We start from the raw sequence: 57,048 nt of genomic DNA, 5'->3' as shown, positions 1-57,048 counted from the left end.
ACAAATCTGCGGACGACAAATCCAAGCAGAGTGCGACGCGTTATGGCTCCATTGCACCAGGGGTCAGCGTGCCGCTAACCGTCCGTGGCGGTCATCTTTATAGTCCGAGCTTCAATGGGGTCTATACTCCCCCTGCTGGCTACAGTAGCCGTGGCTACCCGATCCGCTACGCAGACGAAGTGGCCTCGTCTCAATCGGAGTGCGCTGCGCTCCGGCGCAATGCCCTAGCCAGTGGCAAGCGCTCCGCCTGGGACCGCTATCACGCGTGCTCCAAGGACTAGCGCCTTCCGGTCGAGCCCTCGCAAATGAGCGAAAAGGGTTAGCGGCCGTTCACTATTCAGGTCCAGTTCAGGTCCGCCGATCACGATTGCGGTAGCGCCGGATCTTGGACACGCCGCTCGGCGTCTCCACATAGTTAATGCTTTCCGAACGCCGGCTTTCCCCCGCACCCGTCGGCGCGGTCGAAGCGACGCCCCGGAGGCTCAGTTCCAGGAGACCTCTAATGACAAGATATCTCACAACGGCAGGGCCGCTTGCGGTGGCCTTTGCATTTTCGATCATGGCCGCGCTGCCCGCCGGCGCTGCCCCCTTCACCAAGGCGCCTCCCGCGGCGGCGCAGCAAGGCCTGATTGATCAGGTGGGCCGCACCGGTGGCGGTCCAGGCATGCGTGGTGGCGGCGGTGGTGGTCCGCGCATGCATGGCGGCGGTGGCGGCGGTCCGCGCTTTGGCGGGGGTCCTCGGCCGGGCGGTCCGCGCTTTGGCGGCGGTCCTCGCGGTCCGGGCAGGGGCCACTACCACGGTCCGAGGCCAGGTGGCGGTCACCATCACCATCGCGGCCCGCGTTTCCGTGGCTATCCGTACGTCTATGGGTTCGGCGCCTATCCCTACTACTATTACGACGATTACGGGTCGGACTATGCATCGTGCGAGCCGTTGCGGCGCCGTGCGGTGGCCACCCGCAGCCGTTATTGGTGGAACCGCTACTACGCGTGCATCGAAGATTAATCGCCTCGTTCGAGGATGCGGAGGGCCGGACACGATCCGGCCCTTTCGCATTACGGGTGAGACGAGCACGATCCGATGGCTGACACGAACGCTGCCGCTCTACCCGTCGAGATCAGGCGGTGGCAGGACGTTACCCCCACCCAGCAGATCGCGCGCGAGCTCGATCAGATTTTCTTTGAATCGAGCAATACGAAGACGTTCGCGAGCGACGAGGTGCGTGCTGCCTTCCGCGAGCGGTGGTTCGGGCGATACCTGAAGCAATATCCAGAATGGGCTTATGTGGCGCTATCGGCCGATGGCTCGGTTGCGGGCTACCTGGTTGCAGCGCTTGACGAGCCTAGCGTAATCGATGCGTTCACTGCAGCGACCGAAACGTATCCAGCGCATCTGCATATCAATCTGGCGCCAGCGTATCGCAGTCGCGGTATTGGCGCCTCATTGATCGAGGCGTTCGCGTCGGATGCGAAGCGGGCGGGCGCCAAGGGCGCGCACGTGGTCACATCGGCGGATGCACGCAACGTGCGCTTTTATGAGCGCGTCGGATTTGCGCCGCGCGCGCGGGCGCTCATCAATGGCAGCGAGCTGGTGTTTCTCGGGCGCGCGCTGTGAATTGCAAAAAAGCCCGCAACCTTTCGGCGCGGGCTTTTGCAGCTAGGAAAGTCCTGCGAGAGATCTATGAGACCGATGATTCACGCTTCGGACTGATAGGGTCCCAAGCGATCATGGTCTAGTCGTTGTCGCGATCGCAGGGGAAGCTGATGACGCCGACGTAAGGCGCCGTCACCTTGCAGGTCTTGCCGGTGCGCTTCAGTTTCACCGGACCGTCGCCGCTCTCGAGCTCGTTCATGAGACGTGCGAGAACGCGGCCCTTGCCGCCGCCTTGGGGCGCGTCGCTCGCATCATCGTCGTCGCTCGGGTCGGCCTTGGCGATTGCAGGCTTTTTCGCATCGACGTTCTTGTCAGTCGCCGCCGCCCGCTTCTGAGCGTCGTTGGCGTTAGCGGCATTGAGCGGAACAGGTGTCGTCACAGCGCCGGAAGCGGGCTTGGTCTCGGTGTCCGCCTTCGCCGTTTCTGACTTTGCCGCCGCGTCAGGCTTCTGCGGAGCGCTGGCCTCAGTGTTCGAAGCTGCGGCGCAAGTCTGCAGATCGGCGGGAGCGCGCTTCCACGTGTATGTCTCGCTCAACCACTTGGTGCCGGCGTAGCCTTTGACGCGCAGCTTGCCGTTATCGAGCGCAGTCAGTTCGACGTCGAACTTGCGGCCGCGGTCTGGATCATAGATCCAGCCGTTGTCCCACTTGTTCTTGCCGACAGGGGCGACGTTGCCGATGATCTGCTTGCCGCAGTCCTTGGCGTCGCCGGAGTCTTTCGTCCAGGCAACGCGACCGCAGAGCTTGCCTTCGCATTCGATGATTTCGACGGCGCCGCGGCCGGTGTGATCGATCCAAACACCGAGCGGCGAAGTGTCGGCATGCGCGCCGGCTGTCGAGAGCATCGCAAATGCGAAGCTGGCGCAGGGCATGGTGATACGAGAAAGGCGCATGGGTACCTCCGAAAACTGCTGGTGTTGACCTAGGCAAATGCAGGTCTGGGCGCAAGCGGCCGATCCGCCACGCAGATCAACGGTTTCGTGAGGTCAGCGCAGTTCCGTGTGGAACAGGGCACAGACGCAGCGCATTACCGCTTTTTCACGAAGAGGCTCGCACTGAGCATAGCTTTTGCGCCTGCAATTTCAGGCGCATGGAATTGAATGAAGCTCAAAGTGTCTGCTTTTTGGTGTGTCCACGAGTACACGCGCGTGGCGCCATCGAGCCACGTTTTGTCAGCGGGGCGTCCGACCGCCCGCGTCAATTCGCCGAGCAACAGTCCCGGTTGCGAATTGGGCACACGCAGAGCGCACGTCGTTCCGGTGGCGGCGGCGAATGCGGGGGCCTCGCGCTTCACGGCATCGTCGGCTTCGCCGCGCATTGCGGTGAGAATGAATTCGTCGCCGTGGTCGTGATAGCGCCAGCCGAGCAGCTTGTCGTAGCGCGTTTCAGGCACGTACGGCGCCAAGTCATCACCGAGCAACTGGTCGTACTCGCCAAAGCCGGCGGCGCGCTCGATGCCAGTGAGATCGGGAATGTGCTTGAGGCAGTAGAAATCGAATTGAGCGAAGATGCGCGCGGGGCCCTTCTGCTTCGGGATCGTCTGCGCCACAGCCAATGTCGTCAGCATGGCGGCGAGTGCCGCCAGCACCATACGTGGAATGCTGAAGCTCATGGAATTGCTCCAGCGCGGGGCTAATCAGCGCGAGGCGACAGGAGGAGGAATGGGCGGCCACGCCGAGATGTCTACGGACCAAGTGCCATCCGCAATCATCTTCGCCTGCTCTTCGCAGGACGGCGGCTGGCGGTTGACGCGCGTCCAAACTTCCGACGATCCGAGGATCGGGAGCAGCATGTAGCCGGTGACCTTCACCTTGCTTTGGCTCAGCACCTCGGCATAGCCGCTGAAGCTGGTGCCGAGATCGGGGACGTATACGTTGCCGTCAGCCCACGTTCCGTCCGGCTGCTTCTTGAAGCCGCTGACGACAACAAGGCCGCAGACGAAACGCGACTGAAGCTTAGCATCGGGATTGCGGAAGTCGCGCAGGGGCCCGCGATCGGGGCCGCGCGGCTTCTTGAGCCAGGCGACGCGGCCGCAACGGTTACGTCCGCATGCGCCGAACTGCATGATGACCTCGCCGTGCGAGTCCATCCAGTAACCGTCGAGGTTCTCGGCGCGCGATGCCGTCGATGTCAGGCCAAGGGCAGAAACAAAGCCGGCCAGGCAAAGTGCGACGACCCGCATGTCGATTGTCACTCCATCAAATCGATTCGGCGTAGAAAACGTTTTGCACCAACAACGGGCAAGCGACAATCTATCCCGAAAGTCTTGGCGTGAATGCGGCCGGGGCTGTGGCAGATCCGACTCCCTTTTCTCGGCCGAGACTATTCTTCGGGGGCCATTTCGCTTTGAAATTCAGGGGTGTGCCTTTCGTGCCCAGCGGCCCGGTGCCCTTGCGACTTATACCCGAGTTCGTCAGCGACGGTGCCGATGCCGACGAATGCGGCGTAGAGGCTGGCGGTGAGCACAACCAGCGAGAGCGCGGCCTGCCAGAAATAGGGCCGGGCGCGGAGGATGCCGGCGGTCGATCGCATCTCCTTGGTGATGATGTAGCCGCCCATGCTGCGGCGGAACCAGCCGGTGAGCTGTCCGTCCTGACCGAGGTGCTTGGGGACACGGCGCCAGCCCGCGAAGAGATCGCCGATGAAGCCAAGCATCGAGCGGAAATCGGCGGTCAGCAGGCCGGTCTTGTCCTGGTAGATGACGTCCTCGCCGGCAAAGAAGCCTGGGTTGGCGCGTCCGATGGCCTTGCCGGTGAGCTGAGCGGGGCGGCCGATGACGGGCGAGGCCGCTGGGTTGGTCATCAGAGTGGCGACGGTGGTGGCGGAAGGCGACGTCGAAGGATAGCGCAGCGGCAAGGTGATCAGGACGCCGAGCGCGAAGCCCGCCGGGATGAGCGGCCACACGCCGGTGAAGGCGGCGAGTACAGCAAGCACCGCGGGCAGCGCGAGGATGCCGAGCTCACGCGTGAACTGTCGCCAGAGCGCGGCCTTGTCGAGGTGGACGCGCTGAGCGGCGGCAACGAGATCGTAGTCCGGGAAGGGCTGTGCCTTCTGCCGCGCGATTTCGCCCAGGTGCGATATGCGCATGCCGGTGAGCGGGTGCGTTGAATTCAGCTCGATGAGACGTGCCCACGGATTGTGGGCGTCGAACAGCATGGCTTCCGATGCGCGTTCAGGGCTTTGCAGGTCGCTCTCGGCTTCGAGCCCGGAGTAGCGGGCGTTCTTCACGTCGATGACGCCGAGGTGACGCGTGCTCTGCAGCAGGCTCTGCGTTTCCTCGGTGTCTTCCACCTTGACGATGCCGTAGGCGATCTTGACCAGCGCGGAGGCGAGGTGACGCCCTTCGACATGCTCGGCGGAGAACGCATCAGCAAGATATTCGCGTGTGCGGCTGAGATAATAGAGGAGGTAGATGCCGATGTAGTACATGACGATGGCGGCGACGGCGACGAGCGCTTGGCCGCCTTTGTTCTTGCCGCTGCCGCCGCGGCTCGAGCGCATCGAGGCCGCGTAAACCTGATACAGAATCTGCACGAGCGTGCCCGCGGCGGTCATGACGATGAAGTCGCGGTTGACGATGTGGCCGAGCTCGTGGGCTACGACCGCGCGCTGCTCGTCCTCGTTCAAGAACTCGAAAATGCCGTCGGTGACGACGATGCGCGCGTTTGAGCGCAGCAGGCCGTACGTGAAGGCGGTCGGGTTGCGGTCGGGGATGAGGCCGATGCGCGGCGCGCTGAACTTATATTCGTTCGCCACAGCGTGAATGATCTGGTGCACGCCGGGATAGCGCGCTTTCACTTCCGCGTCGTCGAGGAAGGCCATCTTGTTGAACCAGCGCAGCGTCAGATCGCTGAGCCATGGGCTGACGAGCCAGATCACGCCGTTGATGAGAATGGTAAGGCCGATCGCGAAGCCGAGATCGACGTTCTCGGTGAAGACGAGCGCGGCGAGAATGACGCCGCAGACCATGCCGAAGATGAGACCGATCGTAACGAACGAAGCAAAGAACAGGCGAGCCATCTGCTTCCCTCAAAAAAGCGGCGAGGGGGATCCTCGCCGCTGCTGGAAATTGCGGCGGCTAAACTAGAAGTGTTCGGTGACGGCGCATAGCGGGGGACGGCCGCTTCAGGGAGCGAACGGCGGCGCGGGGCGGCAAGTCCATTGCGCCAAGATTTTGTCCTGAAGGGGTTTTCCACAGCGGATTACATGCTGCCCGCACGCTCGAAATAATTCGAATCCCAACTAGGCTGCGCTGGCCGTGCACGCCCTCAGAGCGCGCCGGCGAAACGCATGGAGGGTCATCATGGCTTTTGTCACTGGCGATGTCGTTCCTGTGTCGGGCGACGAGCTGCCGTTCAAGGTCGTGTTCAAGCAGGGCGAGACGATCCTGACCGAGTGGCTGGTCGAGTCGAAAGAAGATGGCGAGTTGCAGATCGTCGAAACCCTGAAGAGCCTCGTCGACGATGACGAGGAAGAGGAAGGCGACGACGATGACGACGAATGAGCCGGGCGCTGGCGGCAGGTTCGATGCCGTCCGGCATCCGGTTCGCTGGCGGCAACCAGGTTGCTGCCGCCAGCTGCCTGCCCCTGTGGATAACTTTGGCGCCGGCGATTTGTGGTTGCGCTGAGAACGTAACGAGAACATTATGGTTCTATGAGCTTCAAATTCCTGCATACGGCTGACTGGCAGCTGGGTAAGCGCTTCGGGTCCTTTCCGGACGAGGAAGCGGTAGTGCTGCGCAAGGAGCGCTTCGATGTGATCGGCCGGTTGGCTGATGCAGCGACGGCGGCTGGCTGTTCTGCGGTACTCGTGGCCGGCGATGTGTTCGACGCGGAGACGATCCCCGACATGCTGATCCGGCGGGTGCTGGAGCAGCTCAAGGCGCATCCGCAACTCAATTGGCACCTGCTGCCGGGGAACCATGACCCGGCGCGGGCGGGGGGGGTGTGGAGCGGAGTCGCGGCCGCTGGGGTGCCTCAGAACGTTCATTTGCATCTGGAAGCGAAGCCCGCCGAGCTTGCGCCGGGCGTCGTGCTGCTGCCGGCACCGCTGGCGTCGAAGCGGACAGAGATTGATCCGACGGCTTGGTGGGACGGGATCGCTGCGGGCGCGGTGCGCATCGGGTTGGCACACGGGTCGGTGCAGGGGTTCGGCAGCAACGGCGATGCGAATGTTCCCATTGATCCAGCGCGCGTGAAGTCGGCGCGGCTTGCCTACATGGCGTTGGGCGACTGGCACGGGACGATGCGGATTTCCGATCGCGTCTGGTATTCGGGCACGCCTGAACCGGATGGGTTCCGCGACAACGATCCGGGCAATGCACTCATCGTTCACGTCGACGGTGAAGCGCCGCCGGAGGTGACGCCGGTGCGGACTGCGCAGTTCACTTGGCTGCGGCGTTCGCAAAAGCTCGATGACGTCTCATCGCTGGCGCAGATCGATGCCGAGGTGTCGGCGCTGGGCAGGGCGGCCGCGCAATGCCTGATGACGCTCGAGCTCTCGGGTGCCGTGCCGATGGCGGAGCTGGCGCGGATTGACGGTAAGCTCGCGGAGTTGACGCCGCGCCTGTTTCATTTGTCCGCGGATATGAGCGGCGTGACGGCGTTCGCGGATGCTGCCGATCTCGCCGCGCTCGATTCCCCGGTGCTGGGTGAGATCGCACAGCGGCTCAAGGCATCGTCGGAGAACAGCGGTGCGGATGCAGCCGTGGCTGGGCGCGCATTGCGCAGGTTGTTTGCGTTGGCGCGACAGGCGGAAGCGGAGTCTCGGACATGAAAATCCGCGCCATTCGCCTGAAAGAGGTTGGCCGCTTCAGCACACCGGTTGCGCTCGAAGGCCTGACGGGCGGCCTCGATGTGCTTGCGGGCCCGAACGAGCTTGGCAAGTCCACGATCCTGCGCGCCGTGAACACCGCTCTGTTCCTGCCGCATACGTCGAAAAAGCAGGAGATCGAGGAGCTGCGTCCTTATTCGGGCGGTGCACCGTTGATCGAGCTCGATCTCGACGTGCAGGGACGTCCGTGGCGGCTGCGCAAGCAATACCTGACGACGCGGTCGGCCGAACTACACGATCTGTCGACCGGACAGGTTTCGCGCGGCGGGGATGCGGAGACGCTGCTTTGCAAGCTGCTTGGCGGCACGGGGCACTTCTCGTTGTTGTGTGTCACGCAGGGTGAAGCGCTCGCCAGCATGGCGCCGGTGAAGACGGGCGGGGCCACGTTCATGGCCGCGATCGAGAGCGAAGTGGAGAACGTCGCCGATGGCAGTGCGGCCCGGTTCGTCGCGGGGCGTGTGAAAGCCGAGCTTGCCGGCCTGGTAACGAGCCATAATCCGCCGCGTCCTGCGGGCGCGTTGAAGGCGGCGATCGACCGGCGCGATGATCTCGTGAAGCAGAGGGACGATGCCAGAGAACGCCTTAAGCGGGCGCTCGATCGTCTTGAGGCGCTGCAGGATGTGCGCGTGAGGCTTGCCGAAATTGGTGATGCCGAGGCTGCCCAGTTGCGTCAACGCGAGCGGGAGAATGCGCAGCGCACGTTCGAGGACGCGCAGAAGGCGCGCGAGAAGCTGAAGCTCGCGGAGGCTGCCGTCGAGGGTGGCCAGAAGCAGCTCGCAGCGGCCCAGGCGCTGCTGGAAGCGCTGGAGCGGCGCATCGATGCTCTGGCGCAGCGCGAGGCGGCGGCTGCGAAGACCGCGCCTCTGCTTGCCGCCTGCGAGGCGCGCGGCGTTGCAAGCGTTCAGAAAGCGAAGGATGCGCGGCAGAATCGCGACGCCCTAAAAGGGGTGCTTGCCGGGCTCGAACGTGACCGGCAGGCGCTGGCACGCAGAGATCGGCTGGCCGAGCTGTCGCTGCGTTTGGAGGCCGCGCGCGCTGCGGAAGCGGAGCGTATGCAGCTCGTCCAGGCTCTAAAGGGCAATGCCGCGGATGAGCGAACGATCGAAGCGGCGCGGCGCGAGGCTTCAAGCATCCTGAAGCTGGAAGCGCGCCTTTCTGCATCGGCGCCACGTGTGAGCCTCGCTTATGTTGATGGCGGTGCTGGAAGGGTGACGCTTGACGGGCGGGCGCTCGGTGATGGCGAAGTGCTGCAACCGACGCGTCCGATCAGGCTGGAGATTGCCGGCGTCGGCGTGCTGACGATCGAGCCGGGGCAGTCGGACGATGTGGCGCGCGATGAGGATGCGCTTGCAGCCCATCGCGCCCGTCGCGAAGAACTGCTGCTTGGTGTCGGGGCCCGCTCGCTGGAGGAAGCCGAGCGCTTGCTCGCAGAGCGGCGTGACGGCGAAGCGCGTCTGGCGGAGGTTTGCGAACGGCTGAAGATGGTCGCGCGCGAAGGCATCCAGAACCTTCAGCAGTCGCATGCGGAATTGGCGGCAACAGTTGCTGCATCGAATGTTGCCGGATCTACGGATGACATCGATGCACGCGCGAGCGAAACGCAGGGCGCCCTTGCCGAGGCGGAAGCGATGCTGGCCGAAGCGGAAGCCGCCGAGGGCCAGGCGCGCGAAGAGTGGTTGACGCTGCGTGCACAGGCCAACAACTACGCGGCGGATATCGCCAGCTTGAGCGAGGAACTGGGCGCGCCCGAGGCGCGCGCGGCGGCTCTGGCGGAGCGACGCGCGGCGCTGGGAGCTGCGCGCGAGACTTTGAACGTCGCTGTGCTGGAGGCTGCCGCGTGGCGTGATAAGTCGTCCGATGAGGCGCGCGTCAGTGCATTGCAGAAGGCGGCCGAGGCGGCGCGTATCGCCGATGAGAAAGCGCGTGCAGAAATCTCGGCGTTGCGCGAGGCCGAGAGCGGCCTGCTGGGAGGGCTGACCTCCGATCGGGCCGAAGACGTCGAAGCGCGCGTCGAGGAACTCGAAGCGCTGTGCGTGCAGGCGGAGGCGCGCTGCGCCGACCTTCAGCAGGAAGCTCAAGCTTTGCTGCTTTTGATGAAGGAGCTGGACGCAGCGGCGACGCGCACGCGTGATCGTTTCGCGCGGCCGGTGGTCGGCCGGCTGGCGCCGTATCTGCAACTCATGTGGCCCGAGGCGCATCTTGTGCTGGGTGAGGATCTGGCGCCACAGGCGCTCGAACGCCGCGGCGTGCGCGAAGAGTTCGCGCGGCTCAGTGGCGGGACACAGGAACAGCTGGGCTTGCTTGTTCGGCTGGCGTTCGCGCAGCTTCTCGCGGACACGGGCACACCTGCGCCGCTGATCATCGATGACGCGGTGGTGAATACGGACGATGATCGTCTCAAGAGGCTGTTCCAGGCGCTGCAGCTGGCGGCAAAAAGCCACCAAGTGCTGGTGCTGAGCTGCCGCGAGCGCGATTTCGACGAGCTAGGCGGGCGCCGTATCGCGCTCGCGCAGTGGAATGCCGAACGAGTGGCTGCCTGAGGTGGCCGAAGCGGTGCTGGGTGTGTGGGCACAAAGGAAAAGCCCCGGCGCGGATACCGCAGCCGGGGCCTATAATTTTCGTGTGCGCTCTAGGAGCGATGCCGAAGCGTCGCGCGGGCGACTAGCTGCTCAGGCCGGCGCTGGTGAGCGAAGAAGGAATTTCAGGCTTGGCGGCCTCGGCGGTGGGATCCTCCGAGCGGCGCGACTTGCCCTCGAAGAAGGCGCCCTGCTCGATGGCCAGCGCTTGATGGAAGATGTCGCCCTCGACGTGGCTGGACGACTGCAGCATGACGCGCTTGCCGCGCACCGAGCCCATGACGTGACCGCGGACCACGATTTCTTCGGCGACGATGCCGCCGGTGATGCGGGCCTTCTCGCCGATGACGACGTAGGTGCCTTGGATGTCGCCCTGGATTTCGCCGTCAATCTGCACTTCGCCCTTGGAGACGAGATTGCCGTTGATGGTCAGATCCGGGCCGATGACGGATGGCGCGTTGCGCTCATTCGTTCGGGCGAGACCGATGGGGCGCGCCCCGGATGCGGGTTGTGCGGCAGCGGGTGCGAAGTTGGGCGGCGTGACCTTTGGCGGCTCGGACTCGGATCTTTTGAAATTCGGCAACATAAGCGTGCACCTCTGCTCTGACGCAACGATCGGATACAGGTCTTGGAGTAGACGAGGACAGATTAGTAATCGGGGATCCGATGCGGCTATCGAGCCGAGAAATCCCCCCCATTCAGTCATCTAAGCACAGATCCCGCCTGGGGTCATCGACTGCTTCGCCGATGCAGGCACAAAATGTGTGCAACGTAACCAGGCGCGCGCTTAACGTTTCATCGCGCGGACGGCTTCGAGCACCGCTTCGGCATGTCCTTTGACCTTAACCTTCCTCCAGATGCGCGCGATCCTGCCAGCTTTATCTATCAGGAATGTGGCACGCTCGATTCCCATGTACTTGCGCCCGTACATCGACTTCTCCACCCACACCCCGTAGGCATCCGCGACACGATGACCGTCGTCCGACAACAGACGGACGGCCAACTCGTGCTTATCGCGAAACTTGCGATGGCTTGCGGAGCTGTCGGGAGAAACTCCCAGAAGGGTCGTCTTGGCGCGCTTGAAATCGTCGGCTAGGCAGGTGAAGTCCTTGGCCTCCGTGGTGCACCCCGCCGTGTCGTCCTTTGGGTAAAAGTAGATGACGACCCGATTTCCCTTCAGGCCCGAAAGCTCGACGGTCTTGCCATCGCTGTCGGGGAGCGCGAAGGCGGGGGCTGGGGAACCTTCTTCGATGGTCACCGAGATGCCTTTCTTTTGTCGCTTTTCCACGTGCACGTGGACCGGGTCACACGACAACAAATTCCACTGTGCCTGAGGCTTAGCGGCGCAGCGAAAGCCGCGCAAGGGACTGGCGTGTGCAGAATTGAGGGGCGCGCGCGCCCCATATTTAGTGCGTCAGAGGGGGCGCGCCGGGTGGTTGCGCGGACATCCCATTTCTTGTTGTTTGCACTCGGGATGTGGAGCATCCTGACACTGTCTAGGGGCCGGACTTGCAGACGACCGGAAGACCAAAAACACAGACCGGCCGCACAGCGCCGCGAGCACCGGAACCGCCGGCCTCGAACCTGAAGCGCTCCGTGACGACGGCTGCCGTCGCTTGCGATCATGTGCTGCACGGCGTCGGCCGATCGGTATTCATTCTTGCGCCGTTTCTCATGCTGGCGCTGCTCGTGGCCGGCCTTGGCTACGTGCGGTTGCGTCATGGCCCAATGTCGCTCGAATTTCTGGTCGAGCCGATTGAGAGGGGCATCAACGCTGAACTCGGCGGCAATACCGTGCGCATCGACGATGCCGTCGTATCGCTGTCGGAAACCGGCGGGCTGGAATTCCGTCTCAGCAATGTGCGTGTGCACGAGGTCGACGGCGACGTCGTTGCGTCAGCGCCGTTTGCAGCAGTCGAGATTTCGACGCCAGCGCTGTGGTCGATGCGCGTAGTCCCGGCGCGCATTGAGCTGATCGAGCCGCGGCTATTTCTTTTCTATTCGGAGAAGGGGGGGCTGGCGCTGAGCTTTTCAAAGCCGGTGCCGAGCGATGCGACCGGCGTTGAACGCGAGCCTTCAAATGGTCCGCTAGCACCGGCGCCAGTGCCAGTGACGCGTTCGGCGTCATCTGCTCCGGCCGCCGAGGCGATGGGACCGCTGAAGCGCATCGATCTTGCCCGTGTGCTGACGGATATGTCCTCACGCGCGCGACAGCGTCTCGATGCCACTTCATACTTGCGCGAGTTCGGACTGCGCAACGCGACGCTGATGCTCGACTATGCCGGGCGCAATACAGAATGGCGCGTGCCGTCGCTGAACATCGAGTTGATGCATGGGCGCACGAGGAGCGTCATCACCGGACGGGCCATGGTCATGGCCGCAGGTGGCAAACCGTGGGAATTGAAGTTCGAGACCGATGAATCAGAGCGGAGCCGTACGCTCAATCTCAAGACATCGGTGAATGGCCTGGTGCCGCGCAGTATCGCGGGCACCGTGCCGGAACTCAGTCTGCTGCAGGCGCTGGATCTGCCCGTCGATGGCGAGGCCACCCTTGAATTGACGAGTGACGGAGACGTTCGTTCGGCGGCGCTGGCATTGTCGCTTGGCCACGGAAGCATAAAGTTGCCGGCGTTGCCCGAAGCGCCGCTGGAAGTCGATGGGGGAGCGATCAGACTCGGCTACGACGGAGTGGCCGAGAAGGTCATGCTTTCACCGTCCACGCTGAGCTGGCGCGGAAGCCGCGTGACGATTTCCGGTGTTGCTCAAGCTGACGACCCTAACGCTGAGCATCCATCGTGGAAGTATCAACTTCGCGCGCAGGACGGCTCGTTTGCAGCAGAGGAATTCAAGGTTGCGCCTGTCGCGCTAGAGGAATGGCGCGCGAGCGGCAAAATCGAGCCGCACAGGGGCGCGGTGGAGCTCGACGAATTCGTGCTGCGTGCGGGCGGCGCGGTGATCAGCATGTCGGGCAGCCTGGTTGCAGGTGCGGAACCGGCCAGCACGCGGCTTGAAGGCACGATCGGGCCGATGGCTCTCAACACGCTGAAGGCGCTTTGGCCGAAGGCGGTCGCGCCGGGTGCACGCGAGTGGATCGGTGAGCGGGTGGATCGTGCGTCCGTTCAGGGCGCCAAGTTCCGCTTCGTCAGCGGTGCGCAAATGGCAACGGAGCCGGGCGTCGGCACGCAAGAGCATCAGTTGTCGTTTCTGATGGATGTCGCCGATGTCGAGCTGCGCGTTATCGACGAATTGCCGCCTGTCGTTTCAAGCCGCGTGACGGCGCGGATCGAGAACGATTCGCTGGAGGTGACGATACCGGAGGCCGGAATGGTGCTGGCACCGGACCGGCAGCTGCCGCTTTCGGACGGCCGCTTCACCGCTGTCGATATCATGAGTGAAGTGCCGACGGGTGAAGTGGTCTTTGCCTCCCAAACGAACGTCGGAAACGTGCTCGACCTCATCGCTCATTCGCGTCCGGCCTTCCTGGAAGAGACCGGGCTGCCGCGCGATGGCATCGACGGCAAGGTCGAAGCGCAATTCAAGATCAACCTGCCGCTGCTGGCGGACCTGCCAGACGGTTCGGTGAAGATCGACGGCAAGGGTCGTCTGTTCGACGGCCGCGTGAAGAAGATCGCCGACAGCTATCAGGTGCAAAGCGCGAGCATTGATTTCGATATCAGCGAGAAGGCTGCCGGTGCGAACGGGCAGATGCTGATCAACGGTGTGCTGGCGAAGCTGGGATGGCAGCGCATCTTCGACGCGCCTGCCGATAAACAGCCACCGCTGCGCCTGAGCGCGACTCTCGACAACACGGATCGCAATCAGCTCGGCCTCGACATCAACAGCATCGTGCAGGGCGTGGTGCCGATCGAGGTGACGATAGGCCATGACGCCAGCGGCGAGCAGCTCATTCAGTTGCACGGCGACCTGACCAGCGCTGATCTCCTGCTGGAGGGTGTTGCGTGGCGCAAGCCGCCCGGGCGTCCGGCGAACTTGCAATGCGATATCGTGCGCGGAAAGACGCACAAGACCGAGCTGCAGAACTTCAAAGTGGCGGGCGACGATATCGCTATCGAGGGCTGGCTGGCGATCGGTGCGGACAACCGGCTGCGCGAGTTTCACTTCCCGGACTTCTCGCTCAACGTCGTAACGCGCATGGAAGTCGAGGGTACGCTCAACTCGAACGACATCTGGAAGGTGAAGGTACGCGGCCCGACGTTCGACGGGCGCAACTTCTTCAAGTCGCTTTTCTCGCTGGGGCAGCTCACTGAAAATGCTCCAAAGCCCAAAGAGCCGCGCGAGGGAATGGACGTCGACGCAGAGATCGGCACCGTGATCGGACATCACGAGGTGTCGCTGCGCAACGTGAAGGTGAAGCTGTCGAAGCGGGGCGAAAAACTGGTGGCGCTCGATGCGCGCTCCACGCTCGATGGCGGGCAGCCGCTTGCGGTGGTGATGCGTCAGGATCCCGGGCAGCCGCGGAAGCTGTATGCGGATTCCACCGACGCCGGTCAGGCGCTCAAACTGATAGACTTCTATCCAAACATCCAAGGCGGCCGCGTGCGCCTCGAAGTCAATATGGAAGGCAAGGGCGCGGCGGAGAAGACCGGCATTCTCTGGGTTGAGCAATTCCGTATTCTCGGCGACCCTGTTGTGTCGGAGGTGTTTTCAGGTGCGGACGAGGGCCGGCCGGCGATTGACGGAGGATCGGGCCGGCGCGCGAAGCGCGTGACGCGTGAAGTGTTCGATTTCACGCTGATGAAGGTGCCGTTCTCGGTCGGCTACGGTCAGTTCGTGATGAGCGACTCACAACTGCGCGGACCGATGCTCGGCGCGTCGATCCGCGGCAAAGTCGATTACAAAATGCGCCAAGTGAATTTGGGCGGTACGTATGTTCCGCTGCAAGGCTTGAACAGCGCGCTGTGTGAAATCCCGCTGTTCGGGCAGATCATCACAGGGCCGAAGTGCGAAGGTATTTCCGGGATGACGTTTGCCATCCAAGGCTCGATGGATCGGCCGGAGGTCATCGTCAACCCGCTGTCGATGCTGGCGCCGGGAATTTTCCGCGACATCTTCCAGATGACGCCGTTCGATCCGAAAGTGCAGCGCCGCGACGATGCTCTCGGCGACACGACGACATCAGGCGTGCGCGCGTCGTCGACCATCGGCAAGCCGGGCGATGAGGGACAGACTGCGGCGCCCGGAACGGTTATCGGCAACGAGACGATCGATGGTTGGTCGTCGCAGACCGTGTCCCCGCCGACGAAGAAACGCTGAGCGCAGGGCGCTCAGACCGGCTTCAGCAGCACGTGCTTCTTTTTGCCGAGCGAGAGCTTGATGGCGCCGTCGGCGGTTGCGTCGTCGAGGCTCAGGTGCGCCTTCTCGTCGGAGACAGGCTGATCGTTGACCTTGAGGCCGCCGCCCTGAATCTGCCGGCGCGCTTCGCCGTTCGATTTGACGAGACCTGCCTGCACGAACGCGGACAGGACGCCCAGACCGGCGGCAAATTCGCCCTTGCTGATCTCGACTGTGGGCAGGCCTTCAGCGGTGGTGCCTTGCTCGAACGTTTTGCGCGCGGTGTCTGCAGCGGCTTCGGCCTTGTCGCGGCCATGCATCAGGGCCGTCGCCTCGGTGGCGAGAGTCTTCTTCGCCTCGTTGATCTCTGCACCCTGAAGCGCCGCCAGTTTAGCGATCTCGCTCATCGGAAGGGTGGTGAAGAGCTTCAGGAAGCGCTCGACGTCGGCGTCCTCGGTGTTGCGCCAGAACTGCCAATAGTCATAGGCCGAGAGCTGGGCCTCGTTGAGCCAGACGGCGCCGGCGGCAGTCTTGCCCATCTTTGTGCCGGACGAGGTGGTGAGCAGCGGACACGTGAGCGCATAGAGCTGATGCGTGCCCATGCGGCGGCCGAGGTCGATGCCGTTGACGATGTTGCCCCACTGATCGGAGCCGCCCATTTGCAGGTTGCAGCCGTAGCGGCGGGCTAGCTCGACGTAGTCGTAGGACTGCAAGATCATGTAGTTGAACTCGATGAAGGACAGCTCCTGCTCGCGGTCGAGTCGGAGCTTCACCGAGTCCATCGTCAACATGCGGTTGATCGAGAAGTGACGGCCGACGTCGCGCAGCATCTCGATGTAGTTGAGACGCGTCAGCCATTCGGCGTTGTCGACCATCGCGGCATCGGTCTTGCCGTCGCCGAAGCGGAGAAACTTGGCGAACGTGGTCTTGATCTGCTCTTTGTTGGCGTCGATCTGGTCGTAGGTCAGCAGTTTGCGCGTCTCATCGCGGCCAGAGGGGTCGCCGACGCGCGTGGTTCCACCGCCCATCAGTGCAATAGGCTTGTTGCCGGTCTCCTGCAGCCAGTGCAGCATCATGATAGAGAGTAGATGGCCGACGTGGAGCGAAGGTGCGGTGCAGTCATATCCGACGTAGGCGATAATCTCGCGCTTGGCGGCCAGATCATCGAGGGCGCTGAGGTCCGAGCACTGGTGAATGTAGCCGCGCTCGGTAAGAATCTTCAGAAAGTCGGATTTTAGATCGGTCATCGCTTCGCTATCACAGTCTGCCGGCTTCTCTGCGGCGGCGGGGCGGAACATGCACGGGAAGAGGCAGATGAGCAAGGTGCGGCGCGCAGTAGGGCTGATGAGCGGCACATCGATGGACGGCATCGATGTGGCGCTGCTGGATACCGACGGGGATCGTGCGCTGGGGCATGGGCCGTCGGCGAGCTATCCTTACCCGGCAGAGGCAAAGGTGAAGCTCAGGGCAGCGCTGATCGAGGCCAGAGGCATCGTGGCGCGGGATGCGCGGCCGGGATGCCTGGCGGCGCTCGAGCGCGAGCTGACTGAGCTCAATGCCGAGGCGGTCGAGCGGTTTCTCCGGACAAACGGCATTGAAAAGACGCAAGTCGATCTGATCGGCTATCACGGCCAGACGGTGCTGCACGACGCGCCGCGCAAGCTGACGGTGCAGCTGGGCGATGGACAGATGCTGGCACAACGTATGGGCATCGATGTCGTCTACGACTTGCGCGCGGCCGACGTGGCAGCGGGCGGGCAGGGCGCACCGTTGGTGCCGGTCTATCACCGCGCGTTAGCGGCGGCTTTGCCAGAGCTACCCGTTGCATTCGTGAATGTCGGTGGGGTGGCCAACGTCACTTGGGTCGGACGCGGCGGCCGCATGCTGGCGTTCGACACCGGGCCGGGCAACGCTCTGATCGATGATTGGGTGCTGGCGGGCACGGGCAAGCCGCACGACGCGGGCGGGGCGCTGGCGGCAAGGGGAAAGCCCGATGAGGACGCGCTGCAGGAGCTGCTGACCAACGGCTACTTCGGGAAGCCGCCGCCGAAGTCGCTCGATCGCAACGACTTCTCGTCGGCGCCGGTCGCGGGGTTGTCGCTGGAAGATGGTGCGGCGACGCTGACGGCGTTTACGGCTGCGACCATCGGCAAGGCGCGCGAGCACATGCCGGAAGAGCCGCGGCTGTGGATCGTGTGCGGGGGCGGGCGCAAGAACAAGACTTTGATGGGCATGATTGCCGCCAATGTGCCCAATGCCGTGGTTCCGGCGGAGGCGCTCGGTTTCAATGGCGATTTCATCGAGGCCGAGGCGTGGGCGTATCTCGCGGTGCGGGCGGCCGAGAAGCTGCCGATCACGTTCCCGGAGACGACAGGCGTTATCGAGCCGATGAGCGGCGGCGTCGTCTGCGCTGCGCGGTAGTGCTTCTTGTTTTTTGGGTGACACAAGCTGAGAGAAGCTTGTTGTGTGGCGGATGTCGCGCGATTTGAAATCCGGCGCTCGCGCCGGGCGCCCTTGGCGCCTTGCCGCCTCGCGGCCAAGATGGGCGCAGGGGGCGCCTCCCTACATCAGTCATCCTCGGGCTTGTCCCGAGGACCCAGCTGTCCGCTTGCTCGGTGGAGGTTACGGGGCTGTGGATCCTCGGCATGGAGCCGAGGATGACAGTTGTGGCGGCTAGCGCAATAGATCGCTCAGAGTAGCGGCGACGCCCTGCGTGATGTGTGCCAGCTTGCCGTAGTCGACCTTGTCGGGCGTGTCGGCGGGCGTGTGATACTCGGGATAGCGGAACAGCGCGGTATCGGTGATCATGATCGCGGGATAGCCGAGCATGTAGAATGCCCAGTGGTCGGACCAGCCGATGCCGTCGACGAAATCGGGGGCGGTGCCGCCGATGGTCGGGATTCTTGTGTGGTCGCGGAAGCTGGCGACGAAATCGTGCAGGAACGAGCGCCCGCCGGGTAGTGCGACAAGAGCGATAAAGTTGGCAACGTCCGGGAAGACGAGATCGAACGGGGATGGATACTTCTGCGTTCCCGGCTGGTCGGAAAAAGCGCCGATGGTTTCGAGTGAGACCATGCCGATCAGTTTCTCGCCGTTGTCCTTCAACTGCTTGGCGAAGCGATAGCTGCCCATGTCGGGCGTGCGGTCGTAGGGCGGCTCTTCGTTGACGAAGAGCACGAGCCGCAGGCGCTTATCCTTGAGCGGCATGTCCTTCAGCAGGCGCGCAAGCTCGATGACGGCAGCGGAACCGCTACCGTTGTCGTTGGCGCCGGGGGCGTTGCCGTATGAATCATAGTGCGCGCCGACGACGAGGCTCGGCGTTGCTGCGCCGGCATCCGGGGGCGCGATCTCCACGGAGATGTTGCGCACGCTCTTGCCGTTGACGTCATAGGCCTGCGACACCGGCTCGTAGCCGAGCGCCTTCAGCTCGGCCTCGATGTAGGCGGCCGATTTCTCGAGCGCGTCGTAGTGGACGATGTTGTGCGGTTCGCTGGCGATCGCGGTGACGTGGCGGCGCAAACGCTGCGCCAGGTGGTGCTCCTCATCGGTGAGCGGTGGGGGAGGGCTGGTAAAGCTCTCACCCGGCAGGCTCAGCGAATACCAATAGGCTACCGCAAGCGCGGCGATGGCGCTCAGCAGCAGTCCTGCGCCCCAGAGCGCGATCAGCTTCAGCACGGGGCTGAACCTTTAGTCAGCGTCGCCCTCACTGTCGTCATCGCCGCCTCCGGTCGTCTCTTCCTGACGCTCGAGCTCACGCTGGCGCTGGCGCTCGCGCTCTTTCTCGCGCTCGCGCTCTTTCTCCTGGGCGCGGTCGATCTCGGCCTGCTCCATGCGCGCATCGACGTAGGTGCCGACGGCCTCCTTCAGCTCATCGAGCTTGTCCTGGAAGAAGTGGTTGGCGCCGGGGACGACCTGATGGGTGATCTTGATGCCGCGCTGGGTCTTCAGGCGCTGGGAGAGATCGCCGACCGAGTTGGAGGGTACGACGCGGTCCTTGTCGCCGTTGATCATCAGGCCGGAGGCCGGGCAGGGGGCAAGGAACGAGAAGTCATAAAGATTTGAGGGCGGGGCGACGCAGATGAAGCCTTCCACCTCGGGACGGCGCATCAGCAGCTGCATGGCGATCCAGGTGCCGAACGAGACGCCGGCGATCCAGCAGCTCTTGGCGTCAGGCTTGACGATCTGCAGCCAGTCGAGGGCCGAGGCCGCATCGGAGAGCTCTCCCGGGCCGCCGTCCCACACGCCCTGGCTGCGGCCGACGCCGCGGAAGTTGAAGCGCAGGACCGAAAAACCCCGTTCAACGAAGGTGTGATAAAGCGTGTAGACGACCTGATTGTTCATCGTCCCGCCGAACTGAGGGTGCGGGTGCAGGATCAGGGCGATCGGGCTGTCTCCGGCCGGCTCGTGATGGTAGCGGGCTTCAAGACGGCCGGCAGGCCCATTGATGATCAGCTCGGGCATCGAAATTCCAACTGTTGAGGGGCTGCGGTTCGGGCGCCAACGCGGTGCGAGGCAGAACCCTTAGACAGGCCGAAGAATTGGGCGTAGCCAATCCTTGACTTGTGGGCTCGGAATTTTCATATTCCTACAGTCTTTAGAACTGTTCGAAAAAGCGGGCGCTGATGTCTGTCAGTCTCGCTTTCCGGTGGAGGCGCTTCTTAGCACACGGCCCGGTGCCGATTGCAAGAGAAAGCGCTTGGTTAATGCCAGCGTCTTTGAAGGTGCTGGGGTCGTGGAGGAAGTGGCGTGGAGTTGAATACCAAAGCCCGTTACGCGGTGATGGCGATGGCCGATCTCGCCAAGTACGGCGAATCCGCTGTGCCGCTGTCCGCGATTGCCGAGCGGCAGGGACTTTCGCTCGCCTACCTTGAACAGATATTCCTGCGCTTGCGCCGCGCCGGTCTCGTTGACAGCGCGCGCGGTCGCTCCGGGGGCTACTCGCTGGCGCGTCCCGCAGCCGATATTCACATCGACGAGATCATGAAGGCGATGGAGGAGGAGACGCGGCTGACGCGCTGCCTCGACGCCGACAATGGTTGTCTCGGGGACCGGCGTTGTCTGACGCACGGCCTTTGGCATGCGCTGGGCAACCATATCGCCAGCTTTCTCGCCAATGTCTCTCTGCAGGACGTGATCGAGGGTTTCCCGGTTGTGCCCAAGCCGGTCGAGACGCCGCAGGTGGAGGCGCAACCGCATCGTCAGCCGGAGTTTGCAGCTCGATGACGGACGGGACGCGCACCTATCTCGACAACAACGCATCGGCACCGCTGCGCGATAGCGCGCGTGCGGCGATGGTTGCCGCGATGGACGTGACGGGCAATCCCTCGTCAGTGCACGCGGAAGGGCGCCGAGCGCGCGCGATCGTCGAGACGGCGCGCGAGCATGTGGCCGAACTTGTCGGCGCCAGGCCGAGCGAGATCGTTTTCACCAGCGGGGCAACGGAAGCCAACAATGCCGTGATGGATGCGGGTTGGAAGGCGATCTGCGTTTCCGCGATCGAGCACGATTCCGTCCTAGCACCGGCACGTGCGTGCGGCGCCAAGGTGATTGCGCTGCCGGCGAGCCAGGATGGTGTCGTCGATCTGGGCTCAGTGCAGGAAGCGCTGTCGCATGCGGCGCAGGGCGGTGCGCGCGCGCTGCTGAGCGTGATGATGGCGAACAACGAAACGGGCGTCATTCAGCCGGTCGCGGAAGCTGCCGACCTGGCGCGGTCACTCGGTGTCGCGCTGCACGTCGATGCCGTGCAGGGCGTTGGGCGTCTGCCGGTGGACTTTGCGTCGCTGGGCGCCGACACGCTCACGATCTCGGCGCACAAGCTCGGCGGTCCGCGCGGTGTGGGCGCGCTCGTCATTCGGGATGGCGTGAACCTGCCGGCGCTCGTCAAAGGCGGCGGGCAGGAGCGCCGCCGGCGCGGTGGCACCGAGAACGTCGTTGGGATCGCGGGGTTTGGCGCGGCGGCCGCCGAGGTTGCGCGCGATGTCGAGGCGATGAAGCGCGCCAGCGCTCTGCGCGATCAGCTCGAAGCCAGCGTTATGTCGCTGACACCGGATGCTGTGATCATCGGGCGGAATGCAGCGCGCATCGGCAATACGTCTTGCATCGCTGTGCCGGGCAAGCAGGCCGAGACGCTGGTGATCCGCATGGACATGGAAGGTGTTGCGATCAGTGCCGGTGCGGCGTGCACGTCAGGCAAGGTCGGCGCTAACACCGTGATCACTGCAATGGGATTGCCAGATAGCGTCGCCCGTTCGGCGGTGCGCGTCAGTCTCGGCGCAGAGACGAGCGAAACAGATATCGCCGCCTTCTTGGCGGCTTGGCAAAAGGTTGCAGGCGGCGCGGCGCTCGCGGCGTGAGGCTTGAACAGTTTGAGACGTTGAAAGGGTAGTTATGGCAGCGGTTCAAGAGACGGTCGAACAAGTCCGCAAGATCGACGTCGATCAGTACAAGTACGGCTTCGAGACGAAGATCGACACGGTCAAGGCCCCGAAGGGTCTTTCCGAGGACATCGTCCGCTTCATATCCGAGAAGAAGGGCGAGCCGCAGTGGATGTTGGATTGGCGGCTCGAAGCCTATCGGCGCTGGGTCAACATGATCGAGCCGACGTGGGCCAATGTGACGTACCCGAAGATCGACTTCCAGGATCTCTATTACTACTCCGCTCCCAAGTCGACGGAAGGGCCCAAGGATCTTTCGGAGGTCGATCCGGAGCTGCTTGCCACGTACGAGAAGCTCGGCATTCCGCTCAGGGAGCAGGAGCTGCTGGCGGGCGTCAAGGAATCGCGCGTGGCGGTCGATGCGGTGTTCGATTCCGTTTCGGTCGTGACGACCTTCAAGGACGAGCTGAGGAAGGCCGGCGTGATCTTCTGCTCGATGTCCGAGGCGGTGCGCGAGCATCCCGAGCTGATCAAGAAGTACCTCGGCTCGGTCGTGCCGCAGGGTGACAACTACTATGCAGCGCTGAACGCGGCGGTGTTTTCGGATGGCTCGTTCGTCTACGTGCCGGAAGGCGTGCGTTGCCCGATGGAGCTGTCGACCTATTTCCGCATCAATGAGAAGCAGACCGGCCAGTTCGAGCGCACGCTCATCATTGCCGACAAGGGCGCTTACGTTTCGTACCTCGAAGGCTGCACGGCGCCGATGCGCGACGAGCATCAGCTGCATGCGGCCGTGGTGGAGCTGATCGCGCTCGACGATGCCGAGATCAAGTACTCGACGGTGCAGAACTGGTATCCGGGCGACAAGGATGGCAAGGGCGGCATCTATAACTTCGTGACGAAGCGCGGTGATTGCCGCGGCCACAACTCGAAGATCTCGTGGACGCAGGTGGAAACGGGTTCTGCCATCACGTGGAAGTATCCGAGCTGCATCCTGCGGGGCGACAACTCGCGCGGGGAGTTCTACTCGATCGCAGTGTCGAATGGCTGGCAGCAGGTCGACAGCGGCACGAAGATGATCCACCTCGGCAAGAACTCGTCGAGCCGTATCATCTCGAAGGGCATTGCGGCCGGGCATTCGCAGAATACCTATCGCGGGCTCGTCTCGGCGCATCGCAAGGCGACGGGCGCGCGCAACTTCACCAACTGCGACTCGCTGCTGATCGGCGACAAGTGCGGTGCGCATACGGTTCCCTACATCGAGGCGAAGAACAACTCGGCGCATTTCGAGCACGAGGCGACGACGTCGAAGATTTCCGACGACACGCTGTTCTACTGCCGCCAGCGCGGGCTTTCGGAAGAGGAAGCGGTGGCGCTGGTGGTGAACGGCTTCGTTCGCGACGTGCTGCAGCAGTTGCCGATGGAGTTCATGGCCGAGACGCAGAAGCTGATCGGCATCTCGCTGGAAGGTTCGGTCGGTTAGACCCGAAGTTCGAATAGAGCAATCCCCGGATTTCAGATCCGGGATGACAGATTGAGAACGACACGCCGAGTTCGGCGCTCGGTGAATGAGGAAGTAGGACGATGCTTGAGATCAAAGACCTGCACGTGAAGCTCGCCGACGAGGATCGTGAGATCCTGAAGGGGCTGACGCTCTCCATTCCGAAAGGCGAAGTGCACGCGATCATGGGCCCGAACGGATCGGGCAAGTCGACCCTGGCTTATGTGCTCGCGGGGCGCGACGGCTACGAAGTGACTTCGGGCGACATTCTGTGGAACGGCGAGAGCATCCTCGAGATGGAGCCGGAAGAGCGCGCGGCGAAGGGCGTGTTTTTGGCATTCCAGTATCCGATGGAAATCCCCGGCGTCGCCGGCTTGACGTTCCTGCGGACGGCGGTCAACGCGGTGCGCAAGGCGCGCGGCGAACCCGAGATGTCGACGCCGGAGTTTCTGAAGTATGTGAAGGAAAAGGCTGCGCGGCTGAAGATCGACATGGACATGCTGAAGCGTCCGGTAAACGTCGGCTTCTCGGGCGGCGAGAAAAAGCGCGCGGAAATCCTGCAGATGGAAGCGCTGGAGCCGACGCTGTGTGTGCTCGATGAAACGGATTCGGGTCTCGACATCGATGCGCTGCGCGTCGTTTCGGACGGCGTCAATGCGATGCGATCGCCTGATCGCGCGATGCTGGTCATCACCCACTATCAGCGGCTGCTGGATCACATCGTTCCCGACCGCGTGCACGTGATGGTCGACGGTAAGATCCGCAAGTCGGGGGATGCCTCTCTGGCCAAGGAGCTGGAGAAGTCGGGCTACGCCGAATATCAGGCAAAGGCGGCTTAGATGAACGTAGCCGTATTGAAGACCAAAGCAGAGCAAGCACTGTCGGAGGCGTTCTCGGCAGCCGCTGCCGAGCTGCCTGGATCGGCTGACATCCGTAAGCTGCGGCTGGATGCCATCGGGCGCTTCGGGGCGCTCGGGCTGCCGCATCGCCGCGTCGAGGCTTGGAAGTACACCGATCTGCGCAATGTGCTGAAGGAAGTGCTGCCGGCGCCGAAGAAGGCAGCGACGCTGACGCCAGCGGATGTGGATGCAGCGCTTGGGCCGCTCGCAGCAGTCGAGGCGCACCGCGTGGTGTTCGTCGATGGCCGGTATGCGCCGGACCTGTCCGACCTGGTGGCCGATGGCGAGGTAAGCGTAGCTTCGCTGGCGACGCTGCTCGACAGCGACACGAGCGCTACCGAGTTGCTCGACGCGAGTGGCCGCGACGATGATGCGGTGATCGCGCTGAATACGGCCTATGCGGCGGACGGCGCCGTCGTTGATATCACGCCGTTGGCTTCGCTGGAGAAGCCGGTGCTGCTCGTGTTCGTGCGGGCGTCTGCGGACCCGGTGTTCGTGGCGGTGCGTAACGTCGTGCGAGTTGGCGAAGGTGCGGTGGCGAGCGTCATCGAGGCGCACGCGACGCTGCCCAAGGCTGCGCAGGATTTCCAGATCAACACTGCAACCAAGGTTGTGGTGGGCAAAGGAGCCCGGCTGGAGCACGTGAAGTGCACGATCGAAACCGGCGGTGGTGTGCATCTCGCCAACTGGCTTACAGAGCTGGGGCCGGACGCGGAATACAACGGCTTCCATTTCACGGCGGGAACGGGTGTCGCCCGCAATCAAGTGGGTGTGACGTTCGCCGGCGACGGCGCCAAGATCGATCTGTCTGGTGCTTTCCTGGCACGAGAGGGTGAGCACATCGATACGACGCTGATCGTCGATCATGCGGTGCCTCAGTGCATCAGCCGCGAGCTGTTCAAGGGAGTTCTCGAAGATCACGCGCGCGGCGTGTTCCAAGGCAAGGTGATCGTACGGCCGGACGCGCAGAAGACGGACGGCAAGCAGATGGCGCAGGTGCTGATGCTGTCGCCGGATTGCGAGTTCGACTCCAAGCCCGAGCTTGAGATCTATGCCGACGATGTCGTGTGCGGGCATGGTTCGACGAGCGCCGACCTCGACGAGGACCTGATCTTCTATTGCCGCTCGCGCGGCATTCCGGAGGCGGAAGCGCGCGCCCTGATGATCGAATCGTTTATTGGCGAGGCGATCGAAAAGGTCGGACACGAAGGGCTGCGTGAAGCTCTGGAAGCGTTGGCCCGCCGCTGGCTGCGCAAGGCCGAACACAAGGAGCGCGCGGCATGACATCGGAAGCTCGCGAAATGGAAAAGCAGGTTGGCGCTTTAAAGGTTGCGGCGGCTGAGGGTGGAGATCGCCCTTATGACGTCGCGAGCATCCGCGCCGACTTTCCGATCCTGTTTCGCGAGATTCACGGCAAGCCGCTCGTTTATCTCGACAACGCGGCCTCGGCACAGAAGCCGCGGCCGGTGATCGATGCGATGGATCACGCGATGCGGTTCGAATACGCGAACGTGCATCGCGGGCTGCATTATCTGTCTAACACGGCGACGCAGCACTTCGAGGATGCGCGCGAGATCGTGCGGCGGTTCCTCAATGCGGGGAGCGTCGATGAGATCATTTTCACGAAGAACGCGACGGAGGCGATCAACCTCGTTGCGTCGTCGATGGGTGCCAACATCGGCGAGGGCGACGAGATCGTCCTGTCGATCATGGAGCATCATTCCAACATCGTGCCCTGGCACTTCCTGCGCGAGCGCAATGGTGCGGTGCTGAAGTGGGCGCCAATTGCCGACAACGGCGAGCTCATTCTCGATGAGTTCGAACGCCTGCTTACGCCGCGCACCAAGCTCGTTGCCGTCACGCATATGTCGAACGTGACGGGCACGCTGGTGCCAGTGCGCGAGATCATCCGGATGGCACACGCGCGCGGCATTCCCGTGCTGATCGATGGCAGCCAGGCAGCGGTGCATCTGGCGGTGGACGTGCGCGATCTCGATGCCGATTTCTACGTTTTCACCGGACACAAGACGTACGGGCCGAGCGGGATCGGGGTGCTTTACGCGAAGGCTGCGCTGCTCGATAGCATGCGGCCTTACCAGGGCGGCGGCGGCATGATCGAGCACGTCGCGGTCGATCGGATCACGTATGGCACGGCGCCGCACAAGTTCGAAGCAGGTACGCCGCCGATCGTCGAGGCTATCGGGCTCGGTGCGGGGCTCAACTACATGATGCAGGTCGGCCGGGACAAGATTGCCCGACACGAGGGCGAGTTGCGGACCTATGCGCATGCGCAGCTGGCAGAGCTGCCATGGCTGAAGACCTATGGTCATGCGCCGGGCAAGGGGGGCATCGTTTCGTTCACAATGGACGGTTTGCACCCGCACGACATTGCGACCATCATCGACCGCTCAGGCGTTGCCGTGCGCGCGGGACACCACTGCGCGCAGCCGCTGATGGAGCGGCTAGGCGTGAACGCGGTCTGCAGGGCCTCGTTCGCGATGTACAACACGAAGGAAGAAGTAGACGCGCTCGTCGATGCGCTTAAACGCGCGCACGAGCTGTTTGCGTAGGGATATCGCCATGGATGGCAAACCGATCGAGAGCGAAGCCGCTCCTGCTACCAGCTACGATAAGCCTGGGGCGACACAGGCGCGTGAAGCAGAGGTTGGTGCTGCGCCCGCCGCTTCGCTGCCGACGCCAGATGCAGAGGATCCGTTGCTGCGCGATATCGTGGCGGCGTTGAAGACCGTCTACGATCCAGAGATTCCGGCAGACATCTACGAGCTGGGACTGATCTATTCCGTGGACGTCGACGATGAACGGAACGTCGCCATTGCGATGACGCTGACGGCTCCGGGCTGCCCCGTCGCCGGCGAGATGCCGAAGTGGGTGGAAAACGCCGTAAACGCCGTTCCGGGTATCAAGGGCACGACGGTGACCATGACGTTCGATCCGCCGTGGGACATGAGCCGCATGTCCGACGAGGCGCGGCTCGCCCTCAACATGTTCTAATTCAACAACACAGCGGGTTTTGCAAACGCCCAACGCTGACTATATCTTGAACTGACGCAAATCAGGATCAACCGAAATGCCCACGCTGCGCATGATGCCGAAAGTGATGACGATGACGCCGGCTGCCGTCCGCCGCATCAGCGCGCTGATGGCCGGCAATCCCAACGCGCTCGGTCTCAAGATCGGCGTGAAGAAGGGCGGCTGCGCGGGCATGGAATACACGATGACCGTCGCCGAGGAAAAAGGCGCGCACGACGAGGTGGTGGAGCAGGACGGCGCGGTGCTGCTGATCGAGCCTTCGGCCATCATCTATCTGCTCGGCACCGAGATGGACTACAAGACCGACAAGCTGGCCAGCCAGTTCGTGTTCAACAATCCCAACCAGCGCTCAGCGTGCGGGTGCGGTGAGAGCGTCAATCTCGTGCCTGCCGGCGAGGGAGCCGGCACCTCGGCCGAATGACCGGCCGCGTCTGCTATGGGCGCGAGTGACGGCTTCATTGAGCTTCTGAGAGAATTGCTCGCGGATATCGGGCCGCTTGGCGTGCGGCGCATGTTCAGCGGCGCAGGGCTGTTCGCCGACGGGCTGATGTTCGGCATCGTCATCGACGACGTTCTGTATCTCAAAGCCGACGATACGACGCGAGGTGACTTCGAAGCCGAAGGGCTCGCGCCGTTTTCGTATCAACGCAATGGCCGGGCGGTTGATCTGTCGTATTGGAGAAGTCCCGAGCGTCTGCTCGATGACGCAGACGAGATGCGTTGCTGGGCGCAGCGGGCACTGGGCGTTGCAAAAAAGAAGGCGGCGGCGAAGACACCGCGCACTGAGAAGAGACCGGGCCGCACGGCGAAGAGACAAGCTAGCGCTGCTGAGACGCCGGGCCGCAAGGACAAGAAGGGGAGAAACAGATCATGACCGCGCCATCGACCGATCCCGCCTGGGTGCGCGATGTCCTGACGTTCTGGTTCGACGAGCTTGGGCGTAAATCGTGGTTTGCGAAGGACGATGCTATCGACGAGGCGATCAAGACGCGGTTTGCGCCGCTGATCGATGAGATCAATGTGCGTCCGGTCGAGGAGGTGGGCGTGGACGTACGCATCTTCCCCCTTGAGCACCGCGTGTTTCTATATTTGCCGTTCGAGCACAGCGAGGCGCTGCCCGATCAGCTGCGGTCGGTGGAGCTCATCAGCACGGTCGAGGATGAGGAGTTCACGCGCCACGCGGAAGCGCATCGCGATGTGATTGCCCGCTTCGGCCGTTTCCCGCATCGCAATGCGATCCTGGGACGCTCGTCCACGCCGGAAGAGATCGCGTTCCTGGAGCAGCCGGGCAGCTCGTTCTGATCTTTGTCAGTTTTGTTCGTCATGCTGCCGTCAGCCGCGATATGCGAGAAAGTACGGGCGGGACAGCTGGAGGATCAAATGATCAGGAATTCGCAAAATGCGTGGGGCTGGCCTGCCATCACCATGCATTGGGTCGTCGCGGCATTGATTTTGGCGACGTTCGGACTCGGCCTTTGGATGGGAGAGGTGCCCGCGCGCGCTGACCGTCCATTCTATTACGCAATTCACGCGTCGCTCGGTATTACACTGCTCGTCATTCTGGTGGTGCGCATCGCCTGGGCGCTGCTCAATTCCACGCCTGCTGCGCCGCACGGTACACCGCCGTGGCAACAGTCGGCTGCGCGGCTCGCGCATCTGGGGCTCTATGCCCTCACGCTGGCGGCCGTGCTGTTTGGATGGGCGTTGGCTGGTGTCCAGGAAACGCCGATCGTGCCCATGGCATTCGGTGTGCTGCCGATGCCTTCTCCGCTGCCGTTGACGCACGCTGCGGAGGACTTCCTGGAGGAAGCTCACGAGCTTGCCGCTTACGCGTTGATCGCGCTCGCGGGTGTGCACATGCTTGCCGCACTGTGGCACCACTACGTGATGCGTGACGACACGTTACGGCGCATGGTTGGCTCGGGTGACCGTTCTAATCGAACGCCGTCGGCGGTAGCCTGAACTGGCAAGCGGCGGCGCAAACGAAAAGCGGATGCGATTATCAATCGCATCCGCTTTTGTTTTTGCCTGAAGTGTTTCGAGCGGGCGCCTATTCGCTGGCGACCTTCGCCGGGCGCTTCACCGGGTTGCGCAGAAACGCCGGAACGTTGCCGGCGAAGCCTGACGAAGAGCCCGCACGTGCTGGCGCCGCTTCCGGCTGACGCGTGCGTTCTTGACGTGTGTGCTCTGGCCGCTGACGCTGTTGCTGAGCGCGGGGCTCCGCTGCCGGTGCGCTGCGCTGGGTGTTGGCCGGTGCTTCGGCCGCTGCATGACGGGGTTCGCCATGGCGGGGCTCGGCACGACGTTGGGGACGGGGTTGGGCTTCGCGACGCGGTGCGCGCGGAGCCTCCGATCCCTCACGCTGGGCAGCGCGCTGCTCGGGCTGGCGCTCGTTGTGCTCGCCCTGCTCACTCTTCGGGCGGCCACCGCGGCGACGGTCACCCTGGCGCGATTTTCCTTCACCGCGAGAGCCTTCGCCGCGAGACTGGCCTGAAGCTTCTTGGCGTTCGCCACGACCATTGCCGGCGCGTCCGCCACGACCGCCGCGACCGCGACGCTTCTTCTTGCCGGATTCGGCGTAGTCCTGCTCAGACGGGCCTTCTCCGATCCAGACTATCGGCTCACCGAGCATCTTCTCGATGTCTTTGAGGTTCTTCAGGTCATCGATGGTGACGAGCGACGTGGAGTGGCCTTCCTTGCCGGCGCGGCCGGTGCGGCCGATGCGGTGCACGTAGTCGTCCGACTGCCACGGTAGGTCGAAGTTGAAGACGTGACTGACGTCGGGGATGTCGAGACCGCGGGCCGCAACGTCGCTGGCGGCCAGCAGCTTGAGCTCGCCGGAGCGGAACTTGTCGAGCGTCTCCATGCGGCTCTTCTGGTCCATGTCGCCATGCAATGCGCCGGCAGAGAAGCCATGCTTCATCAGCGACTTGTTGAGAATGGCGACGTCGACCTTGCGATTGCAGAAGATGATCGCGTTTCGAACGTTGGTCTCGCGGATCAGCTCGCGCAGTGTTTCGCGCTTGGCCCAGTCCTCAGCGTCGGGGCAGTAGATGAAGCGCTGGGTAATGGTCTTGGCGGTCGTCGCCGGCGGGGCGACCTCGACGCGCTCTGGATTGGTGAGGAACTGGCTGACGAGGCGGGTGATTTCCGGCGGCATCGTCGCCGAGAAGAACAGCGTCTGGCGGCGGGGCGGCAGAAGCTTGCAGATCTTCTCAATGTCGGGGATGAAGCCCATGTCGAGCATGCGGTCGGCTTCGTCGATCACGAGGATCTCGACACCCATCAGCATGACGCGGCCGCGCTGGAAATGGTCGAGCAGTCGTCCGGGCGTTGCGATCAGGACGTCGACACCGCGGTCGAGCTTTTTGACCTGATCGTCCATCGAGACACCGCCGATCAGCAGTGCCAGTGAGAGCTTGTTGTTGATGCCGTATTTTTCGAAGCTCTGGGCGACCTGGGCGGCGAGTTCACGTGTGGGAGCCAGGATGAGAGAGCGGGGCATTCGGGCTCTGGCGCGGCCCGTTTCGAGGCGGGTGATCATCGGCAGAACGAACGAGGCCGTCTTGCCGGTGCCTGTTTGGGCGATGCCGAGTACGTCCTGGCCGGTCACAGCGATTGGTATAGCAGCCGCCTGGATCGGTGTGGGCGCCGTGTAGCCGGCAGCAGCAATGGCCGCCTGCACCTTGGAGCTTAGCCCAAGCTCCGCGAAGGTCTTATTTTCCAAAAGTAAACGTCTCCGTCTGCGTTCATGCGAGCCCGCGCCAACGCCATCGAAGGCGGCAGCGGGTATGACGGAGCGCAGGGGTGATTGGGTGCCTAAAGGGGCTAAGCGAAATGCGTGAACGGCTCGGAAAGGATCTAAATAAATAGCGTCCCCTGCGCTCGAGCCGTTCGTGTGCTGACACATGTTCTGCAAAAATGCAAGAAAAACCGCGAGATGTGGCGTCGAGCCGCGGTTTTTCCTCAGGTAAATACTACCAGTAGTTACTCCTGATCATCGACCAGCCAGCGTCCGAACAATCCGCCAATGACGCCGCCGAGGATGGGTGCAACCCAGAAAAGCCAGAGCTGGGCCATGGGCTCGCCCATTGCGATGAGAGCGGTGGCAAGGCTGCGCGCGGGGTTCACAGACGTGTTGTCGATCGGGATCGACATGATGTGGATGGCGCCGAGCGTGAAGCCGATGGCGATGGCGGCATAGCCGGCCGGAGCGCGCTTCGACGTTGCGCCCATGATCACGAGGACGAACAGGCCCGTGAGCACAACTTCGACCACGAACGCCGATAGCATCGAGTAGCCCGCGTCGCCGCCGTACATGTTGGAGGCGAAGTTGCCGACCTCGAAGCCGCCGACCTTACCGGAGGCGATCACGAAAAGAACAACGGTGGCGGCGATGGCTCCGAGACACTGGGCAATAATGTAGCCAGGCGCGTCACTCGCCTTGAAGCGCCCGCCCGCCACGAGGCCCAATGTCACCGCGGGATTGAAGTGGCCGCCGGAGATGTAGCCAACGGCAAAGATCATCGCCATGACGGCAAAGCCGACCGATACGCCAACGCCGACAATGCCTGCGATCGGGAACGAGAAAAGCGCTGCCGCGACAATCGATGTCACGAGCATGTAAGTCCCAATGAATTCGGCGGCTAGAGCCTTGATCCGCATGCGATCCCCCTGAATGTTGGCGTCTTCTACTGGCGAGGAAGTGTCCGCAGGGGCAGGACGGGTGTCGTAAACATCGGTTTACTTATGGGGCGATCTCGGCTCCAGTCGCCGAAAAGCCCGATATTCGACGTGCCGCCGTAACCCTGCTGCAACGTCGCCCGAGCAATCAACTTGCAATGGCTGGGCGATTCATCGATTGCCAGCATAAGTTGGACGGATTCGGCGCCGCGGAAAACTCAAGACCTGGAAGCGCACGCATGACTGCTCATGGAGCGACGGCAAGTGTTTCAGCGCGTAGGCTTGACGGCGAACCCGATTATGCACGGTCGAGCCGGCAATCGAGTGAAGAGATCAAAGCGCTGAAGGCGCGCGACAATGTCACCAACTGGTGGCACTTGGCGCGTATCTACCTAGTGATCGCCGCGTCAGTTGCGGGCGCAGTGTGGGTGATCGAATCTGCTCGCGCGGGAGACATCTCGTGGTGGTGGACGGTTCCCTCCACGATAGCGGCGATCTTTGCCATCGGCGCCTCTCAGCACCAGTTCGGCGGGGCGATCCACGAAGGCACCCACTATGTGCTGTTCGCTAATCGCAAGCTGAACGAGCTCGCTTCCGATTGGCTTGGCGCGTTCCCGATCTTCACGACCACCTATCACTACCGGCTGCACCATCTGGCGCATCACCAGTTCGTCAACGATCCGCTGCGCGATCCAGACATCAGCCAGCTGCACGACAGCGATCACTGGCTGGACTTCCCGATCACCCATGTCGAGATGCTGTGGTCGCTGTTGAAGCAGCTGTGGCTGCCGAACCTGTTCCGCTACACGATCGTCAGGGCGAAGTATTCATCGCTCGGTGGCGGATCGAGCAACCCCTATGCGGATCCCGATCGTCCCGGTTCGGTGCGCCCGCTGCGCGCCGGCATCCTGTTCGCTGTCGGTGCGCCGCTGGTGGTCGTGCCGCTGAGCGTGATGGGGTATTCGCTCGCGGTGGCGATCATTCTGCCGCTGATGTGGGCCGTGGTGGTCGGCATCCTTTGGATGCTGCCGGACGATGCCTATCCGCGCACGCGTCTCGCTCCGGTCATTCCCCTGCGCATGATCGGCATTCATCGCGTGACTTATCTGGCGCTGCTGTACGGCGCGCTGTCGGCCGTGCAGCTTGCCGGGTGGGGCGATGCGTGGATGTACTTCGGGCTGCTGTGGGTGCTGGCGCTGTTCACGACATTCCCATTGTTCATGATCCTGCGGCAGTGGGTGCAGCACGGCAATGCCGACCGCGGGCGATACACGAACACGCGTGTGTTTCTCGTTGGCCCGATGATGCGCTATGCGGTGTTCCCGTTCGGCATGGACTATCACCTGCCGCACCACATCATGGCGTCGGTGCCGCACTACAAGCTGAAACGCCTGCACGAGTTGCTGCTAGAGGAACCCGAATACCGCGCCAAGGGCGTGATCGTCGAAGGGTATTTCGGCGACGCAGAGAACGCGCTGGGCCATCCGACGGCGATGGGCGTGCTGGGCGAAAAGTACGCGCCCAAGACAGAGGAAGCGGTCTACGTCGACAACGCGGCGATCGAATACGCCGACATCGCCGATGCTGCCGGTATTGCGCGCGAGGTTGAGGCGTCGCTGCGCAAGAACTGATGGCGCGGGCGGCGAGGCAATCGGGGGGCGGCCGCGGTGAAGATACTCATTACGGCCGACATCCATTACACGCTCAAACAATATGACTGGCTGATGCGGATCGGGCCCGGCTTCGATCTCGTCATCCTTGCCGGCGACCTGCTCGATGCATTCTCAACCGTCGATCCGCGCGTGCAGATCGCGGTGGTCGAGAAGTATCTCACCCGGCTGGCGGCGAAGACGCGGCTGATCGTCTGTTCGGGCAACCACGATCTCGATGCGCGCGATGAGCATGGGGAACGCATCGCGCAATGGATCGCCAAGGGAGTGCGTGCCAGCGGCATTCCGGCCGATGGCGACGCGGTGGCGGTCGATGGGATTTTATTCAGCATCTGCCCGTGGTGGGACGGGCCTTTGACGAAGGAGCGTATCGGGGCCCAGCTCGCGCGCGATGCGAATGCGCAGAAGAAACGCTGGATCTGGGTCTATCACGCGCCGCCGATCGGCTCACGCATCAGTCATGAGATGCGCGAGTTCGGCGACGCGGAACTGGCGCGTTGGATCGATGAATACCAACCTGATCTCGTGTTCTGCGGGCACGTGCACAATGCCCCGTTTCGTGCGGATGGCTCGTGGATCGACACGCGCGGGGGCACATTCGTTTTCAACGCGGGGCGGCAGATCGGCGAAGTGCCGACGCACATCATGCTGGATGTCGAGGAAAGCTCGGCGCTGTGGTTCTCGCTGATGGGACCTCAGACGGCGGCGCTCGATAAGCCGCTGACGTTTCCCGTGCCCAATCTCACCGAGGAGCCCGCGTGGCTTAAAGCATGAGACCGATGATTCAGGCTTCGGGCGGATTGGGTCCGAAGCGATCATGGTCTAGGGCAATGGACCAGGTTGGCGGTCAGAGCCAAGCGTAACCTCGCGGTGCGGGTGTTCGCAAAGCTTGCAGAGCACTTCGTGGACCATACCGAGGTGGCTGTCGTGGTCGGCGAACTGGGTTTTGAGGTCGGCGAGATAGCCTGAAAGCAAATGCACGCGCAGGGCCAGTGTGCGGCAGACGTGGAACATCAAATCGGGGTTGGAGCGCAGGAACGCCGCGCCGTCTGTCACGACATAGAAACGGCAGTCCTGTTTTGCGATCGCTGTCGTTGCGTGCGGGGCGCCGAGCAGAAGCGCCATCTCGCCAAACACCGCACCCGGCTCGTCGATGGTTGCGGCCTCGGCGTCGTCGCGCAGCACGGTCACCGAGCCTTCAATCAGAATATGCAGCGGGCCGCCAGGCGTGCCGGCAGCGACGATCGTCGATCCGGCAGGAATGGTTTGGGCAGAGAGATCCGCGCAAGCTTGGGCGAGGTCGGCTGGAAAATTCGTCATCGTGCGATCACCTCAGATGGACGCGCAGCAAGCTTAGCACCGGCACAGATTGAGTTCGTCTGACATCTGCGTCGCGTGTGCGCGTTGCATGCGGTGGTGGGCAGGCGAGCCCGCTGCAGGATGGTGCAACAGGTGCCCAAAAGCAAAGAGGCCGCGGACAATGCCCGCGGCCTCTTCATGCACTCTTGGGGAGTCGGATTACCAGAAGGCGAAGCCCGGACCGCCGAAGGGACCGCGCTTTCTGCGGCGACGGTCGTAGCCGTAGCCAGGGTCATTATTGTAGCCCCAGCCACCCCAGTAATCGTCGTAGTACTCCTGCTTGGGCTTGGGACGCAGGATGATGCCGCCCTGCGGCTCGCCGCTGAGAAGCACGATGAAGTCGGTGTGCTTGCCCGTCTCCTTGTGTGCGGCTTCATCGGAGATGATCAGCGATGAACCGGGGAGCACGAGTTCGGCGATGCGCTCTCTGGTCTCCTGCGGGATCTCGATGCGGTCGAGAGCTGCCGTTGCTCCGACGACGTCGGTGGGGATTTCAGGCGCGGCCTGATTACGGCGAAGCTGGTTCATGCCGCTGCTCTTCTCGGGCTCGCCCGGCTGGCGGCCAGCGATCGAGACGACGTTCCACAGCATCTCACGCCCGCCCGGCTTGTAGTCGAGAGCGGTGTACGTGTAGGTGCCGATCGGCTCGTCAGGGTCGCGGATGAAGACGTCGCCTTCGTAGATCTGATCGAAGGCTTGGCGGATGTAGAGCTTGCCGGTCTTGCGGCTGATGAAGACCGAGACCGGTGACAGCTTGCGCTCGGCATCGCGCGCGGCTTCGGCGGCGGCGTTTTTCTCGTCTTCGGCAAACTTGGCGGCGTCCGCGGCTTGCTGAGCAGCTTCGAGCGCGGGCTTGGTATCGGCCTGCATCTTCTCGAGTTTGGCCTTGGTGTCGGCGACTTTCGCCTCTGCCTTAGCCTTTTGAGCCTGCGCGCGCTGAATGGCCTTGTCCGACTTGGCTCGCGACAGTGTGCGTTCTGCGTCTTCGAGCCACCCGGTGGCGCGCTTGAAGGCGTTTTCCGCGTTTTTCAGGTCGCGCGCCGCCTTGGCACTTTCGCGTTGCTTCTGTTTGGCGAGAGCCTTTGCAGCGTCGGCCTTCTTGCCCAGTTCCTGCGCTTCCGCGTTCTTTTCGTTGTAGGCCGCCTGCAATGCCGTGGCGCGGGCCTGGAGGTAGGGCGGATCGTTGGGACCACCGTCATAGCGGGTGTCTTTGCCGTCGGCGGCAGGCTGTGGAATGGTGATCGCGGCCGGGGTCAGCACGGCGACGTTGGTGCCGAAGGGCTTGGGCTTGAACAGGTTCGGGTGTGAAATCGGCACCGGCACCATGTTGTTGCGTGAGACGACGACGCGCATGCCAAGCTTGGTCATGTCGAAAAGCTGGTTGGCGAAGTCGTGGCGCAAACGAACGCAGCCATGCGAGGCGGGATAGCCCGGCAGTGCACCGGCGTGCAGAGCGATGCCCGTCCATGTGATGCGCTGCATGAAGGGCATCGCCGCATCGTCATAGCGGTTCGAATAGTGCTCGCGGTTCTTCTGCAGGATGGCGTAGATGCCAGGCGGGGTGTCGTTGGGCGTGGCGCCGCTCGAGATCGGGCCATGCATGATGGCGCCGTCCTTGTCGTAGATCGTGACGCGCTGGTCGCCGAGCGAGACAACCGCGAGCATGGGTTGCCCTGGCTGGCGTCTGGTCGTTTCCTGGCGGGTGTCATCCTGGTCGTCTGCGCGATTGCTGCGCGCCGAAGCTGGTCCGGCGACGCCGGCAATGGCAATCGCGACGGCTGCGAGCGAAATAAGTGAGCGACGGCGGGACAACGCCGGAAGGAGTGTCATATCGATAACCCTTAGGAAGGCCTAACCACTGATCTAACTGGAGAAATCCTAAACTCCGATTAGCGCAGATGGATCCATTGGCCGGGCGATGCGGTTTGGCGGCCTGGGCTCGCGCGGCTGCCTATACAATTTACATCTATGTACGAGCGGTTCAATTCACCAGCCGCCCCAGTGGTATCTGTCGATGCGGCTTTTTGCGGGTGGGTATGGGGCGATTTCGTGGGATTGGCCGTTCGCGCGGCTAGTGGTTGTCGTCGGCGCTGTGTTTTCGGTGTTCCTGCAAGGTGCGCGCGCGGATGGCAGGCGTTATGTGAAGACGCCGACCGGTATCTGATGGTGCTGCGTCAGGGTCGACGATGGGACTCGCTAGTCTCGAACGATGACGAGGATGGAGTGGGGGCGCCGCAATGGCGCCAATCCGTTCCGACTGAGGGGAGTGCCAGCGCATGACGGCGTCCGAGCAGGTTGGCGGCCCGCAGCCGCTGCGGGTTGGCACTCTCGCCTTCGACGAGCTGGATCAGCTGGACCTTACTGGACCGTTCGAGGTGCTATCCCGCTTGCCGGGTGCGACGTGCCGCATTTATGCGAAGTCGGCTGGTCCCGTCCGCGACGTGAAAGCGCTGACGATCGTTGCCGACGCGGCTCTTTCCGAGGCGCCGCAACTCGACGTGCTGCACATTCCTGGCGGCTTCGGCCAGGAAGCGCTGATGGATGACGCCGAGGTGCTCGATTGGGTTGCGCGGCAAGCGGCGGGCGCGCGCTATGTGCTTTCGGTCTGTACCGGGGCGTTGATCTGCGGCGCGGCTGGGCTGCTGCAGGGCAAACGCGCGACGACGCATTGGGCCGCGCACCATCTATTGCCGCTGTTTGGCGCTACTGCGATCCCGGCACGTGTGGTGGTCGATGGGGCGCTCGTGAGCACCGCGGGCGTGACGGCCGGCATAGACGGCGCGCTGCAACTGGCCGCTCTGGCGTGCGGAGAGGACAGCGCCAAGGGCATTCAGCTCTCCATGCAATATGCGCCCGATCCGCCGTTCGACAGCGGAACGCCGGAGAGCGCGCCGCCGCACATCGTCGAGGAAGCACGGGCGGGATTTCGTGGGATCACCGAGCGGCGCGAGGTCACAGCGCGCAGGATCGCGCAGCAGCTGGGAATTTCGCGCTGACGCGTCGTCTCATAACGCAAACCGGGGACGAGCGCGATCGCCCATCCCCGGTCAAGCAATGTAGGGTCGCGCTTGAGTGACTACTTCAGCGGCACCGGCTCATCGCGCGAGCCGAACTTGTAGTTGACGCCGACTTTAACAGTGTCGGCATCAAGTTCCGTCCAGTTATTGAAAGTGTAGCCGTCGGCGTCTCGGGTCTGATCTCCTCCTTCGGTATCGACATCGAAGTGGAGATATTCCGCCTTGACACTCCAGCCGCCGCCGAGAGCATGTTCGATGCCACCGCCGTAGGCCCAGCCTGAGTAGGCGCCCGTTCCGTGGGTTGTGAAGCCCGGGGTGGTCGTTGTCTGCGTGGCATCAGTGTCCCACCACACCCAGCCGCCCTTGCCATAAATTAGGGTATTATCGAAGGCCACGCCGAGGCGGCCACCCAGGACGGCATAGAAGCCGCCGTCGACCTCCAGCGTCTGGTATTTAGTGGGATTGGAACTGTCGGTGCGGCGCGAGCCCGTGAGGTCGAGATAGCCGATTTCAGCCTCCGGACCAAGAACGATGCCACTATGCTGGAAGTTGAAGCCGATGGTACCGCCGCCGAACGCGCCATCCAGATCGAAATTGAAGGGTCCGACGTACTTGTTGATGCAGGCGGTGTCGCCAGGTACGCACCAATCCTTGATGTCGTCCGTAGTGCTGGCGTCGCCCCACGCATAGCCACCGTGAGCGCCAACGTAGAGGCCGCTCCAGTTGTAATTGTCGCCAGCATTCGCACCGGCAACAAAGCAAGCGGCAAATCCTGCCGCCAACGCAAGACGCAAACGCATAACGCGACCCCACTAAAACGCTACATACAAACCAATAGCTGTAGGTTTTAACGGCAGGCGAGCATGGCGCAACGGTTGAGTGTGCGCTGGAGTACACTCGCGCGCTAGGTGTGCTTACTGGGGCACACGCAGGGCGTGCGGGGCTTTTTGCGTATCCGCCACAGGTAGCAAGCGTAGGCTTTTGAAAAGCCTCAAATATCGAGGTCGTGGGCGAAGGCGGCGCGGTCCTGGATGAAGCGGAAGCGGGCTTCGGGCTTGGATCCCATCAGCGCATTGACGGCCTCGCCGATCATCGAGCGGTCACCGTCGCCGATCTCGACCTTGAGCAGTGTGCGCTTGGCCGGGTCCATGGTCGTCTCTTTGAGCTGCGCAGCATTCATCTCGCCGAGGCCTTTGAATCGGGAGACCTCGACTTTCGCGTTCGGCTTGAATTCCTTGGCGAGCAACTCCGCGCGGTGCTTTTCGTCGCGCGCGTAGACGGACTTGGCGCCGTGGGTCAGCTTGTAGAGCGGCGGCACGGCCAGGAAGAGATGGCCGTTTTCGATCAGCTCCGGCATCTCCTGATAGAAGAACGTGATGAGCAGGGAAGCGATGTGTGCGCCGTCAACATCGGCGTCGGTCATGACGATGACGCGCTCGTAGCGCAGGTCGTCGTCCTTGTATTTGGCGCCAGTGCCGACACCGAGGGCGAGGATCAAGTCGGCGAGAAGCTGGTTTTGCGACAGTTTCGCCGATGAGGCGTTGGCAACGTTGAGGATTTTGCCGCGTAGGGGAAGAATTGCCTGCGTCTCGCGCTGGCGCGCACTCTTAGCCGAGCCGCCGGCCGAGTCACCCTCGACGATGAAGATTTCTGTGCCGGAGGCCGATTGAATGGAGCAGTCGGCGAGCTTGCCCGGAAGGCGCAGCTTGCGCGTGGCCGACTGACGGCCGACCTCCTTCTCGCGCCTGCGCTTCAAGCGCTCTTCAGCCTGATCGATGGACCATTCGAGCAGGCGCGTCGCCTGCTGCGGGCTTTCGGTCAGCCAATGATCGAAGGCGTCCTTCACCGTCGATTCGACGATACGCGTTGCTTCCTGCGTGGCCAGCTTGTCTTTGGTCTGGCCCTGGAACTCGGGCTCGCGGATGAAGACCGACAGCATCGACGCGGCGGTGCCCATCACGTCGTCGGCGGTGATCTGTGCTGCCTTGCGGTTGCCGACGCGCTCGCCGAATTCGCGCAGCCCCTTCGATAGCGCCGAGCGCAGGCCGTTCTCGTGCGTGCCGCCTTCGCCGGTGGGGATGGTATTGCAGTATGAGCGCGAGAAGCCGTCGGCGTCGGCAACCCAGGCGACGGCCCATTCGACGGAGCCGTGCTTACCTTCGCGTTCGACGTTGCCAGCGAAGAGGTCCTTGGTAACGAGCGTCTGTCCGGCAATTTCGGATGCGAGATAATCCTTGAGACCGCCGGGGAAATGGAACTCCGCCTCAGGGGGCGTTTCGTCGTTGATGAGCGAGGGATCGCACTTCCAGCGGATCTTCACGCCGCCGAACAGGTATGCCTTCGAGCGCGCCATCTTGAACAGGCGTGCCGGTCTGAAGTGCGCGCCCTTGCCGAAGATCTTGTCGTCCGGGTGGAAGCGCACCTTGGTGCCGCGACGGTTCATGACCGGGCCGAGCTTCTCGAGCTTTCCTTGCGGAGCGCCGCGCGAGAAGGTCATGCGATAGAGCTGCTGACTGCGTGCGACCTCGACCTCGCAAACGTCCGACAGCGCGTTGACGACGGATACGCCGACGCCGTGCAGACCGCCCGAGGTGTTGTACGCCTTGCCGTCGAATTTGCCGCCCGCGTGCAGCGTGCACATGATGACTTCGAGCGCGCTCTTGTTCTTGAATTTGGGATGCGGATCGACGGGCATTCCGCGGCCATTGTCGGTGACGGAGACGAAGCCCTCGGCGTCCAGCTCAACGTCGATCCAGGTGGCGTGGCCGGCCACGGCCTCGTCCATCGAGTTATCGATGACTTCGGCGAAGAGGTGATGCAGCGCTTTCTCGTCGGTGCCGCCGATGTACATGCCTGGGCGGCGCCGGACAGGCTCGAGGCCTTCGAGGACCTCGATGTCTGCGGCGGTGTAGGCCTCGGAGGCATCAGTCGTGCGGCGGGCGCGAGCCGTCTTGTCAGTCATGAAGCTATCGATCGTTGCGAAGAGGTCGCGGACGACTCCGGCCATGCGTCTATCCCGTCGATCGAACGTGCCGCGAGCACGGAACGCGGGGACTGGGGCCGAGAGCGGCGAATCCCTGGTTGGTCGTGGTGGAGACCTCGCACGGCGCGGCCGGGCTTGGCAAGCCTGCGCCTCAGCGCGTGGTATTCCGGTCACGCGGGGCAGTCGGTAACCGGAAATTGGCCATTGGATGACCGGGTATTGTCCGGCCTCGACAATTTTTACGAGCAGACGAAAGCAATTTTAGGGGTTCTTGGGTGATCGTTGCTCAGCGCGTTCGGCGTTTCAGCCTGCCGAATTCAGGTGGGGCAAACATAAATTGAGGAGCATGGGATAATGGCGACGGGTGACTGCTCGACCGAGGATACGACACGGGAAGCTTCTGCCGTATTTGGTTCGGCAAAGGCGCTGCAGGGAGCGGTCGACGAACTGCTGACCTCTGGCTTCACGCGTGATGATCTGAGCGTGCTGGCGAGCGAAGAGGCCATCGCGGCGAAGTTCGGTGGCAAAATTCCCGACGCCAAAGAGCTTGCCGACAGTCCCGATACGCCGCGGGCAACATTCGTTTCCAGCGATGCGCGCGCGGAAGGTCTGGCGGCGCTTGCGGGCATTCCCGTCTACATCGGCGGCGCTGGCGCTGCGGCTCTGGCAGCCCTTGGTGGAGCTGCTGTCGTGGCAACTGCCGGTGCGGCGCTTGCCGGCGGCTGCGCTGTCGGTGCGCTCGGGCTTTATGCGGCGCGCCGCATGGAGAAGCGCCATGCCGACCAGATCGACAAGCATCTGAAGCACGGCGGCCTGGTGCTGTGGGTGCGCACGGATGACAAGGAGCGCGAGGTCAAGGCACTGGAGATTCTGCGCGGCAAGGGCGCGGACGATCTGCGTATGCATATGGTGACGCTGGCGTCGGGCGTTGATGCCGTGCCGTTCCACGATGCGCAGCCCGATCCGTTCCTCGGGAAAGACTAAGCGCTCCATTCTTGCGAACGATACGCGTGCGGCTCCGGTGGTGGCAGAACCTCCCCGGGGCCGTACCTTTTTCCTGGTTCGTTCGAAGTCGCTTGTGCTGGCGTGCGCGCCTATATAGTTGGCCGTGAACTCGTGCCGTTCGGCACGGGGGCGCGACGTGGCTGCAAACGTGTCATTAGCCCATGGATTCGAAGCGAGCGCCCGAGCCGGAACCCGGCCCGGGCAAGACGCAATATGTCTGGTGGCGCGATGCGCGCTTTCTGATGCTGGTGCCGGGCCTCGTGTGGGCCGGTAACGCGATCGTTGCGCGCGCGGTCGTCAGTAGCGTGCCGCCGATCGGTCTTGCGTTCTGGCGCTGGGCGCTTGCCGCACTCGTGGTGGCGCCGTTTGCGATGCCGCACGTGCGGCAAGACATGCGCACCATGCTGCGCCATTGGCCAATGATGGTGCTGCTGGCGGCGCTGGGCATCTCGTTCTTCAATTCAGCATTGTACGTCGCCGCGCATACAACGACGGCGCTCAACATCGTGATGCTGCAGGTGTCGGCCCCAGTGCTGGTGGTGCTGGCGAGCTATCTGGTTTTTCGCGATACGATCACCGGGGCGCAGGCTTTGGGCATCGTATTGTCGCTGATCGGCGCGTTGACGCTGATCACGCATGGCGACTGGCATGTGCTGAGCGAGTTTCAGTTCAACGCCGGTGATGTCTGGATGCTGACGGCGTGCGCGGTTTATGCGCTCTACACAGCGCTGCTGCGGCTGCGGCCGAGCGTGCATCCGCTGAGTTTCCTGTTCGCGAGCTTTGTAGTCGGGGCGGGGCTGCTGCTGCCGTTCTATGCCGCCGAAACATGGCATGGCCAGGCGATGCCGCTCAGCATGCAGTCGGTGCTCGCCATTCTCTATGTGGGGGTGTTCGCCTCGGCGATCGGCTATTTCGCGTTCAATCGATGCGTGGAGCTGCTGGGGGCAAACACGGCCGGGCTGTCGATCTATCTGACGCCGGTGTTCGGCACGGTGCTGGCCATTCTGCTGCTGGGTGAGCAGCCACAGGCCTACCATGCAGTGGGAATCGTACTGATTGGCGCGGGAATCGTGCTGGCGGCGCGGCGCAGGGGTTAGCCAGGGACGTTGTCGATGAGCCGCGTGGTGCCGAGCGTGGCAGCAGCGAGCACGCGCAAGGGCCGTGGCCCAGGTTCGGTGACAAGCCGCAATGTGTCGGCTTCGCGAACGGCGACATAGTCGACCTTGGCAAATCCGGCATCGAGCAGTTGCTGCTTTGCGGCGCCGCAAATCTTTGTCAGTTCCGGCAGTTCGAGTTCGTCCGGTGGGGCGGCGGGATCGCGGAACAGCGGCGCGGGGCGCGGTGCCTTGCCCGCGGCCGAGCCGCCAGCGATGGCGCGCTGTGCGGCCTCGGCGACCTCGCTGATAATGCGGTTGAGGGCTGGTGCAACCTGCCGCTCTGCGGGTGAGAGGTAGACGTTGCGCGAGGAGAGGGCAAGGCCATCTGGCTCGCGCGCCGTCTCGACGCCGACGATGGAGAGCGGCATGTCGAGGTCGCGCACAAGCTGCTTGATGACACAAAGCTGCTGGTAGTCCTTCTGGCCGAACACAGCGACGTCCGGCGTCACCGCCCCGAAAAGCTTGGCGCATACAGTGGCGACGCCACCGAAGAAGTGGGGCCGGAAGTCGGATTCCAAACCCTGTGCTGCCCCCGCGGGGAGGATGCGGGTGGCAAATCCTGCCGGATACATGTCGGCGACGGTCGGCGCCCACACGAGGTGGCAGTTTTCTGCTGCCAGCTTGGCCATGTCGCCGGCCTCGTCGCGGGGGTAGCGGGCAAGGTCCTCGTGCGGGGCGAACTGGCTCGGATTGACGAAAATCGAGACAACGGTGCGGTCGGCCAGTTCGGCGGCGCGGCGGACGAGGCTCATGTGCCCGGAGTGCAGAGCGCCCATGGTCGGAACCAGGGCAACCTTGAGGCCAGACTGCCGCCACAGGGCAACTGTGGCGCGCAATTCAGGGATGGCACGCACGATCTGGGGTTGGGTCGACACCGGTCACGCCTCGCTTGGTTCGGAGCGGAAAGCTCTGGCGAGAGGGACGGGCTGCGTCAAGGCCGCTGTATGTCCGAAGAGCGCTCGGGTCTCCTATTTGCTAGAGTGGGTTGTGTCGAATCGTGCTCGCGTCAATGCCGAGGATCCGATGGTGGCGGTGAAAAGTACCGAATCAACGCGCGAAGTGATCGAGTGGGCGAAACTGCCGCCACGCGATGAAATTGCCTCACATTATCTGCACGACGAGCAGCGTCTTCTCGACCGGCTGATCGAGCGCGCCGTTTTCTCCGAAGACGAGCGCCGCCGCACATCCGATCTTGCCCGCCGGCTTGTGCACGGAGTCCGGTCCGACCGCGGCAAGCATGCGGGCGTCGACGCATTCATGCGCGAATACGGGCTGTCGAGCGAGGAAGGCGTCATACTGATGTGCCTCGCGGAATCGCTGCTGCGCGTGCCGGACAGCGAGACGGCGGATGCGCTGATCGCCGAGAAGCTTTCCGGCGGGCAGTGGGAGAAGCATCTCGGTCAGTCGGACAGCATGTTCGTCAACGCCTCGACCTGGGCGCTGATGCTGACGGGACGCATCGTCAAACTGCGGGAGGCTCAGGGGGCCAATCCGTTCGATGCGCTGAAGCGGCTTGTCGCCCGCTCGGGCGAGCCTGTGATCCGGCAGGCCGTGCGCCAGGCAGTGAAACTGCTGGGCGATCAATTCGTGTTGGGGCGTACGATCCGCGAGGCAGTCTCGCGCGCGCAGCCGTACATGGAGAAGGGGTATCTCTTCTCGTATGACATGCTTGGCGAGGGGGCGCGTTCGGAGAAAGATGCCGAGCGCTATTTCGATAGCTATCTAGCAGCCATCGACGCTGTGGGGCAGGCGGCTGGGCCGTTCGGCATTCTGCACGCCGATGCGCTGCATGCTCGTCCTGGCATATCGGTGAAGCTGTCGGCGCTGCATCCGCGCTTTGAACCGGGCAAGGAAGATCGCATCGCGGGCGAGCTGGCGCCGCGGCTGTTCACGCTTGCACGTAGCGCACGGGCGCGCGGCCTTACGCTGACGATCGATGCGGAAGAGCAGGACCGGCTCGATATTACGCTGGATATGCTGGCGCGGATGATGACGAGCCCGGCGCTGGAGCATTGGAACGGGCTCGGCATCGCCGTACAGGCCTACAGCAAGCGCGCGATTCCGACGCTGCGCTGGTTGCGGCGGCTGGGCGAACAGACGGGTAAACGCATACCCGTGCGGCTTGTCAAAGGGGCGTACTGGGATAGCGAGATCAAGTGGGCGCAGGAGCGTGCGCTCTCCGACTATCCGGTGTTCACGCGCAAGGTGCACACGGACGTCTCTTATCTCGCTTGCATGCGGCTACTGCTGAGCGATCGCAAGGCGTTCTATCCACAGTTCGCGACACACAATGCCTACTCGATCGCTGCTGCGCACGTTGCGGGCGCGCAAACGAAGTTTGAGTTCCAGCGCCTGCACGGCATGGGTGAGGCCATCTACGATGGAGTTGTTGGCGAGAACGGGATGCTGAAGCGGCCGTGCCGCATCTATGCGCCCGTGGGCGGTCACGAGGAACTGCTGGCGTACCTGGTGCGGCGCCTGCTCGAGAATGGAGCGAACACTTCATTCGTCAATCGTATCGCGGACGGAGAGGCGCCGATTGACGAGCTCGTGCGCGACCCGGTGGAAATGGCGGAGGCGGAGCGCGCCAAGGGTGATGAACGCGCGCTGGTGCGCCCTCGCGAAATCTACATGCCGGAGCGGATGGCGGCGAGCGGGCTGGCGCTCAGTCAGACGCCGGTGCGTACGGCTCTGTTCGCTGAGATGGGCGATGCACTCGATGATGCGTACGCGGTCGGCCCGATCATCGGTGGAAAGGAATTCGTCAGCGGCGAGGGCGAGAGCCTCGTCACGTGCCCGCACGACCGGCGCGAGCGCATCGGCACGGTGCAAGTGACGACGCCGGAGCAGGCGGATACGGCGGTGAGCCGGGCAACGGCGGGCGCTGCCTCCTGGGATAAGCTCGGTGGTGCCAAGCGTGCGGACATTTTGGCCGGCGCTGCGGATCTTTTCGAGCGCGACAAGGCACGCTTGATGGCCGTGATCATGCGCGAGGCCGGCAAGACGCTGGAGGACGCGCAGGGCGACGTGCGCGAGGCGATCGACTTCCTGCGTTATTACGCCGTGCAGGCGCGGCGGCTGTTCGCCGGGCCTGTCGTCCTGCCGGGACCGACGGGAGAGCGAAATACGCTGGCGCTGCACGGCCGCGGCGTGTTCGCGTGCATCTCGCCGTGGAACTTTCCGCTGGCTATTTTTGTCGGGCAGGTTTCGGCGGCCCTGGCTGCGGGCAATGCCGTGCTGGCGAAACCGGCCGAACAGACGCCGATCACCGCTTTCATGGCGACGAAGCTGCTGCATGAAGCTGGCGTTCCCGTCGACGCACTGCATCTGCTGCCGGGCAGCGGCCGGCTTGGGGCGGCGCTGGTCAAGGACGCGCGCGTCAAGGGCATCGCCTTCACCGGCTCGAACGAAACAGCGTGGGCGATTCAGAAAGCGCTGGCTGAACGGCGCAACGCTATCGTGCCTTTCATCGCGGAGACGGGCGGCATCAACGCGATGATTGCCGATTCAACGGCGCTGCCCGAGCAGGTCGTGCGCGATGCGGTGCGCTCGGCGTTCAACAGTGCGGGGCAGCGGTGCTCGGCAGCACGCGTCCTGTTCCTGCAGGAGGATATGGCTGACGAGACCATCGACATGCTGGTCGGCGCCATCGAAGCGTTGGATGTCGGTGATCCGTTCGACTATTCGACCGACATCGGTCCTGTGATCGACGAGGAAGCGCAGGACGATCTGGAGGGGCACAAGATCCGCATGCAGCGCGACGGGCGCCAGCTCGTCGATTTGCTGCTGCCCGAGGGATGCCGGGCGGGAAGCTACGTGACGCCCGCCGCATACGAGATCGACAGCCTGTCGGTGCTTGATCGCGAAGTCTTCGGGCCCATCCTGCACGTGGTGCGTTATGGGCGCGGCGGGATCGAGAAGGTGATCGCGGCGATCAACGCCAGCGGCTATGGGCTGACGCTTGGCCTGCACAGTCGCATCGAGGGTGTCGCCGACTACGTCTATGAGCATGCGCGCGTCGGCAACATCTACGTCAACCGCAATCAGATCGGCGCTGTCGTCGGGGCCCAGCCGTTTGGCGGCGAGGGGCTATCGGGGACGGGTCCAAAGGCAGGCGGCCCGCATACGTTGCTGGCCTACGCAACTGAACGGGTGCGCTCGACCGACGTTACGGCTACAGGTGGCAATCTCGACCTGCTCGCGGGCAGGACGGTTACCGGTCGTTGAATCGGCAGGATATTGCGGGTGAAGCGGCTGGACGCCATGCTGTCGGTGCAATGGCATCTGGGCTCTCGACATGATCACGCGTAAGCCTACCGGAACAACTGTCCCGCCTTCATTCGAGAATGGCGAGACCGGCGGAGCCGTGTCGCAGCGCGGTTCCGCGTCGGTGCCGGCGGGACAGGTTTCGTCCAATGCGGAAGTCGCGGATTTCATCGCGAAGATGAAGTCGCTGGCGCCGGCGGCTACCGGCGATCGCGGCCGGCTGTTGTTCGCGATGGACGCAACAATGAGCCGGGCGCCGACGTGGGATCTGGCCCTCAGTCTTCAGGGTGAGATGTTCGCGGCGGTGAAAGAGGTGGGCGGGCTCGATGTGCAGCTCATCTATTTTCGCGGCACGGGCGAATGCCGCGCGTCGAATTGGGTTTCTAATCCCGATGCGCTGGCGCGGCTCATGCGATCGGTATCGTGCCAGGGTGGGCTGACACAAATCGGCAAGGTGCTGGGGCATGCGCTCGAGGAGAGCGGTCGGCGCCGGATCAATGCTGTCGTCTACGTTGGTGACAGCATGGAAGAGAATGTCGATCGGCTTTGTGCGCGTGCGGGTGAGCTGTCGCTGCTCGGCGTGCCGGTGTTCGTGTTTCAGGAAGGGGGCGATGAGACCGCTGCGCGTGCCTTCCGTGAGATTGCGCGGCTCACGAAAGGTGCCTTCTGTCGTTTTGATCGCGGTTCGGCCAAGCAGTTGCGCGACCTGTTGACGGCGGTGGCGACCTACGCGGCCGGTGGCCGGAAGGCGCTGCTGGCTCTGGGCAAGCAACGCGATGGCGCCGGTGCACGGCTCCTGCTCGATCAGCTCAATCCCGGAACCGCGGGCGCCTGATGGCTTATCTCGTACTTGGAATGGTAGCGCTCGCGTTGGGGCTGCTCGCGATGCGCAGATTCAGCCAGGCCAATCCCGCCAACGTGGCGCGCAGGTTGCGCCTTGCGGGCGGCGTTGTCTCGCTGCTCGCGGCCGGAATTCTCTTCATGCGCGGGCTCGGCGCGATTGCCGTTCCTCTCGGCATGTTTGGTTCGTGGCTGATCTGGGGGCGCACGGCCCCGCCGTGGCTGGGCGGTGGCGGGAACGCGCGCCGCACGCCGGGGCAGAGCTCGCGCATCGTCACCGACCATCTGGAGATGGAACTCGACCACGATACCGGCGAGATGCACGGGCGCGTCAAGAAGGGCATGTTTGCGGGGCGCGACATGGCATCGCTCAGTCCAACCGATCTGGGGCTTTTGTGGCAGGACTGCAGGCATGTCGATCCGCAGTCCGCGCAGCTTGTCGAGGCGTATCTCGACCGAATCCATCCGAGCTGGCGCGAAGACATGGCGCGCGGTGAATCGGACATGAGCCGCGGCCCGGACGGGCGTATGACGCGCGAAGAAGCGCTGGATATTCTCGGGCTGGCCGAAGGAGCCGACGAGGACGCGATACGTCGAGCGCATCGCGAGCTGATGCTGAGACTGCATCCCGATCGCGGCGGGTCGACCTACCTGGCGGCTAAAATCAACGAGGCGAAAGACGTCGCGCTCGCGGCGTTGCGCGGGTGACGCTGACAGCTGTTTGCGCTTACTGGGGGCGGGTAACGAAGCAGTCGATGCGCATGCCGCGAAGGCGCGTGCAGGTGTCGTTGGCGGCGGTCGACGTGAAGCCCTGGAAGCGGGCACGATAAAGCTTGCCTCCCTGCACGGGAATGGCAACCGCACGATAGCCATCCAACATGCCACCGGCACGCTGACGAGCGGCGGATATGCGCTTTTCGGCCTCGGCGGAGTCGCCGTAAGCGCCGATTTGAATTTCGAAGCCGCCACGCGCGGAGCTTTGCACGGATGGTGCGGGGGCCTGACGCGCGGCAGGTGCGGGAGCTGGGTCCTGGACGCGCTCAAGGTGTGCGGCTTGGTCGGCGAGGGTCGAGGGACGCAGCGCGCCGGTCTCAGGCACGAAACGGGGGAAACCAAAATCTGCGCTGGCGCGAACCGGCTGACGCGGCATGTCGGCGTCGGCGGAAGAGGCGACGGCGAGCTGTGCTGTGGCCGCATCGGGGGCCAGGTCGGCCCGCGGCTCGTCGATGCGGACCGAGCGGACTTTGGCGACCGCTATGGTTGCTTCGCGCGACTGCTCTGTCGATTGCGATGCGCGTGGCGGCGCGGGGCGCGGCGCTGGCGGGGGCAGTTCTGCGCGCGGGGTGGCCGCGGCCACGCGTACTGGCTGGCGCGCCGGCACGGGCTTTGGCGTGGCGCGGGCGACGAGAGAGGGCTTGCGCGTAACGGTGGTCGAGGCCTTGGGAAGCGCCGCGGTAATCAGCGATTGCATACGCGCATTGCGGATGCGAGCGGTCTTGCCGCCGAACACTGCGGCGACGACGTGCTTGCCGTCGCGTCTGACGGAGGAGACGAGATTGAAGCCCGAAGCGCGGGTGTAGCCGGTCTTGATGCCGTCGGTACCGCGATAGCGCGCGAGGAGACCGTTGTGGTTGCGATAGGTCTTGCCGCGGAACGTGAACTCGCGCGTCGCGAACAGCCGGTAGTGCCGCGGAAAATCGTCCTGCAGGCGCAGGCCCAGGGTCACCATATCTCGGGCGGTGGTGACTTGGTCCGGGTTGGGAAGGCCTGAAGCGTTACGGAATGTGGTTTTGCTCATTCCGAGTTCGCGCGCCCTCTTGGTCATCAGGCGGGCGAAATTTGCCTCGCTGCCGGCAATGTGCTGGCCAAGTGCGATGGCGACGTCGTTTGCGGATTTGGTGACGAGGGCCTTGATGGCATCGAGGACAGTCAGTTCCTCGCCGGGCTTCAGGTCCAGCTTGGAAGGGGCCGCGTCGGCGCCCTCCTCGGTCATTTTGATCTTGGAGGAATAGTTGAGGCGCCCCATCTCGATGAGCTCGAAGGTCATGTAGAGCGTCATCATCTTGGTGAGAGAGGCCGGATAAACGGGGTCGTCGGCGCCCTTGCTCTGCAGCACGGCTCCGGTGTTGGCATCGACAACCAGAGATGCCGACCGAGGCGTGGCGGCCTGAGCCGTCTGATGCAGTGGCAACAGCAGCGTTAGCAAAAGTGCTAGCGGCGCAAGCCACAGCCTAAGGGGATTGCAATACTTCGACGCGAAAAACATCACCCGACCATTTCACCGTCTGCGCTAGGCAGCTTGGATCCAGAAAAATGACGCTCGGATAGGGGGTTACATTGACCCCCAATTATCGTGCCCTGTGCTGGACGGTGCTTCAAAGGGAGCATCGTTTTGGGGCCTCTTTACGGCGCAAGGTGCCCGGCCCGACGATGCGGCAATGATCCTGTCCCACGGCAACCATACGCGAATGCGACTTCGGTCCGGTTAATCCGACTAAAATCAGCTGGAACATATTGCGGTGCAAAAAACGCCTTGAATTATTGTGCACCGCGGATAAAAATGAAGCTCAGGTGAGGCCCTTATCGGGTCGGGGGCACTGCGCACGTTTCGTGAGTATCTCTAGGACACGGATGGCAGCATGATTAAGAATATGGAAGACATTCAGAAGCTCGGTCAGACCAACGTCGACAGCGCCATGAAGATACTCGGCGAGTGGAATAAGAGCTGGCAGGCGATTGCCGCCGAGATGAGCGACTACACCAAGCGCTCGTTCGAGGAAGGCACGTCGACGCTGGAAAAGCTCATGTCGTCGAAGTCCGTCGAGCAGGCGGTCGAGATCCAGACCAGCTACGCAAAGCGCGCCTATGACGACTATATGCAGCAGGTCTCCAAGATCGGCGGCATGTACGCGAGCATGGCGAAAGAGGCCTACAAGCCCGTCGAGAAGATCCTGCAGAACGGCGGCTGAGCCGGCTTCTTCTACGATGTGCGGCATCGACAACAAGGGCTCGGCGCATGCCGGGCCTTTTTTGTGTCCGGTTGCCTCCCCATCATATGTAATCTGGGACGATGGAGTCGGGCGTTTACCGAGCCGTAGACCCGCCAATGCTGGGGCTCTGGAGGCCAAGGGGACGTCATTTGCAGCCACGCGTGCCGTTGCGTATCGTGAGTGTTCGAGAAGCGCTGAGGCGCGCAGTTGGGAAAGATGGGCCGGTGCAACACGCACGGTCCCAAGACGGACGCTGGCAGGAATGGCGAACACGCTGACGCTGGGGCTCCGGGGCCTTCAATGGACCGGCGCTAAGAACGATCCACCGGGTCGCGAGCCTCCGAACAAGGACGGCGGCTCGGAGGATGGACGAACCGGCATTGCGACGAAGACTCGGCCCAAAACCAAGAAGCCGAGCCTTTATAAAGTGCTGCTGTTGAACGACGACTACACTCCAATGGAATTCGTCGTTCTCGTGCTGGAGAAGTATTTCTCCAAGGGACGTGATGAGGCAACGCGCATTATGCTTCACGTACATCACAAAGGCGTCGGCGTGTGCGGCGTCTATCCTTACGAGGTGGCAGAAACCAAAGTCACGCAAGTCATGGATTTTTCACGACAGAACGGTCATCCTCTGCAGTGCACCATGGAGAAAGAGTAGGTAAGCCTTGCCGTCGTTCTCGAAGAGCCTGGAAAGCGCCCTGCATCGCGCTTTGGAAGCCGCCAACGAGCGTAGCCATGAATACGCAACGCTCGAACATCTGTTGCTAGCTCTTCTCGACGATCGAGACGCCGCCGCGGTGATGCGGGCCTGTACGGTCGATCTGGATACGCTGCGCTCACGCGTTACGAATTACCTCGACAACGATTTGTCCGCGCTCGTCTCCAAGGAGGCGACGGAAGCCCAGCCGACGACTGGCTTCCAGCGCGTGATCCATCGCGCCGTCGTGCACGTGCAATCATCGGGACGCGAAGAGGTGACGGGCGCGAACGTGCTCGTGGCAATCTTCGCCGAGCGTGAAAGCCACGCCGCGTACTTCCTCCAGGAGCAGGAGATGACGCGCTTTGATGCCGTGCAGTACATCAGCCATGGAATTGCCAAGCGCCCCGGCATGAACGAGCCGCGCCATGTTCGTGGTGTCGACGAGGAGCAGCAGGAGGGCGAAGAGCGCAAGCCCGGCCAGGACGCGCTCAATACCTACTGCGTCAACCTCAACCGAAAGGCGCGCGACGGTAAGATCGATCCGCTGATCGGCCGTGAGCCAGAGGTTCTGCGCACGATCCAGGTGCTGTGCCGCCGGCAGAAGAACAACCCGCTTCTGGTGGGTGATCCGGGCGTCGGCAAGACGGCGATCGCGGAAGGTCTCGCGCGCAAGATCATCAAGGGCGAGGTGCCGGAAGTTCTGCAGGATGCCACGATCTTCGCACTCGACATGGGTGCGCTGCTCGCGGGCACGCGCTATCGCGGCGATTTCGAAGAGCGCCTCAAGGCGGTGATGAAGGAGATCGAGAACTATCCAGGGTCGATCCTGTTCATCGACGAGATCCACACCGTGATCGGTGCGGGTGCGACGTCGGGCGGCGCCATGGATGCCTCGAACCTTCTGAAGCCGGCCTTGCAGTCGGGCAGCGTGCGTTGCATCGGCTCGACGACATACAAGGAGTATCGCCAGCACTTCGAGAAGGACCGCGCGCTGGTGCGCCGGTTCCAGAAGATCGATGTGAAGGAGCCCTCGGTCGAGGATTCCGTGGCGATCCTCAAGGGCCTCAAGCCCTACTTCGAGAGCTTCCACAAGCTGAAGTACACCAACGATGCCATTCGCACCGCGGTGGAGCTGTCGGCCAAGTACCTGCACGACCGCAAGCTGCCCGACAAGGCGATCGACGTGATCGACGAGACGGGCGCCTCGCAGATGCTGGTGCCGGAGAACAAGCGCAAGAAGAAGATCACGGTGAAGGAGATCGAGGCGACCATCGCTACGATGGCGCGCATTCCTCCAAAGACGGTGACCAAGTCCGATGCCGAAGTTCTCGCGAACATCGAAAAGGATCTGAAGCGCGTCGTGTTCGGTCAGGACAAGGCGATCGAGGCGCTCTCTTCCGCGATCAAGCTGTCGCGTGCGGGTCTGCGCGAGCCGGAGAAGCCGATCGGCTGCTACCTGTTTTCGGGGCCGACGGGCGTCGGCAAGACCGAAGTTGCCAAGCAGCTTGCCGACCTCATGGGCATCGAGCTGCTGCGCTTCGACATGTCGGAGTACATGGAGAAGCACACGGTCAGCCGCCTGATCGGCGCGCCTCCGGGCTACGTCGGCTTCGACCAGGGCGGTCTCTTGACCGACGGCATCGACCAGCATCCGCACTGCGTGCTGTTGCTGGACGAGATCGAGAAGGCGCATCCTGATCTCTACAACATTCTGTTGCAGGTAATGGATCACGGCAAGCTTACCGATCACAACGGCAAGCAGGTCGACTTCCGCAACGTCGTGCTGATCATGACGACGAACGCGGGCGCGTCCGACCTCGCCAAGCCGCCGATGGGCTTCAACCGGGCCAAGCGGGAAGGCGAGGACACGGAGGCTATTGCCCGCATGTTCACGCCAGAGTTCCGCAACCGCCTCGACGCGGTGGTTCCCTTCGCCGGTCTGCCGCCGGAGGTGATCACCAAGGTGGTCGAGAAGTTCATCTTCCAGCTCGAGGCGCAGCTTGCAGATCGCGGCGTGCTCATCGAACTGGACGAGGAGGCGACGCGGTGGCTGGCCGAGAAGGGCTATGACGAGAAGTTCGGTGCTCGTCCGCTCGCTCGCGTCATACAGGAGCACATCAAGAAGCCGCTGGCCGATGAACTGTTGTTCGGCCGGCTCGAGCATGGCGGCACGGTGAAGGTGGTCGTGGAAGGCAAGGGCGAGGACCGCAAGCTGGTCTTCGAGTTCCTGGCACCCGATCCCACTAAGCGGCCGAAGGGCAAGGCTGCCGACGATGACGACGATGAGGACGAGGACGAGCCGCAGGCCGTGCTCGTCGACGCGGCGGCTCCGCGCAAGGCTCTGCCGAGCCCGAAGGAGCGCAAGGAGCGGTCGTCGAAGTCATCGGGTGGAGCGGTGCCGAACGTGCCGCGCCGCAAGGACGAGTAGGCGAGAGCGCCAGCTCAGAAACAACGAAGCGCCGGAGAGAAATCTCCGGCGCTTTTGTTTTGCCGACGGCTAGGGGGCGGCGGCTTGTCCGGGGATGGGGCCCGGGGAGGGGGGCCGGATGCGATCGGGAGATGATCGCACCCGGACAAGGCACTGGGCCGTCGTAATCGCCGGGGCTCGGATGGTCTACTGAGAGACCGGTTCCTTTGCCGATTGACCGGAAAATTTGGTCTCGTCGCTGTCGACTGCCGTCACGGTGAGCGGCTTGTCTCCGGCGTTGGCGTAGGTGAAGCGGAAGTTCGGATTGGAGGCGATGGAGATTCCGGTCTCGGCGCGGAACACCAGATCGTCGCCGCTTTTCACCTCGATGTCCTTGACGAAGCGCGCTGGGATATAGCCGCGGGTCTCCATATCGATCTGCATGCCGCTGCGGTTGGGATGCTTGATCATGATCTGGCCTTCGCGCAGCGGTGTCGTGTCGACGGCCGGCGCGTAGCTCTTGACCAGCGTCTTGCCGAGCTCGGCGGTTTCTGCGTCGGCGTCCTTCGGTGCCGGTGCTGAGCAGCCGCCCGAAGCCTTCACGAACTTTTTGGCCACGTGCAGCTTGCCGTCGGCTGTTTCGACAACTGCGTGCACATAGGAATAGCTGTCGACGCGCACGCGCGTTGACATGCGACGCTCGCCGCCAACGGTTCCGGCAGCGGGGCCGAAGGTGAAAGTGGCGGCGACTGGTGCGGGGTTCTTGTCGATAACGAGCGTCATCGACTTCACCGGCTCCTTGAACGAGGGCGACAGGCGCACTGTGATGGGCACGACGGCAGCATCTTCGGCGCGCTCCGGGGCGTCGATCTGGATGATGCCTTCGTTCTCGGTCATCGGGCGGGAGTCGAACACATCGCGTTGGAGCGAGGGCCAGACGTCTTCATCGGCACGTGCGCCACCGGTCATGGCGAGGCCGAGGCCCGCAGCCAATGCAATGACGGCTGATCGTGCCATCCTCTTTCGTAATTGCTCGGTCATGTGCGTTTCCATCCTTATGCGTTGTACTTCTTATTCCCATTCAAGCTCGGCAAAGGCGGCGGTCACGTTGCGGACGTGGTATTGGTCAAACAGCTTCCAGTGATCGCGCTCAGATTGTCCGGCGGTCTTGGTCGCCTCACTCATCGTCTTGCCTTCCTTGATCATCCGGCGCACGTCCGTTGCGACGGTCGACCAATAGCGCTTCTCGTCACCCACCGCTTCGGGAAGCTGCATCGCGTGCGGGCCGTGGCCTGGCACGACGCGCGTCGGCTTGTAATGCTCCAGCTTGTCGATGAGGCTGAGCCAGCCGCGCAGCGAGCCATCGAGCGTGGGGATGTGTCCGGAGAAGAGAAGGTCGCCGAGGAACAGCGTGCCGGTGGCGCTATCGGAAACGATAAGGTCGTTGTCGGTGTGGGCAACCGACTGGGCCTCGAGCGTGAGCTGTCGGCCGCCAAGGTCGATGGTGACCTTGTCGTCGACGCCGCGCGTCGGCAGCACAATCTCGGTTCCGGCGAACGCGTCATCTCCCAGCATCATCTTGTTTGCAGCGAGATATGTGTCAGCTCGCGCGGACAACCCGCGGGCGAGCTTGTGGTGCCCGATGAACTCGACATTGTCGTCGTTCTTGAATGCCACGTTGCCAAAAACGTGGTCGGGATGCATGTGCGAATTTATGACGTAGCGGACGGGCTTGTCGGTCACGGCCCTGATTGCTGCGCGCAGTTCGCTGCCGAGTTTGGCGCTGCAGAGTGTGTCGATGACCGCAACAGCATCGGTGCCGACGACGAAGCTCGTGTTGGACATGTCTCCACGGTTCAGCGGAGACTGCAACTCGAAGCGACCTTGATGCACGAAGATGCCAGGGGCAATTTCGGTAAAGGCCATGATCGCGTCGGCGTGCGCGGAAAAATGGCTGAGCGCTGGTGCAACGGAGAATGCCAGTGAACCAACGAGAAGGTCGCGTCGCGAAACGGAGCGCTTGAGCGCGCCGGCGACTGTCTGCGTTTCCTCCGTGCCTGGTCTCGTGATGACTTGCAATTGTGCGGGTGTGCACATTGGTGCCATCCTTTTTGTTGCGAGATGGGTGTCGTGTCGTTACTTCGCCGCCAGGCCCTCCACGAGCTGGCGGAATACCGGCTTGATGACTGAAGGATCCTTCAGTGCCCAGGCGACAATGCTGGCGCCTTGCAGCGCACTCAGAAGCATCAGCGCAGTCTTGCGATACGGACGCGAAAGCTTGAAGTCGTGTTTGGCTGCGCCTTCACGCAAGACGGCTTCCAGCCATTCGAGGTGCAGCTCGAAGAATATCCTGACGCGCTCCTGCAAGGAGGCGGGGAGATACGCGGCATCGGCAGCGAGCGCGCCACACAGCGGCATCTGCCCGTCTTCGAGGCTGGCGGCGAAGAAGTCGCCATAGGTCAGCAGTTTGCTGCGGGTATCGATGTCTTCGGCGCCAAGCTCTTTGAGTTGTGCGGTGAAGCGCTCGAGATAGGTGTCGATGAGGACGGCACCCAATTCTTCCTTGGTGGGGAAGTGGTGATGGATGCTGGCCTTGCGAATGCCGACGCGCTCGGCGAGGTCGGCATAGCTGAACGACGCATAGCCCTTGGTCCTGACAAGGTTCTCGGCTTCGGCAAGCAATGCGGATTTGGTGTCGAGTGCTTTCATTCCTGCAGACTATCTACCAGTTGGTAGGCAGTCAACTCAACGCGCGGCGCGCAGGCCAAGTTGGTACTGATCGTCGGGTG

General features: G+C 63.2%; 50 protein-coding genes (1 of these 50 only partly in view). 30 read left to right on the top strand and 20 right to left on the bottom strand.

Translation table 11 applies throughout. The annotated features are described in order from the left end of the window. The 3 genes from NDB2M4_RS06620 to NDB2M4_RS06610 all read left to right on the top strand — a co-directional run. A protein-coding gene (locus NDB2M4_RS06620) for a hypothetical protein (protein WP_139247126.1) crosses the window boundary here: on the top strand, positions 1-281 show its 3' portion. Its footprint begins 199 nt before the window's first position; only the last 281 of its 480 coding nucleotides appear in the window; its start codon lies off the left edge, out of view; the stop codon is at positions 279-281. 221 nt (positions 282-502) lie between these two features. Then, complete coding sequence (locus NDB2M4_RS20340; RefSeq protein WP_072372200.1) at positions 503-1,006, top strand: hypothetical protein; 504 nt, start codon at positions 503-505, stop codon at positions 1,004-1,006. Positions 1,007-1,081: 75 nt separating this feature from the next. After that, positions 1,082-1,615 carry a GNAT family N-acetyltransferase gene (locus NDB2M4_RS06610; RefSeq protein WP_072372197.1) on the top strand — a complete coding sequence of 178 codons (534 nt, stop codon included), beginning with the start codon at positions 1,082-1,084 and terminating at the stop codon, positions 1,613-1,615. A 118-nt stretch (positions 1,616-1,733) separates the two neighbouring features. On the opposite strand, the gene NDB2M4_RS06605 is transcribed toward NDB2M4_RS06610, so the two are convergent. The 4 genes from NDB2M4_RS06605 to NDB2M4_RS06590 form a co-directional block, all read right to left on the bottom strand. Continuing rightward, complete coding sequence (locus NDB2M4_RS06605; RefSeq protein WP_072372194.1) at positions 1,734-2,546, bottom strand: DUF2147 domain-containing protein; 813 nt, start codon at positions 2,544-2,546, stop codon at positions 1,734-1,736. A gap of 134 nt (positions 2,547-2,680) precedes the next feature. Then, positions 2,681-3,265 (bottom strand): hypothetical protein, encoded by a 585-nt coding sequence (locus tag NDB2M4_RS06600; RefSeq protein ID WP_139247125.1) that lies wholly within the window; start codon positions 3,263-3,265, stop codon positions 2,681-2,683. A gap of 24 nt (positions 3,266-3,289) precedes the next feature. Then, entirely contained in the window at positions 3,290-3,835 is a 546-nt protein-coding gene (locus tag NDB2M4_RS06595; protein WP_072372189.1) for a DUF2147 domain-containing protein, read from the bottom strand. Between the two features lie 140 nt (positions 3,836-3,975). Next, positions 3,976-5,673 carry a M48 family metalloprotease gene (locus tag NDB2M4_RS06590; RefSeq protein WP_072372187.1) on the bottom strand — a complete coding sequence of 566 codons (1,698 nt, stop codon included), beginning with the start codon at positions 5,671-5,673 and terminating at the stop codon, positions 3,976-3,978. Between the two features lie 283 nt (positions 5,674-5,956). Here NDB2M4_RS06590 and NDB2M4_RS06585 point away from each other — a divergent pair, with 283 nt between their 5' ends. The 3 genes from NDB2M4_RS06585 (at position 5,957) to NDB2M4_RS06575 (ending at position 10,026) form a co-directional block, all read left to right on the top strand. Next, entirely contained in the window at positions 5,957-6,157 is a 201-nt protein-coding gene (locus tag NDB2M4_RS06585; RefSeq protein ID WP_072372185.1) for a hypothetical protein, read from the top strand. A 150-nt stretch (positions 6,158-6,307) separates the two neighbouring features. Beyond that, entirely contained in the window at positions 6,308-7,429 is a 1,122-nt protein-coding gene (locus tag NDB2M4_RS06580; protein WP_072372182.1) for a metallophosphoesterase family protein, read from the top strand. After that, a complete protein-coding gene (locus NDB2M4_RS06575) occupies positions 7,426-10,026 on the top strand; it encodes an AAA family ATPase (protein ID WP_072372179.1) in 2,601 nt (866 codons plus the stop codon). The genes NDB2M4_RS06580 and NDB2M4_RS06575 overlap by 4 nt, the downstream gene beginning before the upstream one ends. A 121-nt stretch (positions 10,027-10,147) precedes the next feature. Here the strand turns inward: NDB2M4_RS06575 and NDB2M4_RS06570 are convergent, their stop codons facing one another. Next, a complete protein-coding gene (locus tag NDB2M4_RS06570) occupies positions 10,148-10,648 on the bottom strand; it encodes a bactofilin family protein (RefSeq protein ID WP_072372177.1) in 501 nt (166 codons plus the stop codon). A 201-nt stretch (positions 10,649-10,849) separates the two neighbouring features. Next, the gene (bcp, locus tag NDB2M4_RS06565; RefSeq protein ID WP_072373275.1) at positions 10,850-11,320 is read right to left on the bottom strand and encodes a thioredoxin-dependent thiol peroxidase; all 471 of its coding nucleotides are present in this window, start codon (positions 11,318-11,320) and stop codon (positions 10,850-10,852) included. A 338-nt stretch (positions 11,321-11,658) separates the two neighbouring features. Here bcp and NDB2M4_RS06560 point away from each other — a divergent pair, with 338 nt between their 5' ends. Next, on the top strand, positions 11,659-15,336 hold the full coding sequence (locus tag NDB2M4_RS06560; protein WP_083555963.1) for a YhdP family protein: 3,678 nt from the start codon (positions 11,659-11,661) through the stop codon (positions 15,334-15,336). Positions 15,337-15,347: 11 nt separating this feature from the next. Here the strand turns inward: NDB2M4_RS06560 and tyrS are convergent, their stop codons facing one another. Further along, on the bottom strand, positions 15,348-16,601 hold the full coding sequence (gene tyrS, locus NDB2M4_RS06555) for a tyrosine--tRNA ligase (protein WP_072373269.1): 1,254 nt from the start codon (positions 16,599-16,601) through the stop codon (positions 15,348-15,350). Between the two features lie 67 nt (positions 16,602-16,668). On the opposite strand from tyrS, the gene NDB2M4_RS06550 reads away from it, so the two are divergent. Then, positions 16,669-17,775 carry an anhydro-N-acetylmuramic acid kinase gene (locus NDB2M4_RS06550; RefSeq protein ID WP_244536078.1) on the top strand — a complete coding sequence of 369 codons (1,107 nt, stop codon included), beginning with the start codon at positions 16,669-16,671 and terminating at the stop codon, positions 17,773-17,775. A 252-nt stretch (positions 17,776-18,027) separates the two neighbouring features. Here the strand turns inward: NDB2M4_RS06550 and NDB2M4_RS06545 are convergent, their stop codons facing one another. Both NDB2M4_RS06545 and NDB2M4_RS06540 read right to left on the bottom strand, forming a co-directional pair. Next, the gene (locus NDB2M4_RS06545; protein WP_083555961.1) at positions 18,028-19,029 is read right to left on the bottom strand and encodes a M28 family peptidase; all 1,002 of its coding nucleotides are present in this window, start codon (positions 19,027-19,029) and stop codon (positions 18,028-18,030) included. Positions 19,030-19,041: 12 nt separating this feature from the next. Next, complete coding sequence (locus NDB2M4_RS06540) at positions 19,042-19,815, bottom strand: alpha/beta hydrolase (RefSeq protein ID WP_072372171.1); 774 nt, start codon at positions 19,813-19,815, stop codon at positions 19,042-19,044. 285 nt (positions 19,816-20,100) lie between these two features. Here NDB2M4_RS06540 and NDB2M4_RS20335 point away from each other — a divergent pair, with 285 nt between their 5' ends. The 11 genes from NDB2M4_RS20335 to NDB2M4_RS06485 all read left to right on the top strand — a co-directional run bounded on the left by NDB2M4_RS20335 (position 20,101) and on the right by NDB2M4_RS06485 (position 29,141). Then, positions 20,101-20,577 (top strand): Rrf2 family transcriptional regulator, encoded by a 477-nt coding sequence (locus NDB2M4_RS20335; RefSeq protein WP_244536077.1) that lies wholly within the window; start codon positions 20,101-20,103, stop codon positions 20,575-20,577. Then, on the top strand, positions 20,574-21,707 hold the full coding sequence (locus NDB2M4_RS06530; protein ID WP_072372165.1) for a cysteine desulfurase family protein: 1,134 nt from the start codon (positions 20,574-20,576) through the stop codon (positions 21,705-21,707). The genes NDB2M4_RS20335 and NDB2M4_RS06530 overlap by 4 nt, the downstream gene beginning before the upstream one ends. A gap of 34 nt (positions 21,708-21,741) precedes the next feature. Beyond that, on the top strand, positions 21,742-23,211 hold the full coding sequence (gene sufB / locus NDB2M4_RS06525; protein WP_072372161.1) for a Fe-S cluster assembly protein SufB: 1,470 nt from the start codon (positions 21,742-21,744) through the stop codon (positions 23,209-23,211). 101 nt (positions 23,212-23,312) lie between these two features. Continuing rightward, a complete protein-coding gene (sufC, locus tag NDB2M4_RS06520) occupies positions 23,313-24,068 on the top strand; it encodes a Fe-S cluster assembly ATPase SufC (RefSeq protein WP_072372158.1) in 756 nt (251 codons plus the stop codon). Then, on the top strand, positions 24,069-25,412 hold the full coding sequence (sufD, locus tag NDB2M4_RS06515) for a Fe-S cluster assembly protein SufD (RefSeq protein ID WP_072372155.1): 1,344 nt from the start codon (positions 24,069-24,071) through the stop codon (positions 25,410-25,412). Between the two features lie 17 nt (positions 25,413-25,429). Beyond that, positions 25,430-26,698 (top strand): cysteine desulfurase, encoded by a 1,269-nt coding sequence (locus NDB2M4_RS06510; RefSeq protein ID WP_072373263.1) that lies wholly within the window; start codon positions 25,430-25,432, stop codon positions 26,696-26,698. A 10-nt stretch (positions 26,699-26,708) separates the two neighbouring features. Beyond that, positions 26,709-27,140 carry an SUF system Fe-S cluster assembly protein gene (locus tag NDB2M4_RS06505; protein WP_083555959.1) on the top strand — a complete coding sequence of 144 codons (432 nt, stop codon included), beginning with the start codon at positions 26,709-26,711 and terminating at the stop codon, positions 27,138-27,140. A gap of 76 nt (positions 27,141-27,216) precedes the next feature. Continuing rightward, complete coding sequence (locus NDB2M4_RS06500) at positions 27,217-27,600, top strand: HesB/IscA family protein (protein ID WP_171988044.1); 384 nt, start codon at positions 27,217-27,219, stop codon at positions 27,598-27,600. A 15-nt stretch (positions 27,601-27,615) separates the two neighbouring features. Then, positions 27,616-28,053: a TfoX/Sxy family protein gene (locus NDB2M4_RS06495; RefSeq protein WP_072372152.1), complete on the top strand. Its 438-nt coding sequence runs from the start codon at positions 27,616-27,618 to the stop codon at positions 28,051-28,053. Further along, positions 28,050-28,481: a DUF924 family protein gene (locus NDB2M4_RS06490; protein ID WP_072372149.1), complete on the top strand. Its 432-nt coding sequence runs from the start codon at positions 28,050-28,052 to the stop codon at positions 28,479-28,481. Before NDB2M4_RS06495 ends, NDB2M4_RS06490 begins: the two co-directional genes overlap by 4 nt. 78 nt (positions 28,482-28,559) lie before the next feature. Next, a complete protein-coding gene (locus NDB2M4_RS06485; RefSeq protein ID WP_072372146.1) occupies positions 28,560-29,141 on the top strand; it encodes a cytochrome b in 582 nt (193 codons plus the stop codon). An 88-nt stretch (positions 29,142-29,229) separates the two neighbouring features. On the opposite strand, the gene NDB2M4_RS06480 is transcribed toward NDB2M4_RS06485, so the two are convergent. Continuing rightward, positions 29,230-30,906: a DEAD/DEAH box helicase gene (locus NDB2M4_RS06480; RefSeq protein ID WP_072372143.1), complete on the bottom strand. Its 1,677-nt coding sequence runs from the start codon at positions 30,904-30,906 to the stop codon at positions 29,230-29,232. 260 nt (positions 30,907-31,166) lie between these two features. Next, complete coding sequence (locus NDB2M4_RS06475; protein WP_072372140.1) at positions 31,167-31,844, bottom strand: aquaporin; 678 nt, start codon at positions 31,842-31,844, stop codon at positions 31,167-31,169. A gap of 257 nt (positions 31,845-32,101) precedes the next feature. Between NDB2M4_RS06475 and NDB2M4_RS06470 the strand changes: the two genes are divergently transcribed. Continuing rightward, positions 32,102-33,493, top strand: coding sequence for a fatty acid desaturase family protein (locus NDB2M4_RS06470; protein ID WP_072373254.1), 1,392 nt, complete (start codon positions 32,102-32,104; stop codon positions 33,491-33,493). A 36-nt stretch (positions 33,494-33,529) separates the two neighbouring features. Then, positions 33,530-34,306, top strand: a complete 777-nt coding sequence (locus NDB2M4_RS06465; protein ID WP_072372137.1) for a metallophosphoesterase family protein — start codon at positions 33,530-33,532, stop codon at positions 34,304-34,306. Between the two features lie 48 nt (positions 34,307-34,354). Here the strand turns inward: NDB2M4_RS06465 and NDB2M4_RS06460 are convergent, their stop codons facing one another. Beyond that, positions 34,355-34,852 carry a cyclic nucleotide-binding domain-containing protein gene (locus NDB2M4_RS06460; RefSeq protein ID WP_072372134.1) on the bottom strand — a complete coding sequence of 166 codons (498 nt, stop codon included), beginning with the start codon at positions 34,850-34,852 and terminating at the stop codon, positions 34,355-34,357. A 198-nt stretch (positions 34,853-35,050) separates the two neighbouring features. Then, on the bottom strand, positions 35,051-36,721 hold the full coding sequence (locus tag NDB2M4_RS06455; RefSeq protein ID WP_072372131.1) for a L,D-transpeptidase family protein: 1,671 nt from the start codon (positions 36,719-36,721) through the stop codon (positions 35,051-35,053). A gap of 446 nt (positions 36,722-37,167) precedes the next feature. Here NDB2M4_RS06455 and NDB2M4_RS06450 point away from each other — a divergent pair, with 446 nt between their 5' ends. Next, positions 37,168-37,887 (top strand): DJ-1/PfpI family protein, encoded by a 720-nt coding sequence (locus NDB2M4_RS06450; RefSeq protein ID WP_072372128.1) that lies wholly within the window; start codon positions 37,168-37,170, stop codon positions 37,885-37,887. A gap of 80 nt (positions 37,888-37,967) precedes the next feature. On the opposite strand, the gene NDB2M4_RS06445 is transcribed toward NDB2M4_RS06450, so the two are convergent. Together NDB2M4_RS06445 and parE are read right to left on the bottom strand one after the other, a co-directional pair. After that, positions 37,968-38,708, bottom strand: coding sequence for an outer membrane protein (locus NDB2M4_RS06445; protein WP_072372125.1), 741 nt, complete (start codon positions 38,706-38,708; stop codon positions 37,968-37,970). 191 nt (positions 38,709-38,899) lie between these two features. Further along, complete coding sequence (parE, locus tag NDB2M4_RS06440; protein ID WP_244536099.1) at positions 38,900-40,870, bottom strand: DNA topoisomerase IV subunit B; 1,971 nt, start codon at positions 40,868-40,870, stop codon at positions 38,900-38,902. Positions 40,871-41,245: 375 nt separating this feature from the next. On the opposite strand from parE, the gene NDB2M4_RS06435 reads away from it, so the two are divergent. Together NDB2M4_RS06435 and NDB2M4_RS06430 are read left to right on the top strand one after the other, a co-directional pair. Then, positions 41,246-41,875, top strand: coding sequence for a hypothetical protein (locus tag NDB2M4_RS06435; protein WP_072372121.1), 630 nt, complete (start codon positions 41,246-41,248; stop codon positions 41,873-41,875). Positions 41,876-42,057: 182 nt separating this feature from the next. After that, entirely contained in the window at positions 42,058-42,993 is a 936-nt protein-coding gene (locus tag NDB2M4_RS06430) for a DMT family transporter (protein ID WP_083555954.1), read from the top strand. Here NDB2M4_RS06430 and panC read toward each other — a convergent pair. Beyond that, complete coding sequence (gene panC, locus NDB2M4_RS06425) at positions 42,990-43,928, bottom strand: pantoate--beta-alanine ligase (RefSeq protein WP_072372119.1); 939 nt, start codon at positions 43,926-43,928, stop codon at positions 42,990-42,992. The genes NDB2M4_RS06430 and panC overlap by 4 nt on opposite strands. 112 nt (positions 43,929-44,040) lie before the next feature. On the opposite strand from panC, the gene putA reads away from it, so the two are divergent. The 3 genes from putA (at position 44,041) to NDB2M4_RS06410 (ending at position 48,867) form a co-directional block, all read left to right on the top strand. Beyond that, on the top strand, positions 44,041-47,280 hold the full coding sequence (putA, locus tag NDB2M4_RS06420) for a bifunctional proline dehydrogenase/L-glutamate gamma-semialdehyde dehydrogenase PutA (RefSeq protein WP_244536076.1): 3,240 nt from the start codon (positions 44,041-44,043) through the stop codon (positions 47,278-47,280). A 70-nt stretch (positions 47,281-47,350) separates the two neighbouring features. Next, positions 47,351-48,154 carry a vWA domain-containing protein gene (locus tag NDB2M4_RS06415; RefSeq protein ID WP_348533033.1) on the top strand — a complete coding sequence of 268 codons (804 nt, stop codon included), beginning with the start codon at positions 47,351-47,353 and terminating at the stop codon, positions 48,152-48,154. A gap of 50 nt (positions 48,155-48,204) precedes the next feature. After that, a complete protein-coding gene (locus NDB2M4_RS06410; RefSeq protein WP_244536074.1) occupies positions 48,205-48,867 on the top strand; it encodes a DnaJ domain-containing protein in 663 nt (220 codons plus the stop codon). A gap of 19 nt (positions 48,868-48,886) precedes the next feature. On the opposite strand, the gene NDB2M4_RS06405 is transcribed toward NDB2M4_RS06410, so the two are convergent. Continuing rightward, positions 48,887-50,425 (bottom strand): serine hydrolase, encoded by a 1,539-nt coding sequence (locus NDB2M4_RS06405; RefSeq protein ID WP_072372115.1) that lies wholly within the window; start codon positions 50,423-50,425, stop codon positions 48,887-48,889. Between the two features lie 373 nt (positions 50,426-50,798). Between NDB2M4_RS06405 and NDB2M4_RS06400 the strand changes: the two genes are divergently transcribed. The 3 genes from NDB2M4_RS06400 (at position 50,799) to clpA (ending at position 54,280) form a co-directional block, all read left to right on the top strand. Further along, positions 50,799-51,128 (top strand): phasin family protein, encoded by a 330-nt coding sequence (locus tag NDB2M4_RS06400; RefSeq protein WP_072372112.1) that lies wholly within the window; start codon positions 50,799-50,801, stop codon positions 51,126-51,128. 283 nt (positions 51,129-51,411) lie between these two features. Next, positions 51,412-51,810: an ATP-dependent Clp protease adapter ClpS gene (clpS, locus tag NDB2M4_RS06395; RefSeq protein WP_072372110.1), complete on the top strand. Its 399-nt coding sequence runs from the start codon at positions 51,412-51,414 to the stop codon at positions 51,808-51,810. A 7-nt stretch (positions 51,811-51,817) separates the two neighbouring features. Continuing rightward, positions 51,818-54,280: an ATP-dependent Clp protease ATP-binding subunit ClpA gene (clpA, locus tag NDB2M4_RS06390; RefSeq protein WP_072372107.1), complete on the top strand. Its 2,463-nt coding sequence runs from the start codon at positions 51,818-51,820 to the stop codon at positions 54,278-54,280. Positions 54,281-54,466: 186 nt separating this feature from the next. Here clpA and NDB2M4_RS06385 read toward each other — a convergent pair whose 3' ends face one another. The 3 genes from NDB2M4_RS06385 to NDB2M4_RS06375 are packed head-to-tail and all read right to left on the bottom strand — an operon-like array spanning position 54,467 to position 56,968. Beyond that, complete coding sequence (locus NDB2M4_RS06385; protein WP_244536072.1) at positions 54,467-55,276, bottom strand: quinoprotein dehydrogenase-associated SoxYZ-like carrier; 810 nt, start codon at positions 55,274-55,276, stop codon at positions 54,467-54,469. 54 nt (positions 55,277-55,330) lie between these two features. Beyond that, positions 55,331-56,356: a quinoprotein relay system zinc metallohydrolase 2 gene (locus tag NDB2M4_RS06380; RefSeq protein WP_083555952.1), complete on the bottom strand. Its 1,026-nt coding sequence runs from the start codon at positions 56,354-56,356 to the stop codon at positions 55,331-55,333. A gap of 39 nt (positions 56,357-56,395) precedes the next feature. Next, positions 56,396-56,968 (bottom strand): TetR/AcrR family transcriptional regulator, encoded by a 573-nt coding sequence (locus tag NDB2M4_RS06375; RefSeq protein ID WP_072372104.1) that lies wholly within the window; start codon positions 56,966-56,968, stop codon positions 56,396-56,398. Positions 56,969-57,048 lie beyond the last annotated feature (80 nt).

Source organism: Hyphomicrobium sp. NDB2Meth4, assembly GCF_900117445.1.
Lineage (GTDB): Bacteria > Pseudomonadota > Alphaproteobacteria > Rhizobiales > Hyphomicrobiaceae > Hyphomicrobium_A.
This window is presented reverse-complemented; position numbering and strand designations above follow the sequence as displayed.

Excerpts from the sequence above, each read along its gene's own strand:
- NDB2M4_RS20340 (WP_072372200.1), top strand. The coding sequence starts at position 503 with ATGACAAGATATCTCACAACGGCAGGGCCGCTTGCGGTGGCCTTTGCA.
- NDB2M4_RS06610 (WP_072372197.1), top strand. The coding sequence starts at position 1,082 with ATGGCTGACACGAACGCTGCCGCTCTACCCGTCGAGATCAGGCGGTGG.
- NDB2M4_RS06605 (WP_072372194.1), bottom strand. The coding sequence starts at position 2,546 with ATGCGCCTTTCTCGTATCACCATGCCCTGCGCCAGCTTCGCATTTGCG.
- NDB2M4_RS06600 (WP_139247125.1), bottom strand. The coding sequence starts at position 3,265 with ATGAGCTTCAGCATTCCACGTATGGTGCTGGCGGCACTCGCCGCCATG.
- NDB2M4_RS06595 (WP_072372189.1), bottom strand. The coding sequence starts at position 3,835 with ATGCGGGTCGTCGCACTTTGCCTGGCCGGCTTTGTTTCTGCCCTTGGC.
- NDB2M4_RS06590 (WP_072372187.1), bottom strand. The coding sequence starts at position 5,673 with ATGGCTCGCCTGTTCTTTGCTTCGTTCGTTACGATCGGTCTCATCTTC.
- NDB2M4_RS06585 (WP_072372185.1), top strand. The coding sequence starts at position 5,957 with ATGGCTTTTGTCACTGGCGATGTCGTTCCTGTGTCGGGCGACGAGCTG.
- NDB2M4_RS06580 (WP_072372182.1), top strand. The coding sequence starts at position 6,308 with ATGAGCTTCAAATTCCTGCATACGGCTGACTGGCAGCTGGGTAAGCGC.
- NDB2M4_RS06575 (WP_072372179.1), top strand. The coding sequence starts at position 7,426 with ATGAAAATCCGCGCCATTCGCCTGAAAGAGGTTGGCCGCTTCAGCACA.
- NDB2M4_RS06570 (WP_072372177.1), bottom strand. The coding sequence starts at position 10,648 with ATGTTGCCGAATTTCAAAAGATCCGAGTCCGAGCCGCCAAAGGTCACG.
- tyrS (WP_072373269.1), bottom strand. The coding sequence starts at position 16,601 with ATGACCGATCTAAAATCCGACTTTCTGAAGATTCTTACCGAGCGCGGC.
- NDB2M4_RS06550 (WP_244536078.1), top strand. The coding sequence starts at position 16,669 with ATGAGCAAGGTGCGGCGCGCAGTAGGGCTGATGAGCGGCACATCGATG.
- NDB2M4_RS06540 (WP_072372171.1), bottom strand. The coding sequence starts at position 19,815 with ATGCCCGAGCTGATCATCAATGGGCCTGCCGGCCGTCTTGAAGCCCGC.
- NDB2M4_RS06530 (WP_072372165.1), top strand. The coding sequence starts at position 20,574 with ATGACGGACGGGACGCGCACCTATCTCGACAACAACGCATCGGCACCG.
- sufB (WP_072372161.1), top strand. The coding sequence starts at position 21,742 with ATGGCAGCGGTTCAAGAGACGGTCGAACAAGTCCGCAAGATCGACGTC.
- sufC (WP_072372158.1), top strand. The coding sequence starts at position 23,313 with ATGCTTGAGATCAAAGACCTGCACGTGAAGCTCGCCGACGAGGATCGT.
- sufD (WP_072372155.1), top strand. The coding sequence starts at position 24,069 with ATGAACGTAGCCGTATTGAAGACCAAAGCAGAGCAAGCACTGTCGGAG.
- NDB2M4_RS06510 (WP_072373263.1), top strand. The coding sequence starts at position 25,430 with ATGGAAAAGCAGGTTGGCGCTTTAAAGGTTGCGGCGGCTGAGGGTGGA.
- NDB2M4_RS06505 (WP_083555959.1), top strand. The coding sequence starts at position 26,709 with ATGGATGGCAAACCGATCGAGAGCGAAGCCGCTCCTGCTACCAGCTAC.
- NDB2M4_RS06500 (WP_171988044.1), top strand. The coding sequence starts at position 27,217 with ATGCCCACGCTGCGCATGATGCCGAAAGTGATGACGATGACGCCGGCT.
- NDB2M4_RS06495 (WP_072372152.1), top strand. The coding sequence starts at position 27,616 with ATGGGCGCGAGTGACGGCTTCATTGAGCTTCTGAGAGAATTGCTCGCG.
- NDB2M4_RS06490 (WP_072372149.1), top strand. The coding sequence starts at position 28,050 with ATGACCGCGCCATCGACCGATCCCGCCTGGGTGCGCGATGTCCTGACG.
- NDB2M4_RS06485 (WP_072372146.1), top strand. The coding sequence starts at position 28,560 with ATGATCAGGAATTCGCAAAATGCGTGGGGCTGGCCTGCCATCACCATG.
- NDB2M4_RS06475 (WP_072372140.1), bottom strand. The coding sequence starts at position 31,844 with ATGCGGATCAAGGCTCTAGCCGCCGAATTCATTGGGACTTACATGCTC.
- NDB2M4_RS06470 (WP_072373254.1), top strand. The coding sequence starts at position 32,102 with ATGACTGCTCATGGAGCGACGGCAAGTGTTTCAGCGCGTAGGCTTGAC.
- NDB2M4_RS06460 (WP_072372134.1), bottom strand. The coding sequence starts at position 34,852 with ATGACGAATTTTCCAGCCGACCTCGCCCAAGCTTGCGCGGATCTCTCT.
- NDB2M4_RS06455 (WP_072372131.1), bottom strand. The coding sequence starts at position 36,721 with ATGACACTCCTTCCGGCGTTGTCCCGCCGTCGCTCACTTATTTCGCTC.
- NDB2M4_RS06450 (WP_072372128.1), top strand. The coding sequence starts at position 37,168 with ATGACGGCGTCCGAGCAGGTTGGCGGCCCGCAGCCGCTGCGGGTTGGC.
- NDB2M4_RS06445 (WP_072372125.1), bottom strand. The coding sequence starts at position 38,708 with ATGCGTTTGCGTCTTGCGTTGGCGGCAGGATTTGCCGCTTGCTTTGTT.
- parE (WP_244536099.1), bottom strand. The coding sequence starts at position 40,870 with ATGACTGACAAGACGGCTCGCGCCCGCCGCACGACTGATGCCTCCGAG.
- NDB2M4_RS06435 (WP_072372121.1), top strand. The coding sequence starts at position 41,246 with ATGGCGACGGGTGACTGCTCGACCGAGGATACGACACGGGAAGCTTCT.
- NDB2M4_RS06430 (WP_083555954.1), top strand. The coding sequence starts at position 42,058 with ATGGATTCGAAGCGAGCGCCCGAGCCGGAACCCGGCCCGGGCAAGACG.
- NDB2M4_RS06415 (WP_348533033.1), top strand. The coding sequence starts at position 47,351 with ATGATCACGCGTAAGCCTACCGGAACAACTGTCCCGCCTTCATTCGAG.
- NDB2M4_RS06410 (WP_244536074.1), top strand. The coding sequence starts at position 48,205 with ATGCGCAGATTCAGCCAGGCCAATCCCGCCAACGTGGCGCGCAGGTTG.
- NDB2M4_RS06405 (WP_072372115.1), bottom strand. The coding sequence starts at position 50,425 with ATGTTTTTCGCGTCGAAGTATTGCAATCCCCTTAGGCTGTGGCTTGCG.
- NDB2M4_RS06400 (WP_072372112.1), top strand. The coding sequence starts at position 50,799 with ATGATTAAGAATATGGAAGACATTCAGAAGCTCGGTCAGACCAACGTC.
- clpS (WP_072372110.1), top strand. The coding sequence starts at position 51,412 with ATGGCGAACACGCTGACGCTGGGGCTCCGGGGCCTTCAATGGACCGGC.
- NDB2M4_RS06385 (WP_244536072.1), bottom strand. The coding sequence starts at position 55,276 with ATGGCACGATCAGCCGTCATTGCATTGGCTGCGGGCCTCGGCCTCGCC.
- NDB2M4_RS06380 (WP_083555952.1), bottom strand. The coding sequence starts at position 56,356 with ATGTGCACACCCGCACAATTGCAAGTCATCACGAGACCAGGCACGGAG.
- NDB2M4_RS06375 (WP_072372104.1), bottom strand. The coding sequence starts at position 56,968 with ATGAAAGCACTCGACACCAAATCCGCATTGCTTGCCGAAGCCGAGAAC.